The sequence below is a fragment of the Ruegeria sp. N11 genome, assembly GCF_056531525.1.
In genome coordinates this window covers 112,942-169,610 of the sequence record NZ_JBQFLX010000003.1, presented here as the reverse complement: position 1 = coordinate 169,610, position 56,669 = coordinate 112,942, and the positions used below count along the sequence as shown (strand labels likewise).

General features: G+C 59.7%; 57 protein-coding genes (2 of these 57 only partly in view). 29 read left to right on the top strand and 28 right to left on the bottom strand.

The annotated features are described in order from the left end of the window. A protein-coding gene (gene mfd, locus ACR0J8_RS04490) for a transcription-repair coupling factor (protein WP_480888928.1) crosses the window boundary here: on the bottom strand, nt 1-3,240 show its 5' portion. Its footprint begins 216 nt before the window's first position; the window shows 3,240 of its 3,456 coding nt (coding positions 1-3,240); the start codon lies at nt 3,238-3,240; the stop codon falls past the left edge of the window. A gap of 21 nt (nt 3,241-3,261) precedes the next feature. Continuing rightward, entirely contained in the window at nt 3,262-3,783 is a 522-nt protein-coding gene (locus ACR0J8_RS04485; protein WP_170610777.1) for a component of SufBCD complex, read from the bottom strand. A 119-nt stretch (nt 3,784-3,902) separates the two neighbouring features. Here ACR0J8_RS04485 and hemB point away from each other — a divergent pair, with 119 nt between their 5' ends. The 4 genes from hemB to ACR0J8_RS04465 all read left to right on the top strand — a co-directional run bounded on the left by hemB (nt 3,903) and on the right by ACR0J8_RS04465 (nt 8,754). Beyond that, the gene (gene hemB, locus ACR0J8_RS04480; protein WP_480522387.1) at nt 3,903-4,901 is read left to right on the top strand and encodes a porphobilinogen synthase; all 999 of its coding nucleotides are present in this window, start codon (nt 3,903-3,905) and stop codon (nt 4,899-4,901) included. Nucleotides 4,902-5,044: 143 nt separating this feature from the next. Then, complete coding sequence (locus ACR0J8_RS04475; protein ID WP_480522388.1) at nt 5,045-5,617, top strand: lipid-binding SYLF domain-containing protein; 573 nt, start codon at nt 5,045-5,047, stop codon at nt 5,615-5,617. A 173-nt stretch (nt 5,618-5,790) separates the two neighbouring features. Further along, on the top strand, nt 5,791-8,253 hold the full coding sequence (locus ACR0J8_RS04470) for a penicillin acylase family protein (protein ID WP_480522389.1): 2,463 nt from the start codon (nt 5,791-5,793) through the stop codon (nt 8,251-8,253). 105 nt (nt 8,254-8,358) lie between these two features. After that, nucleotides 8,359-8,754 carry an SgcJ/EcaC family oxidoreductase gene (locus ACR0J8_RS04465; protein ID WP_480888927.1) on the top strand — a complete coding sequence of 132 codons (396 nt, stop codon included), beginning with the start codon at nt 8,359-8,361 and terminating at the stop codon, nt 8,752-8,754. 18 nt (nt 8,755-8,772) lie between these two features. Here ACR0J8_RS04465 and ACR0J8_RS04460 read toward each other — a convergent pair whose 3' ends face one another. The 5 genes from ACR0J8_RS04460 to trkA form a co-directional block, all read right to left on the bottom strand. Continuing rightward, nucleotides 8,773-9,036, bottom strand: coding sequence for a putative quinol monooxygenase (locus ACR0J8_RS04460; RefSeq protein WP_480888926.1), 264 nt, complete (start codon nt 9,034-9,036; stop codon nt 8,773-8,775). A 44-nt stretch (nt 9,037-9,080) separates the two neighbouring features. After that, the gene (gene hflX, locus ACR0J8_RS04455) at nt 9,081-10,352 is read right to left on the bottom strand and encodes a GTPase HflX (protein ID WP_480522392.1); all 1,272 of its coding nucleotides are present in this window, start codon (nt 10,350-10,352) and stop codon (nt 9,081-9,083) included. Next, the gene (gene hfq, locus ACR0J8_RS04450; protein ID WP_010440340.1) at nt 10,352-10,591 is read right to left on the bottom strand and encodes an RNA chaperone Hfq; all 240 of its coding nucleotides are present in this window, start codon (nt 10,589-10,591) and stop codon (nt 10,352-10,354) included. The genes hflX and hfq overlap by 1 nt, the downstream gene beginning before the upstream one ends. Before the next feature lie 131 nt (nt 10,592-10,722). Then, complete coding sequence (locus ACR0J8_RS04445; protein WP_480888925.1) at nt 10,723-12,261, bottom strand: TrkH family potassium uptake protein; 1,539 nt, start codon at nt 12,259-12,261, stop codon at nt 10,723-10,725. Beyond that, nucleotides 12,261-13,637, bottom strand: coding sequence for a Trk system potassium transporter TrkA (gene trkA / locus ACR0J8_RS04440; protein ID WP_480522393.1), 1,377 nt, complete (start codon nt 13,635-13,637; stop codon nt 12,261-12,263). Before trkA ends, ACR0J8_RS04445 begins: the two co-directional genes overlap by 1 nt. Nucleotides 13,638-13,733: 96 nt before the next feature. Here trkA and ACR0J8_RS04435 point away from each other — a divergent pair, with 96 nt between their 5' ends. Beyond that, on the top strand, nt 13,734-14,213 hold the full coding sequence (locus ACR0J8_RS04435; protein ID WP_170619163.1) for a hypothetical protein: 480 nt from the start codon (nt 13,734-13,736) through the stop codon (nt 14,211-14,213). A 9-nt stretch (nt 14,214-14,222) separates the two neighbouring features. Here ACR0J8_RS04435 and ntrX read toward each other — a convergent pair whose 3' ends face one another. From ntrX to dusB, 5 genes are all read right to left on the bottom strand, one after another. Beyond that, nucleotides 14,223-15,632, bottom strand: coding sequence for a nitrogen assimilation response regulator NtrX (gene ntrX, locus ACR0J8_RS04430; protein ID WP_170610749.1), 1,410 nt, complete (start codon nt 15,630-15,632; stop codon nt 14,223-14,225). After that, nucleotides 15,629-17,917: a sensor histidine kinase NtrY-like gene (locus ACR0J8_RS04425; protein WP_480522394.1), complete on the bottom strand. Its 2,289-nt coding sequence runs from the start codon at nt 17,915-17,917 to the stop codon at nt 15,629-15,631. The genes ntrX and ACR0J8_RS04425 overlap by 4 nt, the downstream gene beginning before the upstream one ends. Before the next feature lie 99 nt (nt 17,918-18,016). Then, entirely contained in the window at nt 18,017-19,384 is a 1,368-nt protein-coding gene (locus ACR0J8_RS04420) for a response regulator (RefSeq protein WP_480522395.1), read from the bottom strand. A 42-nt stretch (nt 19,385-19,426) separates the two neighbouring features. Beyond that, nucleotides 19,427-20,494, bottom strand: a complete 1,068-nt coding sequence (locus tag ACR0J8_RS04415; RefSeq protein ID WP_480522396.1) for a two-component system sensor histidine kinase NtrB — start codon at nt 20,492-20,494, stop codon at nt 19,427-19,429. Then, nucleotides 20,491-21,474, bottom strand: coding sequence for a tRNA dihydrouridine synthase DusB (gene dusB, locus ACR0J8_RS04410; protein WP_480522397.1), 984 nt, complete (start codon nt 21,472-21,474; stop codon nt 20,491-20,493). Before dusB ends, ACR0J8_RS04415 begins: the two co-directional genes overlap by 4 nt. A gap of 181 nt (nt 21,475-21,655) precedes the next feature. Here dusB and ACR0J8_RS04405 point away from each other — a divergent pair, with 181 nt between their 5' ends. The 17 genes from ACR0J8_RS04405 to ACR0J8_RS04325 all read left to right on the top strand — a co-directional run bounded on the left by ACR0J8_RS04405 (nt 21,656) and on the right by ACR0J8_RS04325 (nt 37,509). Next, nucleotides 21,656-22,786 carry a bifunctional 2-C-methyl-D-erythritol 4-phosphate cytidylyltransferase/2-C-methyl-D-erythritol 2,4-cyclodiphosphate synthase gene (locus ACR0J8_RS04405; RefSeq protein ID WP_480522398.1) on the top strand — a complete coding sequence of 377 codons (1,131 nt, stop codon included), beginning with the start codon at nt 21,656-21,658 and terminating at the stop codon, nt 22,784-22,786. After that, nucleotides 22,783-23,280: a phosphatidylglycerophosphatase A family protein gene (locus ACR0J8_RS04400; protein WP_480522399.1), complete on the top strand. Its 498-nt coding sequence runs from the start codon at nt 22,783-22,785 to the stop codon at nt 23,278-23,280. Before ACR0J8_RS04405 ends, ACR0J8_RS04400 begins: the two co-directional genes overlap by 4 nt. Then, the gene (locus ACR0J8_RS04395; RefSeq protein WP_480522400.1) at nt 23,277-23,768 is read left to right on the top strand and encodes a CinA family protein; all 492 of its coding nucleotides are present in this window, start codon (nt 23,277-23,279) and stop codon (nt 23,766-23,768) included. Before ACR0J8_RS04400 ends, ACR0J8_RS04395 begins: the two co-directional genes overlap by 4 nt. A gap of 403 nt (nt 23,769-24,171) precedes the next feature. After that, nucleotides 24,172-24,849, top strand: a complete 678-nt coding sequence (locus tag ACR0J8_RS04390; RefSeq protein WP_480522401.1) for an orotate phosphoribosyltransferase — start codon at nt 24,172-24,174, stop codon at nt 24,847-24,849. 200 nt (nt 24,850-25,049) lie between these two features. After that, the gene (locus tag ACR0J8_RS04385; RefSeq protein WP_170610722.1) at nt 25,050-26,540 is read left to right on the top strand and encodes a replicative DNA helicase; all 1,491 of its coding nucleotides are present in this window, start codon (nt 25,050-25,052) and stop codon (nt 26,538-26,540) included. Nucleotides 26,541-26,714: 174 nt separating this feature from the next. Beyond that, nucleotides 26,715-27,653: an isopenicillin N synthase family dioxygenase gene (locus tag ACR0J8_RS04380; RefSeq protein WP_480522402.1), complete on the top strand. Its 939-nt coding sequence runs from the start codon at nt 26,715-26,717 to the stop codon at nt 27,651-27,653. Nucleotides 27,654-27,699: 46 nt separating this feature from the next. Beyond that, entirely contained in the window at nt 27,700-28,734 is a 1,035-nt protein-coding gene (gene alr, locus ACR0J8_RS04375) for an alanine racemase (RefSeq protein ID WP_170610717.1), read from the top strand. After that, nucleotides 28,731-29,513 carry an MlaE family ABC transporter permease gene (locus ACR0J8_RS04370; RefSeq protein WP_170677381.1) on the top strand — a complete coding sequence of 261 codons (783 nt, stop codon included), beginning with the start codon at nt 28,731-28,733 and terminating at the stop codon, nt 29,511-29,513. Before alr ends, ACR0J8_RS04370 begins: the two co-directional genes overlap by 4 nt. Further along, nucleotides 29,510-30,256: an ABC transporter ATP-binding protein gene (locus ACR0J8_RS04365; RefSeq protein ID WP_480522403.1), complete on the top strand. Its 747-nt coding sequence runs from the start codon at nt 29,510-29,512 to the stop codon at nt 30,254-30,256. The genes ACR0J8_RS04370 and ACR0J8_RS04365 overlap by 4 nt, the downstream gene beginning before the upstream one ends. Next, nucleotides 30,256-30,648, top strand: a complete 393-nt coding sequence (locus ACR0J8_RS04360; RefSeq protein WP_480522404.1) for a hypothetical protein — start codon at nt 30,256-30,258, stop codon at nt 30,646-30,648. The genes ACR0J8_RS04365 and ACR0J8_RS04360 overlap by 1 nt, the downstream gene beginning before the upstream one ends. Before the next feature lie 10 nt (nt 30,649-30,658). Further along, complete coding sequence (locus ACR0J8_RS04355) at nt 30,659-31,111, top strand: paraquat-inducible protein A (protein WP_480440358.1); 453 nt, start codon at nt 30,659-30,661, stop codon at nt 31,109-31,111. A gap of 204 nt (nt 31,112-31,315) precedes the next feature. After that, nucleotides 31,316-32,047, top strand: coding sequence for a DNA repair protein (locus ACR0J8_RS04350; protein WP_480888924.1), 732 nt, complete (start codon nt 31,316-31,318; stop codon nt 32,045-32,047). A gap of 133 nt (nt 32,048-32,180) precedes the next feature. Continuing rightward, nucleotides 32,181-33,545: a DNA repair protein RadA gene (gene radA / locus ACR0J8_RS04345; RefSeq protein WP_170677391.1), complete on the top strand. Its 1,365-nt coding sequence runs from the start codon at nt 32,181-32,183 to the stop codon at nt 33,543-33,545. A gap of 40 nt (nt 33,546-33,585) precedes the next feature. Beyond that, nucleotides 33,586-34,155 carry a CvpA family protein gene (locus ACR0J8_RS04340; protein WP_170610697.1) on the top strand — a complete coding sequence of 190 codons (570 nt, stop codon included), beginning with the start codon at nt 33,586-33,588 and terminating at the stop codon, nt 34,153-34,155. A 649-nt stretch (nt 34,156-34,804) separates the two neighbouring features. After that, a complete protein-coding gene (purF, locus tag ACR0J8_RS04335; protein ID WP_480522406.1) occupies nt 34,805-36,328 on the top strand; it encodes an amidophosphoribosyltransferase in 1,524 nt (507 codons plus the stop codon). A 245-nt stretch (nt 36,329-36,573) separates the two neighbouring features. After that, a complete protein-coding gene (locus ACR0J8_RS04330; protein WP_170610692.1) occupies nt 36,574-36,822 on the top strand; it encodes a hypothetical protein in 249 nt (82 codons plus the stop codon). 42 nt (nt 36,823-36,864) lie between these two features. After that, a complete protein-coding gene (locus ACR0J8_RS04325) occupies nt 36,865-37,509 on the top strand; it encodes an SDR family NAD(P)-dependent oxidoreductase (RefSeq protein ID WP_480522407.1) in 645 nt (214 codons plus the stop codon). A gap of 61 nt (nt 37,510-37,570) precedes the next feature. Here ACR0J8_RS04325 and ACR0J8_RS04320 read toward each other — a convergent pair whose 3' ends face one another. From ACR0J8_RS04320 to ACR0J8_RS04305, 4 genes are all read right to left on the bottom strand, one after another. Further along, on the bottom strand, nt 37,571-38,413 hold the full coding sequence (locus tag ACR0J8_RS04320; RefSeq protein WP_480522408.1) for an ATP-binding protein: 843 nt from the start codon (nt 38,411-38,413) through the stop codon (nt 37,571-37,573). Between the two features lie 121 nt (nt 38,414-38,534). Then, complete coding sequence (gene tatC / locus ACR0J8_RS04315; RefSeq protein WP_170677401.1) at nt 38,535-39,410, bottom strand: twin-arginine translocase subunit TatC; 876 nt, start codon at nt 39,408-39,410, stop codon at nt 38,535-38,537. Then, on the bottom strand, nt 39,407-39,865 hold the full coding sequence (gene tatB / locus ACR0J8_RS04310; protein WP_480522409.1) for a Sec-independent protein translocase protein TatB: 459 nt from the start codon (nt 39,863-39,865) through the stop codon (nt 39,407-39,409). Before tatB ends, tatC begins: the two co-directional genes overlap by 4 nt. A 6-nt stretch (nt 39,866-39,871) precedes the next feature. Beyond that, nucleotides 39,872-40,087, bottom strand: coding sequence for a twin-arginine translocase TatA/TatE family subunit (locus ACR0J8_RS04305; RefSeq protein ID WP_170610679.1), 216 nt, complete (start codon nt 40,085-40,087; stop codon nt 39,872-39,874). Nucleotides 40,088-40,306: 219 nt separating this feature from the next. Here ACR0J8_RS04305 and ACR0J8_RS04300 point away from each other — a divergent pair, with 219 nt between their 5' ends. Then, nucleotides 40,307-40,612: a hypothetical protein gene (locus tag ACR0J8_RS04300; protein ID WP_170610676.1), complete on the top strand. Its 306-nt coding sequence runs from the start codon at nt 40,307-40,309 to the stop codon at nt 40,610-40,612. 21 nt (nt 40,613-40,633) lie between these two features. After that, on the top strand, nt 40,634-41,305 hold the full coding sequence (locus tag ACR0J8_RS04295) for a helix-turn-helix transcriptional regulator (RefSeq protein ID WP_480490080.1): 672 nt from the start codon (nt 40,634-40,636) through the stop codon (nt 41,303-41,305). A gap of 61 nt (nt 41,306-41,366) precedes the next feature. On the opposite strand, the gene ACR0J8_RS04290 is transcribed toward ACR0J8_RS04295, so the two are convergent. The 8 genes from ACR0J8_RS04290 to ACR0J8_RS04255 all read right to left on the bottom strand — a co-directional run bounded on the left by ACR0J8_RS04290 (nt 41,367) and on the right by ACR0J8_RS04255 (nt 48,794). After that, nucleotides 41,367-42,530 (bottom strand): peptidoglycan DD-metalloendopeptidase family protein, encoded by a 1,164-nt coding sequence (locus tag ACR0J8_RS04290; RefSeq protein WP_480888923.1) that lies wholly within the window; start codon nt 42,528-42,530, stop codon nt 41,367-41,369. 63 nt (nt 42,531-42,593) lie between these two features. Further along, nucleotides 42,594-43,244 carry a protein-L-isoaspartate(D-aspartate) O-methyltransferase gene (locus ACR0J8_RS04285; RefSeq protein ID WP_170610670.1) on the bottom strand — a complete coding sequence of 217 codons (651 nt, stop codon included), beginning with the start codon at nt 43,242-43,244 and terminating at the stop codon, nt 42,594-42,596. After that, nucleotides 43,241-44,023, bottom strand: a complete 783-nt coding sequence (gene surE, locus ACR0J8_RS04280) for a 5'/3'-nucleotidase SurE (protein WP_480888922.1) — start codon at nt 44,021-44,023, stop codon at nt 43,241-43,243. Before surE ends, ACR0J8_RS04285 begins: the two co-directional genes overlap by 4 nt. A 121-nt stretch (nt 44,024-44,144) precedes the next feature. After that, entirely contained in the window at nt 44,145-45,230 is a 1,086-nt protein-coding gene (locus ACR0J8_RS04275) for an ABC transporter ATP-binding protein (protein WP_480888921.1), read from the bottom strand. An 80-nt stretch (nt 45,231-45,310) separates the two neighbouring features. After that, entirely contained in the window at nt 45,311-46,357 is a 1,047-nt protein-coding gene (locus ACR0J8_RS04270) for a methyltransferase domain-containing protein (RefSeq protein ID WP_480888920.1), read from the bottom strand. Between the two features lie 106 nt (nt 46,358-46,463). Next, nucleotides 46,464-47,576, bottom strand: coding sequence for a hypothetical protein (locus tag ACR0J8_RS04265; protein ID WP_480522413.1), 1,113 nt, complete (start codon nt 47,574-47,576; stop codon nt 46,464-46,466). 2 nt (nt 47,577-47,578) lie between these two features. After that, nucleotides 47,579-48,358 (bottom strand): SDR family oxidoreductase, encoded by a 780-nt coding sequence (locus ACR0J8_RS04260; RefSeq protein ID WP_480522414.1) that lies wholly within the window; start codon nt 48,356-48,358, stop codon nt 47,579-47,581. A 73-nt stretch (nt 48,359-48,431) separates the two neighbouring features. Then, nucleotides 48,432-48,794 (bottom strand): SnoaL-like domain-containing protein, encoded by a 363-nt coding sequence (locus ACR0J8_RS04255; protein WP_480522415.1) that lies wholly within the window; start codon nt 48,792-48,794, stop codon nt 48,432-48,434. Nucleotides 48,795-48,903: 109 nt separating this feature from the next. Between ACR0J8_RS04255 and ACR0J8_RS04250 the strand changes: the two genes are divergently transcribed. From ACR0J8_RS04250 to ACR0J8_RS04240, 3 genes are all read left to right on the top strand, one after another. Next, a complete protein-coding gene (locus tag ACR0J8_RS04250; RefSeq protein WP_480888919.1) occupies nt 48,904-50,511 on the top strand; it encodes a peptide chain release factor 3 in 1,608 nt (535 codons plus the stop codon). Nucleotides 50,512-50,560: 49 nt separating this feature from the next. Further along, the gene (locus ACR0J8_RS04245) at nt 50,561-51,499 is read left to right on the top strand and encodes a glycosyltransferase family 2 protein (protein ID WP_480811673.1); all 939 of its coding nucleotides are present in this window, start codon (nt 50,561-50,563) and stop codon (nt 51,497-51,499) included. 184 nt (nt 51,500-51,683) lie between these two features. Continuing rightward, nucleotides 51,684-53,033: a DEAD/DEAH box helicase gene (locus ACR0J8_RS04240; protein WP_170619159.1), complete on the top strand. Its 1,350-nt coding sequence runs from the start codon at nt 51,684-51,686 to the stop codon at nt 53,031-53,033. Here ACR0J8_RS04240 and ACR0J8_RS04235 read toward each other — a convergent pair. From ACR0J8_RS04235 to ACR0J8_RS04225, 3 genes are read right to left on the bottom strand one after another with little or no spacing between them, the layout of a single operon-like run. Beyond that, the gene (locus tag ACR0J8_RS04235) at nt 53,030-53,932 is read right to left on the bottom strand and encodes an EamA family transporter (protein ID WP_480888918.1); all 903 of its coding nucleotides are present in this window, start codon (nt 53,930-53,932) and stop codon (nt 53,030-53,032) included. The two genes, ACR0J8_RS04240 and ACR0J8_RS04235, sit on opposite strands and share 4 nt — an antisense overlap. Before the next feature lie 21 nt (nt 53,933-53,953). Beyond that, nucleotides 53,954-54,847 (bottom strand): fatty acid desaturase, encoded by an 894-nt coding sequence (locus ACR0J8_RS04230; RefSeq protein WP_170610637.1) that lies wholly within the window; start codon nt 54,845-54,847, stop codon nt 53,954-53,956. Beyond that, the gene (locus ACR0J8_RS04225) at nt 54,840-55,043 is read right to left on the bottom strand and encodes a DUF2061 domain-containing protein (RefSeq protein WP_170610965.1); all 204 of its coding nucleotides are present in this window, start codon (nt 55,041-55,043) and stop codon (nt 54,840-54,842) included. The genes ACR0J8_RS04230 and ACR0J8_RS04225 overlap by 8 nt, the downstream gene beginning before the upstream one ends. A gap of 107 nt (nt 55,044-55,150) precedes the next feature. On the opposite strand from ACR0J8_RS04225, the gene ACR0J8_RS04220 reads away from it, so the two are divergent. Then, the gene (locus ACR0J8_RS04220) at nt 55,151-56,029 is read left to right on the top strand and encodes a helix-turn-helix domain-containing protein (protein ID WP_480888917.1); all 879 of its coding nucleotides are present in this window, start codon (nt 55,151-55,153) and stop codon (nt 56,027-56,029) included. Nucleotides 56,030-56,109: 80 nt separating this feature from the next. Next, complete coding sequence (locus ACR0J8_RS04215; RefSeq protein WP_170610632.1) at nt 56,110-56,292, top strand: hypothetical protein; 183 nt, start codon at nt 56,110-56,112, stop codon at nt 56,290-56,292. A gap of 3 nt (nt 56,293-56,295) precedes the next feature. Here ACR0J8_RS04215 and ACR0J8_RS04210 read toward each other — a convergent pair whose 3' ends face one another. After that, on the bottom strand, nt 56,296-56,669 hold the final stretch of the coding sequence (locus ACR0J8_RS04210) for an SDR family oxidoreductase (RefSeq protein ID WP_170805575.1). It continues 385 nt past the right edge of the window; 374 of the gene's 759 nt are visible here — the last part of the coding sequence; the start codon falls outside the window, past its right edge — the gene reads right to left on this strand; the stop codon is at nt 56,296-56,298.

The following is a 56,669-nucleotide window of genomic DNA, read 5'->3' as shown; positions in this document are numbered from 1 at the left end:
CTTCGGTCCGCCATCCAGTTTGGCGATACCCGCCCGCTTGCACATCGCCTTGATGCGCACGACCAGCATCAGGGTGTTCACCTCTTTCGGAAGCGTGCCAAAGCGGTCGATCAGTTCGGCTGCAAACCCTTCCAACTCGACCTTGGTCGAGAGCGACGAGAGGCGGCGATACAAGCCCAGTCGCACATCCAGATCCGGCACGTAATCCTCGGGGATCAGGACCGGCACGCCCAGATTGATCTGCGGAGCCCATTGATCATCAGCATCCGACAGTCCTTCAATCTCGCCCGCCTTGATCTTGGCAATCGCCTCTTCCAGCATCGACTGATACAGTTCATAGCCCACATCGCGCATCTGGCCGGACTGCTCCTCGCCCAGCAGGTTGCCTGCACCACGAATGTCCAGATCCTGGCTGGCAAGGGTGAAACCTGCGCCAAGCGTATCCAGCGAACCCAGAACGCGCAGGCGTTTTTCGGCCGTGGCGGTCAGCTTCTGGCGCGGCTTGGTGGTCAGATAAGCATAGGCGCGGGCCTTTGAACGCCCGACCCGGCCCCGTATCTGATACAACTGCGAAAGGCCGAACATATCCGCGCGGTGCACGACCATGGTATTTGCGGTCGGGATATCCAGACCGCTTTCCACAATCGTCGTGGCCAGCAGTACATCGTATTTGCCGTCGTAGAACGCATTCATCCGGTCATCAAGCTCGCCAGCCGCCATTTGCCCATGAGCGATGACATAAGTCAGTTCCGGCAGCTGTTCTTTCAGGAATTCCTCGATCTCGCGAAGATCGGATATTCGCGGCACCACGTAGAAGCTCTGCCCACCCCGATAATGTTCGCGCAGCAGCGCCTCGCGGACAGTGACCGCATCGAATTCGCTGACGTAGGTACGGATGGCCAGACGGTCGATAGGCGGGGTGCCGATGATCGAAAGATCACGCACGCCCGTCAGCGAAAGTTGCAAAGTACGCGGGATCGGCGTGGCCGTCAGGGTCAGCACGTGAATGTCCGAGCGCAACTGTTTCAGACGCTCTTTATGCACCACTCCGAAATGCTGTTCCTCGTCGATAATCAGAAGGCCCAGATTGTTGAACCGAATACCCTTGGCCAGCAACGCATGGGTACCGACCACGATATCAACCGTTCCCCGCGCCAGTCCGTCCCGGGTTTGCTGCGCCTCTTTGGCCGAAACAAAGCGTGAGAGCTGCCGGACCTCCAGGGGGAACCCTCTGAAACGGTCCCTGAAGCTGGCCGCGTGCTGGCGGGCCAGCAGCGTCGTCGGCGCAACAACCGCCACCTGAACACCGGACATGGCAGCGACAAAGGCCGCGCGCATTGCGACCTCGGTCTTGCCAAAGCCCACATCGCCGCAGATCAGGCGGTCCATCGGCGCGCCTGAATGCATGTCCTCCATCACCTCGGCAATGGCGCGCAACTGGTCGTCGGTTTCCTGATAGGGGAAACGGGCGCTGAACTCCTCCCACGCATGCGGCGGCGGGTCCATGACCGGAGCCTTGCGCAGGGCGCGTTCGGCGGCGATACGGATCAACTTGTCCGCCATTTCGCGGATGCGTTCTTTCAGCTTCGCTTTCTTAGCCTGCCAGGCGCCACCGCCCAAACGGTCCAGCAGACCTTCTTCGTGACCGTATTTTGACAGCAACTCAATGTTTTCAACCGGCAGATATAGTTTGGACTGTTCCGCGTATTCCAGCAGAAGGCATTCGTGCGCGGCCCCCGCTGCCGTCACCACTTCCATCCCCATGTAGCGACCGATGCCGTGGTCGACATGAACAACAAGATCACCGGGGCTGAGCGATTGGGTCTCGGTCAGGAAATTCTCGGCCTTGCGGCGTTTTCTTGGCTGCCGGATCAAGCGGTCGCCCAGAACATCCTGTTCTGCAATCACCGTCAGACCGGGGGTTTCGAACCCGTGCTCCAGCGCCCAGACAGCAAGGTACAACCCGCGCTTGCCGATGCGAGTGCCGTCCTTCACCGGGATCGCCTCGGCCAGGCCTTCATCCTCGATCAGACCGGTCAGGCGTTCGCGGGCACCTTCGGAATAGGACGCAATCAGAACCGGCCCCTTGGCCAGTTTGTCGGTGATGTGACTGGCCAGTGCGCCAAACAGGCTGATGTTTTCCTGCTGTCGTTCGGGGGCGAAATTGCGCCCGATCCGGCCACCCGCGTCGATCACGCCCGGTCCGCTTGCCTGCGGCAACGGGCTGAACTGCATCACGCGCCGGTCTGCAGCAGCCTGTTCCCAGGCCCCGTCATCCATGTACAGCAAGGCTGGCGGAGTTGGCTTGTAGACCGTGTCCAAGCGCGACCGGTTTTCCAGCGCCAGCCTGCGGGTTTCATACTGATCCGCGATACTGTCCCACCGGGCCAGCCGCGCGGGCGTTACCTGATCATCCAGTAGGATCGTCGCACCGGACAGATAGTCGAACAGTGTCTCCAGCCGGTCATGGAAAAAAGGCAGCCAGTGCTCCATCCCCTGATGCTTGCGCCCGGCACTGACCGCTTCGTAAAGCGGGTCATCTGTACCTGCGGCGCCGAATTCGATGCGATAGTTCTGACGGAACCGGGTGATCGCGGCTTCGTCCAGAATGACTTCCGATACCGGGGCCAGTTCGACAATTTGCAGTTTCTCGGTGGTTCGTTGCGATACCGGGTCGAACCGGCGGGCACCGTCCAGCACATCGCCAAACAGGTCCAGACGAACGGGGCCGGATTCACCGGGCGGGAATATGTCGATGATCCCGCCCCGGATGGCATAGTCGCCGGGCTCCATTACAGTGGGGCTTTGGGTGAACCCCATGCGAACCAGAAAATTGCGCAATGCGTCTTCGTCAATGCGATGCCCGACCCGCGCGGTAAAGGCCGCTTCGCGCAGGACCTCACGGGCCGGCACGCGCTGGGTTGCGGCATTCAGGGTCGTCAACAGCACGAATTGCTGCGGCATCTGATGCACCAGCGCCGCCAGGGTCGCCACCCTTGTGGCCGAAATATCGGCGTTGGGCGAAACCCGATCGTAAGGTAAGCAATCCCAGCCGGGAAAAACAAAGACTGGTATCTCCGGCGCAAAAAAGGCCAGCGCGGCCCGCATCGCCTCCATCCGCTTGTCATCACGTGCGACATGGGCCACCGGACCGCCGGTCCGCGAAATCTCTTTCAGAACAAGCTGCGCATCAAACCCTTCGGGGGCTCCGCCAACTGTTACGTGGTCCGCAGCCTTCATCGCCTCGCCTTTCCGACTTGTCTATCCCAGTGGTCCCAGAGAAAAGTTCTGATACATGCCCCAGAAGGCCGTGACCAGTATCGAAAACATGCCGATCAACTGGGTGTACAGCCTGCATCGCATCAGGGTCCGGATGACCAAGTCAGGTTTGGGGATCTGCTGCAGCCGACGCGCGGTCGCCACATACAGCATGACCACGATCGACATCGGAAACATCAGCAGGAAAACAGCCTGCGCGAACTCCACCCCATAATAAAAGCCCGATATCGCAAGCCCGGTCAGCACAAAGCACGAAATCGCAAACAAAATGGCACCGGACATGTCCATGATGTACAGCATGCGGTTCGTGTTGATCCGGACGATATCCATCAGATCCGTTTCGGCCTGCCCGCCCGAGCGTCGCGCGCGCACGATCAGATCATAGGGCACGCCAAGGACCCAATGGCTCACCGATGACCACATGACAGCCAGTGCGATCCAGAACCACAGGTTCGAGAAGCTTCGCAAATCAATGACTTCGGTAATCGAAGAGTATAAGTCCAAGCCATAACCCCTTAAACATTGTCTTACGGGGTTTTGTCACAATGCCGCGTCGATTGTTACCCTTGAGACCTACGCGTTTTCATGCCACCCAAAGCACGATTGTTCAAGGAGAACGCGCCATGAAACCGACCATCGCCCCCTATCCGCTCGCCCGTTTCCGCCGGGCCCGCCAGTCTGCGGCGATCCGGGGGCTGGTCCGCGAGAATACGCTGACGCCGGATGACCTGATCTGGCCGGTGTTCGTGCGCGACGGTGAAGGGGTCGAGGAACCTGTGCCGTCAATGCCGGGCGTCGTTCGCCGATCGGTCGATCTGATCGCCCAGGCCGCGGTCGAGGCGCAGGCGCTTGGCATCCCTGCAATCTGCATTTTCCCCTATACCGACAGCGCCCTGAAAACCGAAGACTGCGCCGAAGCGTGGAATCCTGACAACCTGTCGAACCGGGCCATTCGTGCCATCAAGGATGCTGCCCCCGATATCGCCGTCATGACCGATGTGGCGCTGGATCCGTACAACATCAACGGCCATGACGGGTATGTCGTCGATGGCGAGATCGTAAATGACCGCACGGTCGAAGCACTGGTGAAAATGACGCTGGCGCAGGCGGATGCCGGTGCGGATATCATCGGCCCGTCGGACATGATGGATGGACGTATCGGTGCGATGCGCCACGCGCTCGAGGCTGCGGGGCATCACAACGTCATGATTCTCAGCTACGCCGCCAAGTATGCCAGCGCGTTTTACGGTCCATTCCGCGATGCGGTTGGCGCATCGGGCGCACTGACCGGCGACAAGAAGACCTATCAGATGGACCCGGCCAATTCGAACGAGGCGCTTCGTCTGATCGAACGCGACCTGACCGAAGGTGCCGATATGGTGATGATCAAGCCGGGCATGCCTTATCTTGATATCTGCCGTCAGGTTAAAGACACGTTTGGCGCGCCGACCTATGCCTACCAGGTGTCGGGCGAGTTTGCGATGATCCGGGCGGCCGCCCAGAACGGATGGATCGATGGCGAGAAGGTGATGCTGGAAAGTCTGATGGCGTTCAAACGCGCGGGCTGTGACGGAGTTCTGACCTATTTCGCGCCCGAAGTAGCGCGCCTTCTGCAAGGCTAAAACCCCGCCCTGTCGCAATTTTTCGCCGATTGAAGGCCCCTGACCCGCAGCTTTCCCGTGACAGCCGGGCGCAATCGGCGTATTCTTGCACACAAGATCGGGAATACCCGACATATCAGGCACTTATTACAGAGACAGGAAACATGAGCAGTTCCAATTCCCCCCGACTGGGTCGTCGCGGCTTTGCACTTGGCATGGCCGGGCTGACGCTTACCGCCGCCTGCGGCAACGGCGTCGGCAACACCAACGCAGCGACCATCGACGCCCGTGTCGATGCGACGCTGAACGAAATGTACAGCAAGTACCCCAACACGATCGAGATCGCGAGCAAGGCGAACGGTATGCTTGTAATGCCTCTGATCACCGAAGCCGGGTTCATCTTCGGCGGCGGTTTTGGCCAGGGCGCATTGCGAGTTCAGGGCGCGACAGTCGACTATTATTCCGCTGTCAAAGGCTCAGCCGGGCTGCAGATCGGCGCGCAGCAATACGCGCATGTTCTGTTCTTCATGACCGAAGACGCGCTGAACGACTTCCGCCGCTCCAACGGTTGGACCGCAGGCGCGGACATCGGCTATGTGGTCGATGCAACAGGCAGCAGCGTCGGGGCCAGTACCACGACATTGCGCACGCCTGTGATCGCCGCGGTCTTTGGTCAGGCGGGCCTGCTGTTCGGGGCGACCGTCGAAGGCGTCAAATACACGCGTATCATTCCATAACACCGGATTGCCACTCCCCCTCCTGCGGAGCCCCGCCACGTGCCGTTCAGCAGTGGCGGGGCTTACGTTTTTTGCGTTGACGAAACGGAAATTGTTGTTCGGCTCCTCTTTCGGTTGGAACCGCCTTCCACTACTCTCGCCGCAAACGAATACCAATAAACTGTGGGGCAAGGATGGGTCTTGTATTTCGCTGGCTGGTGCGCATCACGTCGGGTCTTGTCCTGCTGGCCGTGGCGGCGGTTGCACTGGTCTATTTTCTCGCCAGCCGGTCTTTGCCCGAATACAATCAGACCCTTAAGGTCAGTGGCCTGACCAGCCCGGTTGAAATCGTGCGCGACACATCAAACGTGCCGCATATTCTGGCCGAAAATGATCCGGATGTGTTCTTCGGCCTCGGATATGTGCATGCGCAGGATCGTCTTTGGCAGATGACCGTTATGCGCCGCACCGCGCAGGGGCGTCTGTCGGAAATTTTCGGTGCCCGAACTGTCAATATCGACAAGCTGCTGCGCCGTCTCGACCTTTATGGACTGGCCCATCGTTCTGTCGAGGTTCAGGACGACTACACCAAAGCCGCGCTGAAAGCCTACACCGCTGGCGTGAACGCCCGGCTGAATGAAATCAACGACAAGGCCCTTGGGCGCGGCGCACCCGAGATGTTCCTGTTCAACGCCCCGGTCTCCCCCTGGCAACCGGGGGACAGCATCGCCGTAGTCAAACTGATGGGCCTGCAATTGTCGGGCCATTTGCAGGACGAGGTGCTGCGCGCACGTACTTCACTGATGCTGAATAACCCGGACCGACTGGCGGACATACTGCCCGACGTTCCCGGCCCGGGGATCGCCGCATTGCCCGAATATGCCAGCCTGTTCCCCGGCATGCCCCGATACGCGCGCGGAACGCCGATGCCTGACACCCCGCTTTCGCCCTTTCCAAAACGCGGCCTTGCCGGTGCGTCGAATGCCTGGAGCGCCGCGCCATCACGGTCTGCCAGTGGCGGAACCCTGCTTGCGAACGACCCACATCTTGGCTTTACCGCACCCGGCGTGTGGTATCTGGCACGGCTGGGGCTGGCCAAAGGCGGCGTGATCGGCGCGAGTATTCCCGGCATTCCCGCCATCATGACCGGGCGCAGCGACCGGTTGGGCTGGGGCCTGACCTCATCTTATCTGGACGATCAGGATGTCCATATCGAACAACTGAACCCGGAAAACCCCGAAGAATACCTGACACCGGACGGATACAAAACATTCCAGACCCGCCCGTCGATCATCGAGATCAAAGACCAGCCGCCCATCACTCTGACCCTGCGCTGGACGGAAAACGGCCCGGTGCTGCCCGGCACTCACTACGATCTGGAAGCCATCACACCCACGGGCCATGTGGCCTCGCTTGCATGGACGGCGCTTAGCCCGCGTGACACGTCGATGACCGCTTCGATGGCGCTGATGAATGCGGATACGGTGCAGCAGGCCATCACGGCCGCCGAAGATTTCATCTCGCCGTCGCAAAACCTGTCACTGGTGGACAAGGACACGATCGCCATGAAGCTGATTGGTGCCATGCCACAACGCGACCTGCGCAACCAAAGCAGGGGCCGCATTCCGACCCCTGGCTGGCTGGCCGAGAACCGCTGGCAAGGCCGCATGCCTTATGCCGACAACCCAGAGTTCGTGGCCCCAAGGGGTGGCGTTCTGGGTAACACCAACAACAAGATCATAGGCCGCCCCTTCCCTCAGCACGTGTCGTATGAATGGGGCGACACCCAGCGTGTCCATCGCTGGGAACGCCTGATGCAGTCACGCGAGGTGCACACCCGCGACAGCTTTATCGAGGCGCAGCTCGACACCGTCAGTTTCACCGCCCGGTCTCTGTTACCCCTGATTGGAGCGGACCTGTGGTTCACCGGCGAATCCGCCCCCGTCGGCACAGCGGAACGTCAGCGCCAGATCGCTCTAGCCCTACTGGCCGAGTGGAACGGCGAGATGAACGAGCATCTGCCGGAACCGCTGATCTATGCGGCATGGCTGCGCGCGCTGCAAAACCGGCTGATCGCGGATGAACTGGGCCCGCTGGCCAGCGAGTTCAAACATGTCGAACCGCTGTTCATCGAAAGGGTCTACCGCGACATCGACGGGGCCTCGGTCTGGTGTGACGTCCGTCAAAGTGCGCCGGTTGAGACCTGCACCGACATGGCAAGACTAGCGCTGGACGATGCTCTGATCTGGATTGCCGAGAATTACGGCAGCGCCCTGGAATCCCAGCGCTGGGGCGACGCGCATCAGGCCACCCATGACCACCCGGTTCTGGGTTCGGTTCCAGTGCTGCGCTATTTCGTGAACATTCGTCAATCGACCAGCGGCGGAGACAACACTCTGCTGCGCGGCCGAACCTCGGGCGAAGGGCCCGACCCGTTCCAGAACGTACATGGCGCAGGCTATCGCGGCGTCTATGACTTCGCCGACCCGGACAGTTCGGTCTTTATTACCGCCACGGGTCAGTCAGGCCATTTTCTGTCACGCTATTACGACGATCAGGCGCAGCTGTGGCGGCGCGGAGAGTATCTGCCAATGTCCCTGGACATCGATCTTGCCCGAGCTGCGGCCGTCGGTGTCACCCACCTGATCCCGCGTTAATACCCCGCGTCGGCAAGACCTTGCCCCTTTTTTGCGCGGACGTGGACGCAAACGGGTGTTTTCGCCTACGATCTGCGGGCGGACTATTTGGGACCGGGGGCACAGATGGCCAGTATTCAGGACAGGCTGAACAATCTCGCGCGCGACTATGCGATTGCATGGAGTTCGGGCGACGCAGATGTCGTAGCCAGTTTTTTTGCATCAGACGGCCAGATTTCAATCAACCGGGGAGAACCGATCGTAGGTCGCGCGGCGATTGCTGAAATGGCGCTTGGCCTTTTCGCAGAATTTCCCGATCTGGAAGTCAGGTGCGATATGCTGCGTTGGGCCGGAAATCACGCGATTTTTGTCTGGACGCTGGAAGGGCACCATGCGCAAACCGGAAACCATGTCGTCACCCGCGGCTGGGAAGAATGGGAACTGACGGCCGATCATGAAGTCCAGTCTTCACTGAATTGGTTCGACGCCGATGACTATCAGCGTCAAATCGACGGGCGATAGGCACAAGTCCAGACCGGGTTATTCCGAGATAATCGAATATTTGCGTGGAATGCCTTCTGTAACCATGAACCAGCGCGAGGCTTTCATGCGTTCCTGATGTGCGTCGAACGCAGCCCGGTTCTCAAAAACCTCATGAACGTTGAACTGACCGGGGATGTCCGGATCCTCAACGACCTCGAAGGTGACACAACCGGGTTCGGCGCGCGTCAGCGCTATATGTTCTGAAAGCGCGGCACGGACCTGTTCAAGCCGGTCGGCAGGCACAGCGATGTGCCCACTCAAATAGACCTTCTTGCTGTCTTCCTTCGTCAAAACCAGACCCCGGATCAAAGAGCAGCAAATTGCGCCGCTTGTTTCGCGGTCCAAAGTACCGTGATCTCGAACCCGTTCTCGGTCTGTTGCTCTGACCGGACCACATCCTGCCGAAACAGCCACGCGCGCTTGCCGCCATCGGCAAACCCCAGCGTCAAAGTTTCCTTGTGCCGCACGCCCTGCAATTTGGTTGCAATCTCGGCCAGTAGCGCCTCGACGCCTTCGCCGGTCACCGCCGAGATGGCAAAGATCGAAGCATCACGTTCCGCACGCGCCAAAGCGGCCTCACGTTCGTCGTCAGTCATCAGGTCGATCTTGTTCCAGACCTCCAGCCGGGGCCGTTCATCATCGACCCCCAGCGAGGTCAGAATGGCCTCGACATCCTGTGCCTGTGCATCAGTGTCCTCGTGGCTGATATCGCGGACATGCACGACCAGATCGGCACCCAGCACCTCCTCCAGCGTGGCGCGAAATGCGGCGACCAGTTCGGTGGGCAGGTTCGAGATAAAACCAACGGTATCCGACAGGATCACCTCGGGGCCGTCGGGCAACTCGACCCGCCGCATGGTCGGGTCCAGCGTAGCGAACAACATGTCCTTGGCCATGACTTCCGCACCCGTCAGGCGGTTGAACAGGGTCGATTTTCCGGCGTTGGTATACCCAACCAGCGCGACAATCGGATACGGAACCTTGGCCCGCGCGGCGCGGTGCAGCGTGCGGGTCTTGACCACCTTCTGCAACCGGCGGCGCAGGCGCACAAGCTGTTCGTCAATCGCACGCCGGTCGGCCTCGATCTGGGTTTCGCCGGGTCCACCGACAAACCCCAGGCCGCCCCGCTGGCGTTCCAGGTGGGTCCAGGCCCGAACAAGCCGCGTCCGCTGGTAGCTGAGCGCGGCCATCTCGACCTGCAACACACCTTCGCGGGTACGTGCCCGATCGCTGAAGATCTCCAGGATCAATCCGGTCCGGTCAAGGATCTTGACCTTCCACGCTTTCTCAAGATTGCGTTGCTGAACCGGCGTCACCAGACCATCGATCAGAACCAGTTCGACATCGTGCTCGTGCAGTCGCTCGCCTAGTTCTTCGATCTTGCCGCTGCCGAACAAAAGCCCCGGCTGGGCCCGTGGCAGGCGAACGATTTCCGACCCGACCACATCCAGATCGGGCAAAGCAGCGGCTAGTGCCACCGCTTCTTCCAGCGCCGGTCCCGGGACACGGCGCTGTTCATCTGATTTGATTTCAGGATGCAGCACCCAGGCCCGGGTGCGCGCCCTCTCATGTTCCATCAAGAGGCGTCTTCGCCCTCATACAGGCTGATCGGCTGCGACGGCATGATCGTCGAAATCGCGTGCTTGTAGACAAGCTGCGACTGTCCGTCGCGGCGCAACAATACGCAGAAATTGTCGAACCAGGTGATCACACCCTGCAATTTCACACCGTTGATCAGGAAAATCGTGACCGGAACCTTTGCTTTCCGTACATTATTCAGGAACGCGTCCTGAAGATTCTGTCTGTCCGAAGCCATATTTTTATAATCTCGCCATTGTTCTTGCTACGCGCTGCGGACCAACGCGCTCCCTCCGGGTGAGTATGGAGCGGAGTTCACAGATATTCCAGATTAAAAATCAGGCACTAATTCCTTTTGCTGACCCCACGTCAGTCCCGCCAAAGGGCCGGGGTGATCAAGGCAATGATCGCCAGTGTTTCAAGCCGGCCGATTACCATTGCTGCGCACATCGTCAGTTTTGCACCTGCAGTCATATCGATCAGCCGGATCGGAACGTCAGTTGCCAGTTCAATCAAGGGGCCGGTCGTACTCAGCGCGGCAACAGTCAGAACCATTGCCTGTTCGAACCCGGCCCCCATTGCGGCGAGCAACAGATTGAACACCGCCGCCGTAAGCGCGAACATCATCAAGAAGATCCAGGCGATGAAGGCGCCATTGGTCTGAATGCGCCGGTTCCCGCCGCCAACGCCGCTGACCGATGACGGATAGATCAGCCGGTCGATCTCGCGCGCGCCATTGAGGTATAGCGCAAACACACGCAACAGCTTGACCCCGCCGGCCGTGGTGGCGACCCCTCCCCCGATCAGGGCCAGCCCCATCAGGATCAGACCCGGTGTTCCCAGCCCCGAAAGCTGTTGCGCATCGTCCCAGTTGCTGCTTTCGAATCCTGCCGTTGTCAGAAAAGACAAGGCTGTAAATGTCATGCCCCATATCACCTTAAGGCCCTGAAGCACCGACATCTGGCCGTCGATTTCGTTCACACCAGCCAGCACGCGAAAGAACAGCAGGGCTGCTACGGCAACCACGATCAACAATCCGATGCGGAATTCGGGGTCCTTATCCAGCCGGGAGTAGCCCGAGGTCGCCGTATCTGCCGAAAACGTCAGCCTTGACAATGCAAAGAACAGGAACAGGAACAGGATCGCCTCACCGGTCAAACCTGCCTGAGCCCCTTCCATCCCGCCCACCGGGGAAATGCCGGAGGTCGCCATGACCGACATCGCGTGGCTTACGGCGGTCAGGCCAACCTCACCGGCAATCAGCAGCAATATCCAGACCACCGCAGTCAGCCCTGCATAGACGGGTGTCAGGGTTCGCGCCACACGCAGCAGGCGTCCCCTTGGATCAACCTTTTCGCTTTGCGCAACACCGGAAACCGGTCGTCCCGGCTGACCCTGCGCGGTAATCTCAAACCCGCCCAAGGACAACGGCGCCAGAATCGCCGCTGCGGAAATCCACATCAGCAAACCACCCATCCAGCCCACAAACGCCCGCCACAGATGCAGCGGCGCAGTCAGGCGGTCGGGGTTCGGAAACAGGTCGGCGCCGGTTGTGGTCACCGCGCTGACCATATCAAAATACGCGTTCAGGAAGGTGGTGTTGCCAAGCGCATCGTGAAACGGGATCGCCAAAAACACGGGCAGAACGGTAAAACAGCCCAGCAGAACGGCCAACTGCCCCAATGTGCCGCGCCGAGGTATCCTGTTGGACGAGGCCAGCGCGATGCTCGCCACAAGAAACAGTCCAAGCAGGCCCGAGTAGAAGAACGATCGCGACGTGTCGTGGTCATCCAATACCAGCGCGTAGACTGCGGGCACCCACATCGAGAACGCGGTTATTCCCCAAATCAACAGAAACAGCGGCAAACGCCGCAAAAGCCCGATCCGTTGTGTCCGCGCGTGTGCCATCAGAAGAAATCGATCGAAACCTGCATCAAGCGCTCGACCTCGGGCACGTCCTTGGCCATGGCAAAGATGGCCACCACATCCTTTTCATCAATCCGCAGGCTGCCGGTCGGGCGCAGCAACTCGTCGCCCTTGCGCACCGCGCCAACCAGAACGCCTTCGGGGAAATCGATGTCGCGCAGTCTCTGCCCCGCCATGGGAGAGGTCGACAGAACTTCGGCCTCGATCACTTCGGCCTCGGCATCGCCGATGGAATAGACCTGCCGCACGCGACCGTGACGGACATGGCGCAAGATCGAACTGACGGTGGTTGCGCGCGGGTTGATATAGGCGTCGATCCCCAAAGGCCCCATCAGCGCCACCATGCTGGGGTCATTGATCAGCGCAATCGCCAGCGCGCATCCCTCGGCCTTGGCGCGTACTGCGGCCAACAGGTTGGCACGGTCGTCATCCGTGACGGCCAGCATCGCGTCGGCCCGTTCAATGCCTGCCTCGCGCAGCAATGCCGCATCCAGCCCGTCGCCGTTCAGAACAATCGTCCGCTCCAGCGCTTCTGCGGCCAGTTCGGCGCATCGGCGGTCGCGTTCGATGATCTTGGCGCGCACGCGGCTTTCGCGTTCCTCCAGTGTACGGGCCACTTCAAGGCCGACATTGCCGCCACCCACAATGACGACTCGGTCCTGTTTCTTTTGTGCTTTGCCAAAGACCTCCATCGTGCGTTCAACGTCATTGACGTTGGTAAAGACATAGCATTCGTCACCGACAAACAGCTGATCCTCGGATTCCGGTGCAAAAAGCGTGCCATCCCGGCGCACCCCGACGACGATCGAGCTGAGCGTCGAAAACAAGTCGGTCAGCTGCCTGAGCGGCGTGTTGATGATCGGACAGTCTTCATCCACCCGGATGCCCAGCAGCTGCGCCTTGCCATCCATGAAAATCTCGGTGTCAAAAGCCGCCGGGGCCGACAGGCGGCGCATGGCGGCAGCGGCGACCTCGCGTTCCGGGCTGATCACCACGTCGATGGGCAGATGGTCCCGGCGAAACAGGTCCGCATGAATCGCTGTCAGATAGGATTTGGACCGAAGACGAGCGATCTTTCGCGGAATCGAAAACACCGAATGCGCCATCTGGCAGGTGACCATGTTCACCTCATCCGAGTGGGTCGCGGCGATGATCATGTCTGCATCGCGGGCTCCGGCCCGTTCCAGCACATCCGGATAGCTGGCGAAGCCTGCGATACCCTGCACGTCCAGCGTTTCGGTCGCGCGGCGCACCAGATCAGGATTGTTGTCCACCACTGTCACGTCGTTCAGTTCGCCCGAAAGGTGCCGTGCAATTTGCCAGCCGACCTGACCCGCACCGCAAATGATGACCTTCATGTTCCTGGCCCTTCTGCCTGAAATCTTTGAATGACAGATGCCCCCAAAACGGTCAATTGAATTGTCATGGAACAGGGAGTGAGGCAAGATATGCGCATGAAAACAATGCTACGCGCCTTTATTCCTTTGTTCTTGCTCTCTTCCTGCGGGCCTCTGTCACTCTATTACCGCGAAGGTGCCAGCGTGGCGCGATTGCAGCAGGAGACCACGCAATGCCAGGTAAAGGCCCTGAATGAGGTGCCTGTCGCCAACCAGGTCCGGCAAAGCCCACCCGTCTATTGGCCAGGGCGCACCTATTGCGACGGCCGCGGCCACTGCTACCGTTCACCCGGATGGTGGGAACCCGGACGCGTCTACACAGTTGATGTGAATCAGGACCTGCGCAACACTGTCGAGGCGCAATGCATGGCCAAGAAAGGTTTTCGCCCGGTCAGCCTGCCGCCTTGCAAACAAGCGGTGAAATCCCGGGTATCGCTGACCCGTACAACAACCCTGCCGCCGCTAAGCACCGAGTCCTGTTTCGTGAAGTTCGACGACGGGTCGTTTCAGATCATAACGCCGGGCCACACCGGCTGAACCGGCGGGTTATTCCGCCGGCTCCGGTTCATCCAGTTGCGCGACACGCGCGCCGGATTTGTTCGATGTGACCACGCCAAGCGACTTGAGTTTGCGGTGCAGCGCACTGCGCTCCATACCTACGAAACTGGCAGTGCGGCTGATATTGCCACCGAACCGGTTGATCTGTGTCAGAAGATATTCGCGCTCGAACGCCTCGCGCGCTTCGCGTAACGGCAAAGTCGCCAGCGCGCCGGACAGAACCACGCGACCAGAATCTTCGGCCTTTTCCTCGTCGTTGGGCAGTTCCCGCGCCTCGATCGGGCCGGTTCCATCCCCCAGGATCAGCACACGTTCGATCAGGTTTTTGAGCTGACGCACATTGCCCGGCCATGTCATGGTCTGCAGCAGTGCAATTGCCTCATCCGACAATTCGCGAACGGGCAAGCCCTGCGCTTCGTTGCACATTTCGATAAAGTGCTGCGCCAATACCGGAATGTCCTCGCGCCGGTCTTCTAGAGACGGCACCGCAATCGGAACAACGTTCAGGCGGTGATACAACTCTTCCCTGAACCGTTCAGCGGTGATTTCTTCCTCCAGGTCCCGATTGGTCGAAGATATGACGCGTAGATCAACCCGGACCTTGTCGGTTCCGCCAACCCGCTGAAACTGCTGATCCACAAGAACCCGCAGAATCTTCGATTGCGTGCCCAGCGGCATATCGGCGACCTCATCAAAGAAGATCACGCCGCCATGGGCTTCCTCAAGCAGGCCTGATTCAACACCGCGTTCAGATGTCTCGCGGCCAAACAGCACCTCTTCCATCCGCTCGGGCTCGACCCCGGCGCAATTCACGGTCACGAAAGGCGCATTGGCACGGTTGGAATGTGCGTGGATATAGCGTGCCGCGATTTCCTTGCCCGACCCGGCAGGGCCGCTCAGCATCACGCGGCCGTTGGACTTCGTCACCTTGTCCAACTGGCCCTGCATCGCACGGAACGATGCCGATTTGCCGATCATGTCCGAGCAGCTGACTTCCTTCCGCTTGAGCGACGCGTTTTCGCGACGCAGACGCGAGGTTTCCATCGCGCGCCGGATCACCACCATCAACTGGTCAATGTTGAATGGCTTTTCGATAAAGTCATAAGCGCCCTGCTTGATGGCTGCCACGGCAATCTCGATATTCCCGTGACCGGAAATAATCACAACGGGCACGTCCGGGTTGTCGCGCTTTACCGCTTTCAGGATGTCGATCCCGTCCATTCGGCTGTCCTTGAGCCAGATGTCGAGGATCAAAAGACCCGGAGGTTCAGCGTTGATCGACGCCATGCAATCGTCCGAATTGCCGGCAAGTCGGGTTGAATAGCCTTCGTCCTCCAGAATGTCTGACACCAGCTCGCGAATATCGCGTTCGTCATCTACGATCAGAATGTCGCTCATCTTTGGCCTGCTTTCAGTTTGTTGGTTTTAATAGCCTGCTTCTGTGGCGCGACTGACGGGGAAACACTGCCCCCGGGTAACCGGATCACGGCCATTGCGCCAAAATGGTCCTGTCCGTCAAATACGGGCGCGTCTTCCAAAGTCAGCGCTCCGCCATGTTCTTCGATGATCTTCTTCACGATGGGCAGGCCAAGGCCGGTGCCCTCGTCGCGGGTGGTCACATAGGGTTCAAACAGACGCGCCCGGTCTTCCGGCAGCCCGATTCCGTTGTCCGCGATGGTGATCTGTGTCCCGGCATCATCTGTCGATACCCTAACCTTGATCTGCGGCTTGAGGTTTTCAGGTGCACCTTTTTCCTTCAAGGTTCCAATGGCTTCGCCGGCGTTCTTGATAAGGTTGGTCAGGGCCTGCTTCAACATCGTCGCATCCACATCCGCCGGAATCGCGCGGTTGGGCAGATCTGCATCGATCTGCACATCCGGCTGCCCGGCCTGCTGGAGCAGAACAGCCTCGCGCACCAGATCAACGATGTTTTCCTCGCGCCGTTCCGGTTCAGGCATGCGAGCGAACTTCGAGAATTCGTCAACAATGCGCCGCAGGTCGTTCGTCTGCCGGACAATGACATCCGTCATCGATTCCAGGCTGCTGCTGTCCTCCTCGTCCAGCTTGCGCGAGAACTTTCGCTTGATTCTCTCGGCGCTCAACTGAATCGGGGTCAGAGGGTTTTTGATCTCATGCGCGATCCGGCGCGCCACGTCGCCCCAGGCTGCCATCCGCTGCGCGCTGACCAGGTCGGTCACGTCGTCAAAGGCAACCACGTAACCTTCCAGCCCGCCATCCTCACCGCGCCGAGTTGCCATGCGGACCAGAAGATTCTCCAACTGGCCCTTGCGGGTGACTTTTATCTCTTCCTGAACAGCCTCTTGCCCGCTTTCCTTAAGGTTCTCGAACAAAGGCAGGAACTCGGGTACCGCGATACCGATCGCCAAAAGTTCTTCGCCCCGCGACCAGTCCAGCAGACGCTGGGCGGATCGGTTCACAAATGTAACGCACCCGTCAGGATCAACTCCGACAACCCCCGAGGTGACCGAACTGAGCACTGAATCGAACAGTCGACGACGGCGTTCAATATGACGGGTGTTTTCCAGCAACGTGTCCCGCTGACCCTTCAACTGGCGGGTCATCTGGTTGAAATACCGACCCAGCATCGCGATCTCGTCATCGCTGGCCTCTTCAATAACCTGAACGCTCAGGTCACCCGCGCCAACACGCTGCGCTGCTGTGGTCAGGCGGCCCACCGGGCGAGACAAGCGTTCAGCAAACCACATGCCCAGCGACATCGCCGCCAGGATCAGGATCACCGCGAAACCCAGATACAACAGGCCAAACTCGAACAGCACCCTGCCCCTTTCGCTTTCAAGCTGCTGATAGAACTGCGCTGTTTCCTTGGTGTCATCCAGAAGCGTCAGCAATTGCCCGTCCACGTCACGGCTGACATAGAGGTAACGGTCCAGATACGCCCGCAGAGGGACCAGCGCCCTGAATTCGCTGTTTTGCCAGTCCGCGATGATCAGCAAGCCCCGGTGGGTCGCGTTCGCCAGTTGCTCAGCCGTGGGTTCTTCGTAGTTGAACAGGTACGACCTGTCGCCCCGGGCCCGGATTTCGCCGCTACCGTCAATGACATAAGCTTCACGCAGGCCACGCTGGATCTGCGACTGGCCCTGGGCCAGAACTTCGCGCAACTCAGCGTCAGAAATGTAGTAATCCAGAGACCGGGCATTATCCAAAAACCGGGCCAAGACAGTCGCGTCCTGAGTCAGGCCCTGACGGTGTTCCTGTTCATACGCTTCGGCCGCACTGAGCGACGACCCGACAACTTCGCGCACACGATCCGAAAACCAACCCTCCAGACCGATATTCACGGTCAGTCCGGCAAAAATCGCCACGGTCACAGTCGGCACCAGCGCCAGCAGCGTGAACGCGCCGATCAGGCGCAAATGCAAACGGGAACCTGCTGACTTGGCGCGTCGCGCCGCGATCAGACTGCCGACCTGACTTAGTACAAGTGCGGCCACGACCAGCACATAGACAAGGTCGGCCAATAGGATCAGGCGCAATGTCGGCGCGGCCGAACCCAGATCGAACGGACCAATGACAAGATAGGTGGCAAGCGCCAGTGCTGGCCCCAGAAGAACCAGCCCCAAGGTGCCGAAATTGCGCAGTTTTCGGGATTTTCGCCATCGATTAATCGATGGTATTGGCCCGCTCTGTGCCCGGGTTGCCACCGTCTGCCCTCATCCTGATGTGCCGCTTGCGCGGCTTACCGCCATATGTCGTGGTCCTTGTCAGGTAGAAACCCGAATGCCACGGTTTGTGTGGCGATATTACATCAGTTTGCGACGGCGTGTCACCTCAATATCGAGGTCGATGATCTTTTTTCGCAGCGTATTTCGGTTAATCCCTAGTAAATCCGAACATTTTGCCTGATTTCCGCCGGTTGCGTCCAATGCGATTTCGATCAGCGGTGCCTCAACTTCGCGCAGGATACGCTGATACAGGCCCGGAGGCGGCAACATGTTGCCGTGAAGGTCGAAATACCGCCGCAGATGCCGCGCGACCGAGGCCGACAGTTTCTCACGCTCTCCGCCCCCCAGAACCGGTTCCGCCTCGGGCTGGCTGCCCAGAACCATTTCGACTTCGGTTTTGGATATCTCGTCCGCCTGACTGGTCAATCCAAGGCGGCGCACCGCGTTTTCCAGTTGCCGCACATTCCCGGGCCACGAATAACGGCGCACCAGTTCAACCGCTTCGCCGCTGAGCCAGCGTTTCGTGCCGGTCTCACGCTCTTCCCGTGCCAGAAAGTGATCGGCCAGCAAAGTAATGTCGTCCATTCTTTCACGCAGGGCCGGAACGTGGATCGTCGCGCCACACAGACGATAATACAAATCCTGGCGCACGCGTCCGCTTTCCATTGCTTCGGTCAGGTCCGACTGGCTGGTTGCCATGAAGCGCGGCAGATGATCGCCCGGGCTGTCCATCATCCGCACGATCCGGGCCTGAATGTCGTCTTCGATATCTGCGATTTCGTCGATCAGCAGGGTGCCACCCCGAACCCGCGCCATGACGCGGGCAGGTCCTTCCAGATCCCGCAACTCAGACGCGGTGACGGAAACAAAAGGCAATGTCCGACGATCCGAGAAGTCATGTATTGCTTTCGCAATCAGAGACTTGCCGGTTCCACTTTCACCGGAAATCATAACCGGCAGATCGGTGTTCATGACCCGCGCCACCAGCCGGTACAGCGCCTGCATAACCGGCGTACGCCCCACCAGAGGCAATTCCTCCGGGCGATCCCGAACCAATTCCGAGGCACCAGACTGCGGGCGTTGCTTCTGATCCAGCGCCCGGGCCGTTCTTTTCATCAGATCCGGCAGATCAAAAGGCTTCGGTAGATAGTCATAAGCGTCGGCCTCAGCCGCCTGAATTGCCGTCATGATCGTGTTCTGGGCCGAGATCACGATAACCGGCAAACCCGGCCTGTCCTGCGCGATCTTCGGCAGCATCTCAAGCCCGTTCCCGTCCGGCATGACTACGTCCGAGATGACCACATCGCCTTTGCCCTCTCCGACCCAGCGCATCAGCGTGGTCAAAGAAGAAGTTGCGTGCACCTTGCATCCCGCCCGGGTCAGTGCCTGCGTCAGAACCGTGCGGATCGTGCGGTCGTCATCTGCGACCAGAACTGTGCCATCCATCTGCTGTTCTCCTTGCTATGCCATTTGCCGCCGGTTTCAATTTCATTGCGCGTCCCGTGGCGCCCGCCTGAGTGACAGGCGAAAAACCGTCCGGCCCGGAACCGACTCGGCCGAAACCCAGCCGTCGTGGTCGGAGACGATCTTGCTGACCAGCGCCAGACCAAGACCCGTGCCGTTTTCCCTGCCAGAGACAAAGGGATCGAAAATGTCGCTCAGGATGTCTTCGGGCAAGCCGGGGCCGTCATCGATGATTTCGATCTGCAGCGGCAGGGAATGGCCGGACCCATCGTTGCGCCGCAGACGAAATGAGTGTTCGAAATAGGTACGCAGGCGAATGGTCCCGCCTTCCGGCCCGGCTGCCTCGGATGCGTTTTTCAGAAGGTTCAGAATGACCTGCAGGATCTGGTCCTGATCGCCATAAGCCAGCGGCAGCGACGGATCATAATCCTCGACGATCTTCATATGCGCGCCGAACCCCAACAGCGCCGAACGCCGCGCACGGTCCAGCACGTCATGCAGGTTGACCGGCTGGAAGTCCGGCTGCGACAGGTTTCCGAACTGCTCCACCTGCTCCAACAGCTTTACGATCCGGCGGCTTTCTTCGACAATTAAGTCTGTTAACTCAATATCTTGCTGAGAGATATTCATGCTAAGCAACTGGGCAGCTCCAGTGATTCCAGCCAGCGGGTTTTTGATCTCATGCGCCAGCATTTCGGCCATTCCAATGGCTGATTGCGCGGCGGATTTCACCGTGTTCCCGCGAGTCATCCGTCCGGCCAGTTCGCGCGGAGAAAGGATCATGATCATTGATCCCGAATGACCCATCAACGGCGCGATCTGCAGCGCACATTGCAGAGGCGCACGACTGCCCGATCCAACATCCACATCATTGACGAACAAAGGCGAACCATTCTGCCGTGCTCTCAGAAACGCCTCCTCCAGGGGGGCGTCGACGGCTATCTGATCCCACACCGGATGCCCGACAACCGAACGGCGCGAGGCGTTCAGGAACCCCTCACCCGCCGAATTGACATCAGCGATCCGATCGTCACCGTCGATGATGAATGCGGGAACCGGCAATGAGGCCCAAATGCTCTGGTCCGAGGTCATGCCGCCGCTTCCCCCTGATGCGGGATTGCATCCGCGATCAAACGCAGAACTTCGGATGTATCACGCGATGTCAGTATCGCGCGGCGCAAGCCGACGGGTGTTCCTGCTTCGTCCATGTACCACCCAAGATGCTTGCGCGCGACGCGCAGACCAAGGTCGGGTCCATAGAAATACAGCATGGCCTGATAGTGCTCCTGCACCATCGCGCTCAGATCATGCCCTGTCGGAACGTCCGGCGCGTCGGCACCGAACAGGTCGTGACATAACTGCGCCAGCAACCAGGGCTTTCCTTGCGCCCCACGTCCGACCATCACGCCGTCGGCGCCCGAGTGATCCAAGGCGGTCCGTGCGGTTTGCGTGTCGACGATGTCGCCGTTTGCTATGACCGGAATGGTCACTGCCTCTTTCACCGCACGGATGGCCTGCCAGTTTGCGTGTCCCTTGTAGAACTGACACCGTGTTCGACCGTGGATCGTGACCATCCGAATACCGGCATCCTGCGCCCTGCGCGCCACATCCGGCGCGTTGAGCAGGCTGTCGTCCCAACCCAGCCGGGTCTTCAGCGTCACTGGGACATCCACCGCCTCCACCACCGCCTCGATCAGTGTCAGGGCATGGTCGGGCGTTTTCAGCAGGGCCGAACCCGAATACCCGTTGGTCACCTTCTTGGCTGGACAGCCCATGTTTATGTCGATCACCCGCGCGCCGCGATCAGCGACCTGCCGCGCGGCTTCCGCCATCCAGCGTGCTTCACGCCCGGCAAGCTGAACGGCGGTATTTTCGACATCCGCCGAAAGCTCGGCCCGTTCGCGCACGCCCGGTTTTGCCTGCACCATTTCCTGGCTGGCGACCATTTCGCTGACAACCATGCCCGCGCCAAAGCGCATCACCAGATCGCGATACGGGCGATCAGTGATTCCGGCCATCGGCGCCAGCAAAACCGGCGGGTACAAAGGCTTGTCAGCAAGATGCAGGGTCAAAGTGCTTATTCCTTGGGCAGTTGCGCATTTAATATCGAATTCTGCGCATATGACCAAGAAATCCGCATGTCACAAGCCTGCAAAATCATCACATGCCTAATTTTTAGGCAGATTGACGCGGGCGATTGCCTCTGCATTCACCGCATCCTAAACAATGACCCAACGCAGGAGAGCAGACCTCATGACCACCGCCGCCATTATTGTCGCCGCCGGACGCGGAATGCGCGCGGGTGGCGGAACGCCTAAACAATGGCGCACTCTGTCCGGACGTCGCGTGGCCGACTGGACAATCGACAGGTTCCGGGGACTGGTTGATCATATCGTTCTGGTCCTTTCCCCCGACGACCACGTCGCACGGGCCGAATTTGACGGTACCGATCTGATTTTGGCGACAGGAGGAGCAGACCGCGCCGGGTCTGTCCGCAATGGCCTGCAGGCGCTGGCGGACAAGACCGTGGCGCGCGTCCTCATCCACGATGTCGCCCGGCCTTGTGTCAGCCGCGCCACCATCCTCGACGTACTGGCGGCACTGAACGACAACAGCGCCGCGGCACCGGGGGTGGCGGTGACCGACGCGCTCTGGACGGGGGACGGTTCCGCTGTCACGGGCACACAAGATCGCACTGGATTGTATGCGGCCCAGACCCCTCAGGGGTTTCACTATGACGCCATCGTTGCAGCCCATGCCGCACACCCCGGCGGTGCCATGGACGACGTTGAAGTCGCCCGCGCGGCAGGGATAGGCGTGGCTATCGTGCCCGGCGACGCAGACAACATCAAAATCACCCGACCCGAGGATTTTGCCCGGGCGGAACGTATCATGGGAACGAACATGGAAGTAAGGCTGGGCAACGGGTACGACGTTCACCGATTTGGCGATGGAGATCATGTGATCCTGTGCGGTGTAAAAGTGCCGCATGATCGCGGGCTTCAGGGACATTCAGATGCCGATGTCGGGATGCACGCCGTAACCGACGCAATCTATGGCGCGCTGGCGCAGGGAGATATCGGTCAGCATTTCCCACCATCGGATCCGCAATGGAAAGGGGCCGCCAGCGCGATATTTCTGCGGCACGCGGTCGAACTGGCCGAACAGATGGGCTACCGCATCTCGAATGTCGATTGCACACTTGTTTGCGAATATCCCAAGATCGGTCCTCACGCGCCCGCAATGCGCGAAGAAATGTCGAAAATCATGGGATTGCGGGCCGACCAGGTCTCGGTCAAGGCGACCACGTCCGAACGTCTGGGCTTTACCGGCCGCAGTGAGGGCATCGCGTCACTGGCCACGGCCTGTCTGGTGAAGTCATGAACGCGGCGCGTCTGATTGGAACCGTTGGGGGCGTAGGCTACCTGCGCCCCGCCCCCGGCACCTGGGGGTCACTGGCCGCGCTGCCGATGGTCTGGGTATTGCACACGCTGGGTGGCTTCCCCTTGCTGGCCCTGGCTACTCTGATCGTCTTTGTTGCAGGGATCTGGGCCACAAAGGTCATGACCGCAGGTCAGGATGACCACGACCCGTCGGAAATCGTGATTGACGAGGTTGCAGGGCAGTTCATCGCCCTCTGGGCCATTTCCTACCCGGCCTGGGCGCACGGGCTGGAAATCACCGCGCTCTGGCCCGGTTGGGTGGCGGGTTTCGTGCTGTTTCGCCTGTTCGACATCACCAAGCCCGGCCCAGTCGGCTGGGCCGACCGGCGTGGCGACCCGATGGGCGTGATGCTGGATGACGTGATCGCCGGTGTGTTTTCAGCAATCTGCGTCGCGCTGCTGGCCGGCTTTTCGCATGGGGTACTGGGCCTGTGAGCGTCACCGACATCCTGAACCGGGCCAAGGCACAGGGGGTGATGATCGCCACAGCCGAAAGCTGCACTGGCGGCCTTGTTGCCGCCGCGCTGACAGATTTTCCCGGCAGCTCTGCCGTGGTGGAACGCGGCTTTGTCACCTACACCAATACCGCCAAACAGCAGATGCTGGGCGTGCAGGCTGACACGCTGGAAACCCACGGAGCAGTATCAGAGCAGGTCGCCCGGGAAATGGCCGAGGGCGCGCTGAAGCATTCGGGCGCTCAGCTGACTGTCTCTGTCACCGGAATTGCCGGTCCGGGTGGGTCTGAATTCAAGCCGGAAGGGCGTGTGTGCTTCGGTCTGGCGGCCGAAGATCAGGACACCATGACCGAAACCGTCGAGTTTGGTGCCCTGGGCCGGGACAAGGTGCGCATCGCCGCGCGGGACCACGCCCTTGATCTGTTGTATCGGCACCTCCTGAAAGGCGCCAAAGCTCAGGGCCTGTGACCTAAGACCACTCAACGCACAATCACGTGATGCCAAGTAACATCATCCAGGGTGAAGGCGGCCGGCGTTCCCCCTTTTCCTTCCGCCACACTGCTCACAAAGTGCTGAGCTGTAACGTGTTTCCTCAGGTCGGCACACCTGACTGCGGGCATACTGTTTCAGCTACCGCACTTGCATGACTGACTCTAAGCGGGCGGCAATTTGCCGGTTGCACAGCGAAGTCCCTTTCGCGTAAATGCCCTGATCCGGGCAGGCCTAGCCCACCTAGGCCCGTCCAGCAGCCCGCAAGGGCAAAAGCGGACCTTATTCAGGGTCCGCTTTTCTTTTGGGCCAACCCCTCTCGACAGCGCCCCTTTGGACGGGCTATCAGCCCGCAACGTCATTTCAGCCCCGAGGTTCCGCCATGATCCCCAGTTCATTTCCCGACAGCACTGAAATCGCCCGTTTGACCGCGCGGATGCTGCTGGAGATCAGGGCCGTGCATTTCAACGCACGCGAGCCATTCACTCTAGCCAGCGGCTTGCCCAGCCCGACCTATATCGATTGCCGCAAGCTTATCTCGTACCCTCGCATCCGTTCGACCTTGATGGATTTCCTGACCGTCACCGTGATGCGCGATGCGGGCTTTGAAGCATTCGACAACATTGCCGGCGGCGAAACCGCGGGTATTCCTTTTGCCGCAATGGTGGCCGAGCGTATGGCTCTGCCGATGACCTATGTGCGCAAGAAACCCAAAGGCTATGGCCGCAACGCCCGGATCGAAGGCGCCATGAGCGAAGGCGAACGCGTTCTGTTGGTCGAAGACCTGACCACCGATGGCGGCTCGAAACTGTCCTTCGTCGACGCGATCCGCGAAACCGGCGCGACCTGCGGCCATACTGCCGTTATCTTCTACTACGGCATCTTCCCCGAAACCGAAAAAACCCTGGGTGATCATGGGGTGCAACTGCACAGCCTGTGTACCTGGTGGGATGTTCTGGCCGAGGCCAAGGCGCAAAAAGCGTTTGATCAGGAAACACTTGATGGGGTCGAAGCATTCCTGAACGACCCGCGCGGCTGGCAGGAAGCGAATAAGGGCTGACGTGACGCAAACCGTTTCCCAATCGGAAACATTGCCGAATACGCCCGACACTCCATCCACAACATGTTGACGGACCCCCGCCCAATCCTGCAATATGATGGGGCGGGAAGATATGCACAGGCTATCCCCAGAAAACATACAATTTGCGCCGACTCAGGGCGCTACGTTATGGCCTCTGTCCAAGGGGCAAGAGAACAGCAATGAACGAGATCAGCAGTATCGAGCAGGCAGCGGCGCAAATTCAGAACGCCGAAACAATGCCGCACTCCATCGAGGCCGAGCAGCAGCTTCTGGGTGCGATCCTGACCAATAACGACCTTTATGACCGGGTAGCTTCGATCATCGGGGCCGAGCATTTCTATGATCCGGTCCACGCCCGCATCTACGAAGTCGCGGCCGCGCGCATCGCCAAGAATGCGCTGGCCTCGCCTGTGACGCTGAAATCTTTCATGGCCGAGGATGAAGGCCTGAAGGAACTTGGCGGGCCGGCCTATCTGGTCAAACTGGCCGGCGCCTCGATCAGCGCCTTCGCGGTGCATGACTACGCGCAAATGATCTATGACCTCGCCATCCGGCGCGAGCTAATCCGTCTGGGCCGGGACATCTCGGACAAGGCGGCGCGGGTTGACGTTTCCAGCGAACCAAAAGAACAGATCGTCGAGGCCGAGCAGCAGCTTTACCAGTTGTCCGAGCAGGGCCAGACCGAACAGGGTTTTCAATCCTTCCTCAAGGCGGTCACAGAAGCCGTCAATGTCACCAACGAGGCGTACCAGCGCGGTGGCGGCATGGCGGGGATTTCCACCGGTCTGGCCGATTTGGACAAGCAACTGGGGGGCCTGCACCCGTCGGACCTGATCATTTTGGCGGGCCGCCCGTCGATGGGAAAAACATCGCTGGCGACCAACGTGGCCTTCAACGTGGCCAAAGCGTACAAGCGTGGCTTGAAGTCGGACGGCAGCGAGGGCGCGGTTGACGGTGGAGTGGTCGGCTTCTTCTCGTTGGAGATGAGCGCCGAGCAGCTTGCGGGTCGGGTTCTGGCCGAAGCGTCCGAGATTTCTTCGCACAAGATCCGCCAAGGTGACATGACCGAAGCCGAGTTCCGCCGCTTCGTCGATGCCGCCAAGGAGCTTGAGGCGTGCCCCCTGTTCATCGACGACACGCCCGCCCTGCCGATTTCACAGCTGGCCGCCCGTGCGCGGCGGTTGAAACGGACACATGGGCTGGACCTGCTGGTGATCGACTATCTGCAACTTTGCCGCGGCATGTCCGACAACCGCGTCAACGAGATCGCCGAGATTTCGATGGGCATGAAAGCCATCGCTAAGGAACTGAACATCCCGGTGATCGCGCTGTCTCAGCTTTCCCGTCAGGTCGAGAACCGCGACGACAAGCGCCCGCAACTGTCCGACCTGCGGGAATCGGGATCGATCGAACAGGATGCGGACGTGGTGATGTTCGTGTTCCGCGAGGAATACTACAAAGAACGCGAAAAGCCCGGCGATCACGAGTTGGAAAAGATGGAAGAGTGGAAGCAGGCCATGGAACGCCTGCACGGCAAGGCCGAAGTTATCGTCGGCAAGCAGCGTCACGGCCCCATCGGCACGGTCGAGCTGTCCTTCGAGGCCCAGTTCACCCGTTTCGGAAATCTGGTCAAACCCTGGCAACAGGGCGGACAGATCGAAGGGTATTGATCCCTTGACCCTGGCAAACTGATATGCACGGATCGGGCCATGCTGTTTTGTCTTGCTCATAAACCCCGTCGCGTGGTGCTTGAACGCCACTTCGGGCACCGCCGCAAACGCTTTGCCGGATAGATCGGGGGCATTTTCTGCCCCTGCAATCTTCCTCAACAAAGCGAAAGAACAATGACAGAATTCACTGAAATCCCCGTCATCCGTCTGGGCGCGCGCGCCGAGGATGAAATCGCAGCCGATTTTCGGGCTGCTTATGGAACAACAGGCTTCGGCTATATCGAAGATCACGGCATAGACGCCGATCTGATCAGCGATGTCTTCGAGGTCTCAAGACAGTTTCACGCGCTTCCGCTTGACGAAAAACTTGCGATCGCCGTTGACCGAACCCACCGCGGCTATATCGCCATCGATACGTCAACGGATGTAAACTCGACCCTGGCCGATGTGACCAAACCCAATCAGTCGGCAAGCTTCATGATGATGCGCGAAGACACAAAGGCCGATCCCGGTATCTACCTGTCAGGCCCGAACCGGTGGCCGGATCTGCCGGGTTTTCGGACCACGCTGGAGGCCTATGCCCGCGCCATGTCCGACCTGGGGCGCAGGTTGATGAGAATTGCCCTGAAGGCCAGTGGCGCCACCGATTTCTCTGTTCTTTCGGCCTTCGACACTCCGACCATCTGGCTGCGGTTGCTGCACTATCCACCGCAATCCGAAGCCAGCCCTGGTGATCTGTTCGGCTCGGCACCCCATACCGATTTTGGTTGCCTGACCTTGCTGGCTCAGGATCAGGTGGGTGGATTGCAGGTCAGAACCCCTGCCGGAAATTGGGTCGATGTCCCCACACGCCCCGGGGCATTTGTCGTCAATGTCGGGGACATGCTGCATCGGATGTCGAATGGCCGCCTGTTGTCCACACCGCATCGCGTCATCAACCGTTCGGGTCGTGAACGATACAGCGTGCCGTTCTTCTTTGACCCGCATGTGAGCACAATTGTCGAACCTCTGCCCGGCACCGGCGCCCCCGGGTTCAAGCCTTTGTTGTTTGCCGATTTCCTGCGATCTGAGCTTGAAGCTGCTTATGAGGCCCATAAACCCGAGGGGAATTGAAGCATTCCCTCTTGACCTGCCGCGATCCAATGTCATGAACAGTTCCATGAGTACTGCACGTTTGACGATCAATCTTCAGGCGCTCGCCAGCAATTGGCGGGCGCTCGACGCAAAAACGGATGTCGAAACCGGCGCCGTGGTCAAGGCGGATGCCTATGGCCTGGGTGCTGGGCCTGTCTCGGCGACGCTGGCCGAAGAAGGCGTCCGGAAGTTCTTTGTCGCCGTCGCCGAAGAAGGCGCCGTTGTCCGGCAGGCGGTCGGCCCCGGTCCGATGATTGGCGTGTTCTCCGGCCACATGGAAGGCGACGCCGATCTGCTGCGGGATCACGACCTGACACCGCTGATCAACTCGCCCCAGCAGTTTCAGCGCCATCGCGAGGCACTGCCGGATCACGGCTTTGGTATTCAGCTCGACAGCGGCATGAACCGCCTGGGATTGGAACCTTCCGACTGGGCCGCACTGCGCCCGCAGGCCGAGGCCCTGAACCCGGTCGTGGTGATGTCACATCTGGCTTGTTCGGACGAGCCCGATCACCCTATGAACCAACAACAGTTGCGCACCTTCCGCGAGATGACAGACGGGGTTGCCGCCCCAAGATCGCTGGCGGCCACCGGCGGCATCTTGCTGGGACCCGAATTCCATTTCGACTTCTGTCGCCCGGGCGTCGGACTATATGGCGGTCTGCCGTTCGCCGCCGCAAAACCCGTCGTGACAGCCGATCTGCCTGTTGTGCAGATCAGGGATCTGGCCGTGGGTGAAACCGTTGGCTATGGCAACAGCTGGACCGCGCGCCGACCGTCACGGATTGCAACCGTCGCGGCTGGCTATGCCGACGGGCTGCACCGCGCCATCGGTGGCGGCATAGACATGTTCTCTGGCAATCAGCCATGCCCCGTGGTCGGCCGCATCTCGATGGATCTCATCACCGTCGATGTCACCGACCTGCCGCATGCGCCCGAGCGTCTGCGCATTCTGAACGGACATCAAACCGTGGATGATCTGGCCGAGGCCGCGGGTACTATTGGCTATGAAATCCTGACCTCACTGGGCAACCGCTATTCCAAGGGCTACGTGGAATGAACCCCATTTCCCTTCTGGGTGGTCTTGGACGCGTCGTCCTGACCATGTTGGCGGCATTCGGCCGCGTCGGACTGTTCGCGTTGGATGCGGTCTCTCATATCTTTCGCCCGCCGTTTTACCCGCGCGAATTCGGCATCGCGCTGCTGAATATCGGCTGGCTGTCGCTGCCCGTCGTCGGCCTGACCGCGATTTTCACCGGCGGCGCGCTGGCGTTGCAGATCTACGCGGGCGGCGCGCGTTTCAATGCCGAAGCCGTCGTACCCCAGATCGTTGCGATCGGCATGGTACGCGAGCTTGGTCCGGTGCTGGTTGGCCTGATGATCGCCGCGCGCGTAACTTCGTCCATCGCCGCCGAAATCGCGACAATGAAAGTGACCGAGCAGATCGACGCGCTGGTCACGCTGTCCACGCACCCTATGAAATACCTCACCGCACCGCGTGTGTTGGCGGCGCTGATCACCGTGCCTGCTCTGGTCGCGGTTGGCGACGTAATCGGCATCATGGGCGGCTATACGGTCGCCACGCAAAACCTGGGCTTCAACCCGGCGGCCTATCTGAAAAACACCGTGGATTTCCTGGAAACCCGCGACATCGTCTCGTCGCTGGTCAAAGGTGCAGCCTTCGGCATGATCGCAGCCATCATGGGATGTTACTACGGCATGAATTCGGGCCGTGGCGCGCAGGGCGTGGGCCGCGCCACCAAGGGCTCGGTCGAGGCCGCCGCTGTCCTGATCCTCGCCGCAAATTTCGTTCTGACAGGGGTGTTCTTCTCGCTATGATCCGGATGGAGAACGTACAGAAAGCCTTTGGCGACAACCACGTGCTGCAGGGCATGAACCTTGAGATCCCCAAAGGCACCTCGATGGTCATCATCGGTGGTTCGGGCACCGGCAAGTCCGTGGCGCTGAAATGCATCCTCGGCCTGATCAAGCCCGACAGCGGCATGATCTATGTCGATGGCAAAGACGCCACTAAGGGTGACCGAGATGCGTTTCTGGCGCGCTTTGGGATGCTGTTTCAGGGGGCTGCTCTGTTCGACTCCCTGCCCGTCTGGCAAAACGTCGCCTTCCGCCTTCTGCGCGGTTCGCTGAAACGCCCGGCGGATGAGGCGCGCGAAATCGCCATCGAGAAACTGCGCCGCGTCGGCCTGAAATCCAACGTCGCCGATCGCTTTCCGGCCGAACTGTCAGGTGGGATGCAAAAACGCGTGGGCCTCGCCCGCGCCATCGCCGCCGAACCCGAGATCATCTTCTTCGACGAACCCACCACGGGATTGGACCCGATCATGTCCGGCGTCATCAACGACCTGATCCGTGAAATCGTGACCGAGATGGGCGCAACCGCGATGACCATCACCCACGACATGAGCTCCGTCCGCGCGATTGCCGACAATGTTGCCATGCTGCACGGAGGCGTGATCCAGTGGACCGGCCCGGTCGGGCAGATGGACGCCTCGGGTGATCCCTATGTGGAGCAGTTCATAAGTGGCAGTGCCGAGGGGCCGATCGAGGCGGTGCGGTGATGGACGACGCAATAGTTGTCCTGCAACAATTGCTATTTTATTACCTTTTGTCGGTAACGATCGCTTGGTTTATTATTCACTTCATCGGAGGAAAATCAGGAGTACCCCGTTCACTCAAAACTGAAGTAATCTTCTTTCCAGTGATCTTTTCGATAGTCAAAGGCCTGCTACCCGGCATGCTAGTCGGCGTTCTTTTGTCGCAAGTTTTTGGTTTTAAATGTCAAATATCACTAGCTCCAATTATGGGAGGCTCAGTGGTTTCTGCAGTTATCCTGCATCGGAAATTGCGATCAACAGTATCACACAAACTACAGTCTGACCTCCTCGTCGGAGCCATCTTATTGATTTACACTCTGGGTTTAACGCTTTCCGTCAAAGGCATGAGTGCCTAAGTCTGCACACATGACCCTTCGCCTCGCCACCCTCTCCCTCCTGATCCTCTACCCCATCGCATGGTTCGCCCCGCTGATGCGCGCGGGTCTGCTCCCGATCTTCGGCCTCAGCGAAATCAGCGTCGTCACCGGCCTCCAATCCCTCTGGAAATCCGACATCTTCCTCGCGCTGATCGTCACCGTCTTCGCCCTCTTCGCGCCCTACGTCAAAACCATCGGCACCGCGCTGATCCAGTGGAATCTGCTGGACGCCCGCGTCCAACCCGCGCTGAACATCCTCGGCAAACTGGCCATGGCCGACATTTTCCTCATCGCGCTTTACATCACGCTGGCCAAGGGCATCTCCTACGCGACCATCGAAACGGCGTGGGGTCTTTATCTGTTCACGGGCTGTATTCTGGCGTCAATCGCCGTGGGCCACGTTACGGAAATGACATGCAGTTCACGAAATCCTCAGGTCTAATTGATTGAAATCATTATACTGAGTATCATCTTCCTAATTCGAGCAGTTTAGTTTTTGTACCTTGCCGGTCCATTGCGGATCACGTTGTGTGTTTGACGAACCCCGCCGCCCGGACCCGGCCAGTGCCGGTTTGCGAGAAGGAGTTGGGACGTCATGGACGCCATCCATACTATCACATTGCAATGTCAGAATGCCTTTCTACGATTGACTTTTTTCCTGATCTGCGCATCGGCCCTCGCAGCGGTTTTCGCCACCACTCTATCGGCCGCCGGCTTCTGGCCCTGGTTGTCGGTGCAGGCCGGAATTGCGGGGTCCGGCACGATAGATGCGGGCATGTTTGTCCAGATCGGCCTGACTGCACTGATTCTCATGCTGGCCTTCTACCTGCCCTCAAACGCCAGAATGATGGCGCTGGAAAAGACGCATCGAGAGTTTTCCCTGAACATGCAGGATGTGGTCGATGCCTATCAGGTGGCCCATGCCGCCGATCGCAGCGGAGCCTTCGCGCTTGCCTCCGAGTTCGACGCAGTAAAGGAACGCCTGGCCTTTCTGCGCGATCACCCGGACCTTCAGTCGCTCGAACCCGAGGTTCTGGAACTGGCCGCACAGATGAGCCAGGTCAGCCACGAACTGGCACAGACCTATGGCGCGGACAAAGTGGCCCGCGCCCGCACTTTCCTGAAACAACGTCAAGAAGAGATCGAGCTGTTCCGTCAACGAATCGAAGATGCCCAGACCGTCCAGCACGAGCTGCGCCAGTGGACCCGCGATATCGAGATCGAGGAATCCATCGCCAAATCCCAGCTTGCGCGCCTTCGCGATGAACTGTTCGAGCTTCTGCCTGAACTTTCGACCCAATTGCAAACACCGCCCGACGCAAGTGACCCCAGCGCCGCAAGCGTCATTGCCATGTCACCGCCCCGGGCCGCCGAATAAGCCACCCACCCCGGCGCGCCAGCGCCCGCCATGGCCGACGGCCCGCAGGGCCCGAGGTCGTGGCCGCCACCGGCGGTGAAGAAAGCCCCGCAAGGGCTTGAAGAACCGCCCCGGCTCGGGCACGAATTGCGCCATGGCTAAAACGACTTCTTTCTCCTGCAACGCCTGCGGCGCGTCGCATTCCCGCTGGTCCGGACGATGTGACGCCTGCGGTGAATGGAACACCATCACTCAGGAAACGCCACTTTCCGCCGGCCCGGCGAAGAAATCGCTGGGTGGCAAGCGTGGACAGGCCGTAGCGCTTTCCGACCTGTCGACCGAGGAAACACCCCCGCCGCGCACCCTGTGCGGCGTCGAGGAACTGGACCGGGTGTTGGGCGGTGGTCTTGTGCCTGCCTCGGCCCTGTTGGTCGGCGGCGACCCCGGCATCGGCAAATCCACCCTGCTGTTACAGGCAGCGGCCAGATTTGCCCGGGCAGGCGTTAAGACGATCTATGTCTCGGGCGAAGAAGCCAGCGCGCAGGTCCGCATGCGCGCGCGCCGTCTGGGACTGGAAGATGCCCCCGTGCAACTCGCCGCTGAAACCAACCTGCGCGACATCCTGACGACGCTGGAAACGGAAAAACCGGGCCTCGCCATCATCGACTCGATCCAGACCATGTGGGCCGACAATGTCGACAGCGCCCCCGGTTCAGTGTCTCAGGTCCGGGCCGCGGCTCACGAGCTGACAACATTTGCAAAGCGCCACGGGGTCTCGATCATCATGGTTGGCCATGTCACCAAGGAAGGCCAGATCGCCGGTCCCCGCGTGGTCGAGCATATGGTCGACACGGTGCTGTATTTCGAAGGCGAGCGTGGCCATCAGTTCCGCATCCTGCGCGCGGTCAAGAACCGCTTTGGCCCCGCCGACGAAATCGGAGTGTTCGAAATGACCGGCAAAGGGCTGGCACAGGTCACGAACCCCTCAGCCCTGTTCCTGTCGGAACGTGGCACACCCAGCCCAGGCTCGGCCGTCTTTGCCGGGATCGAGGGCACCCGGCCCGTGCTGGTGGAATTGCAGGCCCTCGTTGCGCCCTCGCCGCATTCCCAGCCCCGCCGCACTGTCGTCGGGTGGGACAGCGGAAGGCTTGCGATGATCCTCGCCGTGCTTGAAGCCCGATGTGGTATCCCCTTTGCCGGTCTCGATGTTTACCTGAACGTGGCAGGCGGGCTGAAAGTCAGCGAACCCGCTGCCGATCTGGCCGTGGCCGCGGCACTGCTCAGCGCGCGAGAGGACACTGCCTTGCCCGCCGACACGGTCGTTTTCGGAGAAATCTCGCTTTCCGGGGCACTTAGACCGGCCCCGCAGACCGAAAACAGGTTGAAAGAAGCGCAAAAACTTGGTTTCACGGCGGCAATTGCTCCGGCAGGTGGCAAAACCGGCACTGTGGCAGGTCTGACACTCACCCGACCCTCTGATTTGGTCGGGTTTGTTGGCGAAACCTTCGGAGCAGGTTAAAGTCGCGCCCCGAGGGGCAGAAAACGAACAGGCGAGGGCCATGGAAGGTTTTACAATAATTGACGGGGTAGTCGCCCTGATCGTCGTGCTGTCGGGCATTCTGGCCTATTCGCGCGGCTTCATGCGCGAGGTTATGGCCATCGCAGGTTGGGTCGCCGCCGCAGTTCTGGCCTTTATCTTCGCACCACAGGCCGTTCCGCTGGTCAAGGAAATCCCGGTCGTCGGAGACTTCCTGCGCGACAGCTGCGAATTGTCGGTGATCACCGGCTTTGCGGGTGTCTTTGCCATCGCACTGATCGTTGTCAGCATCTTCACGCCGCTGTTTTCATCGCTGGTCCAGCGCTCGGCGCTTGGCGGCCTGGATCAGGCGCTCGGTTTTTTCTTCGGCATCGCGCGCGGCATTCTGTTGGTGGCCATCGCCTTCTTTGTCTACGACACGGTGATGACCGGCCAAAGCTATACCATCGTTGACGAAAGCCGTTCGGCCAAAGTCTTCGAACAGTTCAGCGGCAAAATCGAAGAGCAAAACCCCGAAGCGGCTTTGGGTTGGGTTACGACCCAGTATGAAGAACTGGTCGCCAGCTGCACCGCGGGCAACTCGGAAGGTTGATACGCCTTATCAGTTGAGTTTGCAGACAGGCCCGGCAATGCCCGGGCCTTTTTGTTTGCGGGTCTCAGACAAACCCCTCGCCGCCGCAGACCGTGCATCGGATCGTTTTTAGCCCAAAACATCCGTCGCATCTGCTTGAGATCGGTTTACCAAGGATATCGCGGCTTTTGACCACTTCTCCGGCACCGTTGCAGATCTGGCATGGCGCGCGTCCCATGCCCCGGCATCGGTGACATCGGCGCTTTGCTGGGGCCGCTTCCTTGGCCTTTGGCTTATGCTGCCACATAGGTAACATCCAGTCCGATAACAAACCGCCTTAACGGTCGGCATTGTTCGCATGACAGCATAAGTCGGAAAAAATGTCATCTTCCGCGTGAATTCAGACAAATATTGGCCTGCGGCAAATCGCGATTGTGATCGTTAGATGACACACGCGCCGTTAGGTATTATGTGGAACCGAACCGACATGGAATCGGAGCTGCCGGTCTTGCTGTATCTGTTTTCTTTCGCGCTTGCCCTTTTTGCGATGGCGCGACTTTGCCGTTCTATAAACTGGCGACAACGGGTACGAATACCATCCGGCAAATACTCCGGTTCCGGCCATTGAGAACACTCAGCACAAGAACGTCATAGGAATTGGAGCCCGTACATGTGTGGGATTTTGGGGATCGCCAGCAGGACACATGATGTCTTTGCGGAAATCTATGACGGGCTGCTAATGCTGCAGCACCGGGGTCAGGACGCCTCGGGCATCGTCACATATAACGGTGAGTACTTTCGTGAAAAGAAGGCGAACGGGCTGGTCAAGGACGTCTTCAACGCGCAAGACGCCGAAACCCTTCTGGGGAAAACCGGTATTGGTCATGTCCGCTATCCCACGGCAGGTTCGCTCAGCGCGGCCGAGGCGCAACCGTTCTTCGTGAACGCGCCTTACGGCATCTATCTTGTTCATAACGGCAACATCACCAACACCGCAGAACAGCGCGAGAAGGTCACCGGCAAATACAGCCGCCACCTGCGCACCACATCCGACTCGGAAATCCTGCTGAATGTTCTGGCCGACAAGGTGGCCGATGCCATCAAGGTCAACGGCAATGCCGAGCCCATTCGCAATATCTTTGCCGGCGTAAAGATGACGATGGAGCGGGTTCAGGGTGCCTATTCGGTGATCTGTCTGGTAGCCGGCGTCGGGATGCTGGCGTTCCGCGATCCCTATGGAATCCGCCCCTTGTCCGTTGCCAAACGCGATGTGGACGGAAATGGCGACGACTATGCCTTTGCGTCCGAAGACGTGGCATTCGGCATCAACGGCTTTGACAAGCTGCGTGACGTGAAACCCGGTGAGGCGATCCTGATCGATCTGGAAGGAAACATGCACGCGTTCCAGGCGGTTGAGGGCCAACTGACCCCCTGTATCTTCGAATACGTCTACCTTGCGCGGCCGGATTCGCTATTGGACGGCGTCTCGGTCTACAAAACACAGATGCGCATGGGCCAAACGCTGGCCCGCCAGATCGAGGCGGCGGGGCTTGAGATTGATCGCATCATCCCCGTGCCGGACAGCGCACGCCCCGTCGCGCTCGAGGCCGCCAAGATCACCGGCATCCCCTATCGCGAAGGTCTGGTCAAAAACCGCTATGTCGGGCGCACATTCATCATGCCTGGCCAGCAGGAACGACAGAAATCCGTGCGCCGCAAGCTGAATGCCATTCCGCTTGAGTTCGAGGACCAGAACGTTCTGCTGATCGACGATTCGATCGTGCGCGGCAACACGATCAAGAAGATCGTCCAGATGTGCCGCGAGGCCGGCGCCAAAAAGGTGTACGTCGCCAGCGCCTCGCCCCCGGTCAAATACCCGAATGTCTACGGCATTGACATGCCCACCAAGCATGAACTGATCGCCAACGGCAAAACAATCGAGGAAATCCGCCAGGAACTGGGCGCGGACGCCCTGTTCTATCAGGAACTGGATGACCTGATCTGGGCCGCAAAAGAAGGCAACCCCGAGATCAAGCAATTCGACTGTTCGTGTTTTGACGGCAATTACCCAACCGGAAGTGTCAGCGAGGAATATCTTGAAAGCCTCGAAAACAGCAGCCGGGTCAGCCAGAAGAAACAGGACATGATGGTTGTCGGCGGGTCGTGGAACGCAGCCAAGCTCGCGTCTGGTTGAACTGCGTCAACTGACACGATCCGGCCGCACGATTCGAACCAACCCACCGCCCGAAAGCTATGTATGAGTGGGTTTCCGCTCACAACCCGGCGGCGAACGCTGCGTGAATCCAACCAGTTCCTGCCAGCGTGATCACTTGCCCGTGTCGCCACGTACGACCGGGCTTTTGTTCGTCGAACGCATTTGGTAGGCGCAAGCCAACCACCACCCGATAACAGGGGCCGGGCCCTGCCCGGCCAGAGCTTATGTCGAACTCCAAAGTGAAGGCCGCAGCCACCCAGAAGGGTGCGCTGAAAAAGGGGTCTGTTTCCCTCCTTGGGGTCTTTGGCCCCTCTACGAATATGCGCGCATTGATGCGGATGTCTTCGGGCCGCGTAAAAGAAGTCAAGACCGGCAGCCGAGTGGCTTCGGGCACTATTGTTGCGATTGATGAAGACGGCGTCATGCTGCGACAAAGCGGCCAAACGCACCGGATTGCCATTCCCGGCTCGTGATCGCGACTTGACGCCCTGCGCGCACGGGTCCAAACCGCAACCATGACTGATCAGACCAAAATTGCCCTCATCACCGGGGCCTCGCGCGGGCTGGGTGCCGCTCTGGCCGAAGCGTTGGCACCCGAACACCACATTGTTGCCGTTGCCCGCACCACGGGCGGGCTTGAGGAACTGGACGACCGCATCAAGGCCAAGGGCGGCAGCGCCACTCTGGCGCCGATGGACATTGCCGATCCTAACGCCATGGCAACCCTGTGCCGGGGCATTCACGACCGCTGGGGCAAGGTCGATCTTTGGCTGCACACCGCAATCCACACCTCGGCCCTGACACCTGCGCATTTCATCGACCCCAAGGAATGGACCAAGGCGGTGAATACCAACGCCAACGCAACCTCGGTGCTGATCCCGTATATCGCGCCGCTGCTGGGCGAAACCGGCCACGCCGTGTTCTTTGACGACCCCAAGGCGGGCGAGAAGTTCTACGGCATCTACGGCGCAACCAAGGCCGCGCAAATGGCGCTGGCCCGCAGTTGGGCGGCCGAAACCGAACGGACAGGACCGCGAGTTTCCATTGTGGATCCTGCGCCAATGCCAACCGCCGTGCGCGCCCGCTTCCACCCCGGTGAAGACCGCGAAGCCTTGACCAGCACAGCGGACGAGGCCGCGCGTATTCTGGCGCTGCTATAGGAATGGCCCTGACGGGCCATGCCTCCGGCGGGGATATTTTTGGCCAGATGAAGCGAGCGGGTCAGGCGATATGAACGCCGTTGCGCCCGGCCAGATCGACGAAGAACTGCCAGGCCACGCGACCGGACCTTGCGCCACGCGTGGCCTGCCATTCAATGGCTTCGGCCCGAAGGATCTGAGCATCGACCGAAACGCCGTAGGCGGCGCAGTATTGGTCGATCATCGCCAGATACTCATCCTGATCACAGGGATGGAAACCCAACCACAGGCCGAACCGGTCCGACAGGGAAACCTTTTCCTCGACCGCTTCGGAAGGGTTGATGGCGCTTGAGCGTTCGTTCTCGATCATGTCACGTGGCATCAAATGGCGACGGTTCGAGGTGGCATAGAACACCACGTTCTCGGGGCGGCCCTCGATACCACCATCCAGCACCGCCTTCAGTGACTTGTAGTGTTGGTCATCGTGGCTGAACGACAGGTCGTCGCAGAACAGAATGAACCGGTAAGGCGCGGCCCGCAGATGGTTCAGAAGACGCGCGACCGAGCCCATGTCCTCGCGTTGCAATTCCACCAGTTTGAGATCCGGATGCTCATCCTGCAAAGTGCCGTGCACAGCTTTGACGAGGCTGGATTTCCCCATTCCCCGTGCCCCCCACAGCAAAGCGTTGTTGGCCTTGAATCCTGCAGCGAAACGGCGCGTGTTGTCCAGAAGCGTGTCGCGAGAGCGGTTGATCCCCACCAGCAGATCCAGATCGACCCTGTTGACCTGCTCGACCGGCGTCAGGCGATCCGGCTCAACATGCCAGACAAATGCCGATGCCACGGCGAAGTCGGGCGCGGCCAACGGTGCAGGTACCATACGCTCCAGCGCGTCGGCGATACGGTTCAGGGCTTGGTCGTCCATCGGCTCCTCCGGTCATCTCTGCCTGTGTCAAACCATGTTCGCCCGGACGCAACAAGGGCCGGGCACGAAAAAGGCGCGCCAGAAACCGGCGCGCCTGATCCAATACTTTCAGCAGGTTTGCTTACCTGGCGTCTTCTTCCTGTACGATCTCTTCGTCTGCTTCTTCTTCGTCGTCATAGTAGCCATCGGCGCGCAATTGCTCTTCGCGCTTTTTCTCGACCCGAGCCACCAGGAATATCGAAATCTCGTACAGCCCGTAGACCACGACGAACAGGATAATCTGGGTGATCACGTCCGGCGGTGTCACGATGGCGGCCAGCACCAGAATGCCAACAACCGCGTATTTGCGCACCGCGCCCAGCCCCTCGGCGCTGACCAGCCCGGCCTTGCCCATCAGGGTCAACAAAACCGGCAACTGGAAGCACAGGCCAAAGGCCACGATGAACTTGATCGTCAGGTTCAGGTATTCCTGCGCTGAGCCCTGGAACACCACACTCAGCGGCGCTGCGTTTGTTCCGTCGGCCACCGCTTCGCCTTCCGCCCCGAACTGCTGGAAGCCCAGGAAAAAGTCATAGGCCAAAGGTGTGACCACGTAGAAGGCAAAGCTTGCCCCCAGCAGAAACATGAAGGGCGACGCCAGCATGAATGGCAGAAAGGCGTTCTTTTCCGACCGATAGAGGCCGGGCGCCACGAACCGCCACATCTGCATCCCGATATAGGGAAAAGCCAGCATGAAACCGCCCAGCAACGAGACCTTGATGGCGACAAAGAACCCTTCCTGCGGCGATATGAAGATCAGCCCGCAATCCTGTCCACGCTCGGTCAATACCTCGCACAGTGGCTGCGTCAGAAAGTTGAAGATCGGCGTGGCCACCGTAAAGCAGATGATCATACCGATCAGAAACGCCACCACGCAATGGATCAACCGGGTGCGCAGCTCCGCCAGATGCTCGATCAATGGGGCCGAGGTATCTTCGATCTCGTCGGTCTTGGTCATGTCTTTCTTTCAGTGTTCAGCGCCGCTTCCGCCTCTTCTGCCTTGGCCAACGCGTCTGCGGCTTCTTTCGCCTTGCGGTCGGCGGCGGCGCGAGCTGTTGCGGCCTGTATCTTCTTGGCCTGTTCCGCCCTTTCAGCAGCCAGTTTGCCGGTTTCGCTGTCCGGGTCGAACTTGGTCGGATCCATGCTTTTGGCCATATCCTGCGCGGCCTGCTTTACCCCGTCCATGGCGGTGTTGACAGGATTGGCAGCGGCATTCAGACCCTTCTTGATCTCGTTCACACCTGCCTGGTCCGCCGCTTCGTTCATGGCGCTGGAAAACTCACGCGCCATACCGCGCGCCTTGCCGACGAATCGACCGACATTGCGAAACAGAACCGGCAGGTCTTTGGGCCCCACCACGATCAGCGCAACGATGCCGATGACAAGAAGCTCGGTCCAGCCCAGATCAAACATCCGCGCTTAGACCTTGTCTTTCTCGGTCTCGGGCGTGACATCCTTGGCCAGCTCGGACGCGTCCTGTTCAATCTCTTCCGTTCCGTCCTTGACGCCTTTCTTGAACGCGGTGATGCCTTTGCCCACTTCGCCCATCAGCGAGCTGATTTTGCCGCGGCCAAACAGCACCAGCACCACGACGGCAATCAGCAGAAGGCCGGGAAGACCGATATTGTTGAGCATGTCTTTTCTCCTCTTACGTCGGCGCCACGCGCCGGAAATGTGAACTGGGTCCGTGTCTACGCCTGCAAAGCGCTCTGCAAAAGTGAGGCAGGTCAATTCCGCGCATAAATGTGAACCGGTGGCGCGTTTTTTGCGGACTCGCAATTCTCAACTGACAGGTTTATGTCAGTTGTAAAGGGCTAGGCAGAGGGCATTGAAACCTGGTCAACGGAGAATCAAATGACCCATGTTGCTGAAATCGTCACCTTTACCCTTGCCAACGGAACCACCCCGGAAGAGTTCGTGAAACTCAGCCAGGCGTCCGAGGCATTTGTCCGCGCGGCCCCCGGATTTGCCCATCGCCAACTGAGCCAGGGTGAGGATGGCCGCTGGACGGATTACGTGATCTGGACAGACATGAAGGCGGCCAAGGATGCCGCAGCGCAGTTCCCGCAGCAGGATTTTTGCGCGGGCCTGATGGCTGCCATCAACCCCGAAAGCATCCAGATGCGCCACGAGAATGTGTTATGGAACATGACCGCCTGAGGCAGGTCAGGACGGTGCGTCATGCGCCGCTCTGACCGCCTGTTCGACATCATCCAGATCCTGCGCGACGGCAAACTGCACCGCGCGCAGGACATCGCGGACCGGCTCGAGGTGTCGGTCCGCACCATCTATCGCGACATGGACACGCTGGTCGCCTCGGGCGTTCCGGTCGAGGGAGAACGCGGCGTCGGCTATATGGTGCGCGAGCAGATCACCCTGCCACCGTTGAACCTGACCCCCGCTGAACTCGAGGCGCTGAACCTCGGCATGGCGATTGTGGCCGAGGCGGCCGATCCCGACCTTAAATCCGCTGCTGAATCACTGGCCGACAAAATCGACGCCGTGCTGCCCACTCAGGTCGTGGCCGAAGCCGACAGCTGGAAGTTCGCCGTCTACCCCTTTGCCGACGCGGCGCGCGGACTGGCGCATATGGCCCCGATCCGCGCCGCGATCAAATCACGCCAGAAACTGCGCCTGTCCTACCGCCGCATCGACGGCGTCCTGACCGATCGCGTGATCCGTCCGCTGCACATGGAATACTGGGGCCGAGTATGGACCCTCACTGCCTGGTGCGAGCTGCGAGACGGTTTCCGCGTCTTCCGTATCGATCTGATCGAGGCAGTCACACCAATGCCCGAGATCTTCCCCGACGAACCCGGCAAAAGGCTCAGCGACTACGACCCGCACAGCTAACAGGCTTCATCTTTTTCAAAATACTCCCGCCGGAGGCATGGCCCGGAACGGGCCATTTCCGTCACTTGAGATAAGGTTCGGGATCGACGGCTTCGAACCCCTGCCGCACCTCGAAATGCACATAGGCCTCGTCACCGCCCCGCAGGGCCGCGATTTGCTGCCCTCTCCGGACCCTGTCGCCTTTCTTGACGGCAACGTCGGCAACATTGGCATAAATCGTGACCAGATCATTGCTGTGCTTCACCAGTACGATCGGAACCTGATTTGCGTCCTCCGTCACAGCAGCCACAGTCCCGGCATCAGCTGCCTTGACCGGCGCCCCCGCACTCGAGGCGATGTCGATCCCCTTGTTTTTGTTCTTGTCGAACGTGCGGATGATCGTCCCGCTGACCGGCAAGGACAAGGCGGCGGTGCTGGTGTTTGTCGGCGCTTCCGCCGTCACATCAGGCGCTTCGGCCAATGGCGCAACCTCTTCGTCCGGCAAGGGCTGCGTGGCACTGGGGGGTGTCGGCGTCGGAGATCCCTGCCCCGGCTGCGTGACATTCGTTGCAGTAGTGGCCGCTGCCGCGGACCTGCGTGGCGCTGGCTGATCCTTGACCGGGATCAGCAGGTACTGTCCCTCGCGTACGGTGAAATCGGACCCAAGACCGTTCCACTCCGCCAGGGACTCCACCGGCACCTGATACAAACGCGAAATGGTATAGGCCGTTTCCCCACGCTTGACCTTGTGCCGAACCGGTTCGGGCCCCACCGGTGCAGGTGTGGGTGATACAGGCTTTGCCGGCTCCAATGTCGTGGTCTGAACGCCCCCGCTCTCGGGTGCCTCATCAATGGCGGACCCGGCCAGGGCTGCAATATCGACGTTGCTGCCGCCGCCGACCGAACGCGGCAGCGCCAGAACTTCGCCATCGCGCAGAGGGTCAGTGACATTCAATCCGTTGAACCGGGCCAGTTCTGCCGGTGGCAGCCCAACACGTGCGGCCACGTCATTGACGGTATCGCCACCGCGGGCCACCGCGACCTGATAGTTGGGATAGGTGATGACCCCACGCGCGTCAGGAGCCGGACGATTGCCCGTGGCCGCCAGCGCCGCATCGGCGGTCGAAAATCCGCCTACATTGCCCCGCAGGTCATAGTCCAATGGCCCCTCGCACCCGGCAAGGATTACAAATGCCGTCGCTCCAAGGGCGCAACGGCGCATTGCTGATTTGGAAACTGCTCTCATCATGCTGTCCTCAACGCCTGCCCCTGTTTTCCGGGGTTCCGGCGCATAGTTCGGAAATATCAACTACGCCCCATCCTTCCCAAGCCCTTCCAGCAAGGGCACAAAACGGACAGGCAACAATTCATCATAGTCCAGCCCGGTTTCGGTTCGCCTGACCCGGATCAGAGTCTGAACCGCATCCGACTGGCCCACCGGCAACACCATAATACCGCCGATTTTAAGCTGCGCCAAGAGCGGCCCGGGCGGGTCTTCCGCAGCGGCGGTCACAATGATCCGATCGAACGGGGCCTGCTCGGGCAGACCGTACGATCCATCCGACAGCATGGCCGTCACATTTGTCAGGCCCAGTTCGCGAAACAACTCACCGGTTTCGCGCACCAGGCGCTTGTGGCGTTCAACCGTGTAAACCCGGCGCGCCAACTTCGCCAGGATCGCCGCCTGATAGCCCGAGCCGGTTCCGATCTCCAGAACTGTGTCCCTTGGCCGAACCTCCAGCGCCTGCGTCATAAGCCCCACGACCGACGGCTGGCTGATCGTCTGACCACATGCAATCGGCAGGGGTGTATCCTCATAGGCGCGTTCCGCGAACAGGCCCTTGACGAAGCGGCCCCGGTCGATCTGTTCCATCGCCGCCAGAACGCGCGCATCCGTCACCCCGCGTTTACGCAGGGCGAACAGAAACTGCATGGTTGTTTCAGGGTTCAGTCCGCTCATTCGATCGCCTTCAGCGCCTCCAGCGTATCATGCGCCGTCAGGTCTGCCCTCATCGGCGTGACCGAGATGTAGCCTTCCAGATTGACTGCCGCGTCGGTTCCCGGAGCAGTCGGGTTATGCTGATACGCGCCCTTGATCCACAAGAACCGCCGTCCCGAGGGCGAACTGTGGGGTTCTACCGAAAAGCATGTGTCCCGGCGATACCCCTGTGATGCGACACGGGTGCCCAACACCTCATTCGCAGGCACTGGTGGGAAATTCACGTTGTAGAACAACCGGTAATCGCCCTGCTCTTGCGGTGTCGCATCCAGAATGCGCCGGACAAGATCCGCGCCGAACCGGCCAGCGGCCTCGAACGGATCCTCGAGGCCCAGATTCCGGGGGCCAAAATATTGCGACAGGGCAATCGCAGGCACGCCCTGTAATGCCGCCTCCATCGCGCCACCGATGGTCCCAGAATAAAGCGTGTTCTCGGCCGAGTTGTTGCCCCGGTTGACGCCGGACAAAACCAGATCGGGCCGCTGGTTCTTCATCACATCATGCAGGCCCGCAAGAACGCAGTCAGCGGGCGAGCCTTCGGCGGCAAAGCGACGCTCGCCCATTTTGGCGATCATCATGGGATGGGTATAGCTGATGCAATGACCAACGCCGGACTGTTCGAAGGCCGGTGCAACGACCCAGACCTCTCCGCCGGGCCCTGCCAGTTCGGCTGCAATCGCCTCAAGCGCGGTCAATCCCGGCGCATTGATGCCGTCATCGTTGGTCAGAAGAATACGCATGTGCCCGAATTACCCCCGCGTTTCGCCCTTGATAGACCCAGCCCCACGCTGCGGCAAGCAATGCACGTCCGCAATCTGCGGCTTTCACGCACCACTTGGCACTAAACTGAGCCATAGCCCCTCAGACCGGGAATACGAAACACCGGTTGCGGCGAACCGTCAGCCACATGACCCGACCCGGGCTGGGTACAAAAACATTCGGAACAGTGGCTTTCAGGGTCGAGCCATCATGATCCATCTCAAACTCGACAAGGCTTTCATTGCCCAGAAAGCGCGCGCGCTGCACCACCCCACGCGCAGCAACCCCATCCGTGTGCGTAGGCAGCGGCCCCTTGCCGCCCCGGTCGAAGTCCAGTCGCACATGCTGTGGTCGAAACACTATCTCGACATCGGTGCCATCCGGGACACCCGGCGCCAGAAACTGCCCGAAAGGCGTTTCCGCCAAAGCTCCGTTCACCTGCGAACGCAACACGTTGACATCGCTGAAAAAAGCAACAGCCGCCTTGTCTGCCGGACGCGTATACACGTTATACGGCGCGCCCTGCTGAATGATCTTGCCGCGGCGCATCAGGGCAATCTCATCGGCCATACGCATCGCCTCTTCGGGCTCGTGCGTTACAAGCACCACCGCCGCGTCTTCTTCCTTAAGGATCGCCAGCGTCTCATCCCGGATGCCATCGCGCAAACGATTGTCGAGGCCCGAAAAAGGCTCGTCCATCAACATGATGCGCGGGCGCGGTGCCAGCGCGCGGGCCAGCGCCACGCGTTGCTGCTCACCACCTGACAGGTGATGCGGAAACCCATCGATGAACCGCCTCAGATCGACTTTGGTCAGCAGTTCCTCAACCCGGGCGCGTTTTTCCTCTTTCCGGCCTTTCAGACCGAACGCAACGTTGTCCGCCACGCTCAGATGGGGAAACAGGGCAAAATCCTGGAACATCAACCCGATCTCGCGCCGTTCCGGCGGGACACGGAAAACCGTGTCGCAGATCAGCTTGCCATCGACGTAGATCTCGCCCGAGTCCTGCATCTCGACCCCGGCAATCATGCGCAGCGTCGTGGACTTACCACAGCCGGACGGTCCCAGCAGACATGTTACCTGCCCTGCCTGCACCGTCAGCGAGACGTTATCCACCACGACCTGACCGTCATAGCGCGCGACCAGATTGCGAATCTCCAGACGAGGAGGAGTTTTCTCTACTGTCACCGATGAACCCCGTAGCCTTTCCCGATCAAATTCATCGGGCTTGGGCGGGGATAACAACCCCGCCCCTCAGGCGCAAGGGATCAGCAGCATCCGCCAGCGGCGGCTTCACCGATGGCTTCGAACGGACTTTCGCTCCCGCAACCTTCGAAGATGCCATAATGAGTCGAGAAATCACCAATGAACTGAAAATGCCGTGCAAAGCGCGTGTCGTGCAGCATCATCCAGGTGTTGCCGCAAACCGGGAAAACCTTGCCGGTTTCGATGGCATGGTGGTCGTCCAGCTCAAACAGATGCGGCGCGTTGGGAATGGTGCCCTTGTAGATCACGGCCTGACCGTAGTCCTCGCAGGCAGGTTCCAGATCAGGCAGCTTGAACAACCGGTAGGTGGCCGAAAGAAAATTCAGTGGCGCGACGCGCTCTTCCAGAACCGGATTTTCAATGGTCAGTGGACGATGCGTCACCCGGCGCGGATCACCGAACCCGGCCTTGCGCGCCATTGACAGGAAGTCGTTCCAGTACAAAGCCCCGGACAGGCACTCGCCGTACAGAACCTCATCCTCAGCCATGGCGGCAGGAACACGGCGGTCAGCGTACACGTCCGAGAAGTACATCTCGCCGCCTTCTTTCAGCAGCCGATGCACGCCACGCAGGACAGCATCCTTGTCGGTGGCCAGATTAATAACGCAGTTGGACACGATGATGTCGAACGATCCGGGCTCAAGATCCAGTTCGTCCAGCTTTTCGATGTAGCCGTGATGGAATTCCACATTGCTGGCGGCATATCCGAACGCATTCGCGTGATAGTTCTGATGCGCCCGCGCGACGTCCAGCTGTTCCGGTGTCATGTCCACGCCAACGACGCGGCCCTTTTCGCCGACCATGGCGGACAACGCATAAACGTCACGGCCCGCACCGCACCCCAGATCGAGGATCGACATTCCTTCCAGGTCCAGCGGCGCAATCAGGCCGCAGCCGTAGTACCGTGTCAGCACCTCGTCATGCACCCGGGACAGAATCTTCTTCAGATGATCCGGCATGTCATCGGGCGTGCAGCATGCGTTGGTCTGCAAATCCGAACTGCCTTGCAGGACTTCGCCATAATAGTTCTGTACCGCCTCATGCTTCATCACCGGAATCCTTTCCTCAGCCCCTGTTCAGCAGCTAGTGCAAGACCGGCTGGCGCGCAATCAGGCGACCGCCATTCTGACAAAAGCGTGAGAGCTTCTTGCCGTCTCAGCCAAGCAGTTCGAAATCCGCACCGGCGCGTATTTTACCATTCACCTGAATCTCCAACCGGTGCATGCCCGGCACCAACCGAAAGGTGGTGGCATCGCCTTTCAGCTTGTGTTTCTTGGCCAGTCTCAGTGTGCCATCGCGCAGAACGGACTGCTTCAGCTTGTGAACCTTGGGTGAAACCTTTCCGCCAGGCCTCTGAAAATGAATGATATAATCAACCAATACTGGCTGATCGCCTGAACCTCTCAGATCAACTGAAAACTCCAGCGCCTCACCAATCCGGGCATCCCCATGCAGGTCAACCGCAACGATCAGTTCGGCATCGGGATCATAACCCAGCATCTTCATCGCCCTTGCATGGCCCGATTTCACCAGCCCGCGCAGGGCATGAGAGGTCATCCAGCTTAGCTCGTCAGCGTTCTGTCGGCTGTCCGCCTGCCAGATCTGCAATCGATCCAGAGCCAGATCCGGGTCCGTTTTGGTGATATCGTTCAGATGGTTCGCCACAGACCGCGTGACATATCGCGTGTTGTCGCCGTGCAATCTGTCAAGCAGTGGCACCGGATCGCTCAACTCCAACCCCACCGCCTGCCCCCAAGGTAATCGAGGCCGCGTGCCTTCACTGACCAGACGACGCACGTGATAGCTGGAATGCACGCACCAATCCTGCATCCTTTCGATCACAAGATCCGGGTGGGCATTCAAAAACGGTCTGATCGCCCATTCCATCGAGAACCGCTGCGTCAGTTCCTCAAGTACATCCAGTGCCAGATCGGGGTGGTTCAGCCCTGCCGACACCACCCAATCGCCCAAGGGCGCAAAGATGAAATCTCCGAAATCATCATCGGACTTGTCCGGATCCAGAGGCGGCGGCAGCGCGCGCAGGATCACCGGGGCCACATCAGGCAATTCACCGGGAGCTGACTGTTGCAGGCACTCGGCAATCCAGGCCATCCGCTCTTTCAACTCAAGTTCTGGCAACCGCTGCATGACACGCGCCTGAAAGGCAGGTGCGTCGAAATCAGCATCAGAAGCAGAGAATAAACCCGCAAGATAGCTGGTTTTTTCCGCGTTGTACAATTGGTCCTTAAGTGAAAAACCCTGCGCCATGCTCACATCGTCAGATTGGTGCCGCCGCCATCCAACAGGATGTTCTGTCCAACGATGAACCCGGCATGTTGAGAGCACAAAAATGCACAGGCCGCGCCGAATTCCTGCCGCGTGCCATATCGCCGGGCAGGAATGGTCGCCTCGCGTTCCGCGCGCGCCTCATCCATGGAAATCCCCTTCTGCGTCGCCACGCCGCCGTCCAGCGACACCGCGCGATCCGTGGCGTGAATACCCGGCAGCAGATTGTTGATGGTAACCCCGCGCGGGGCCACCTGTCGGGACGTCCCGGCTACATAGCCCGTCAGTCCGGTCCGCGCCGCGTTCGACAAACCCAGCGCCGGGATCGGCGCGCGCACGGATTGCGAGGTGATATTCACCACCCGGCCCCAGCCCTTGTCCATCATCCCCGGCAGCAGTGCCTTCATGAACGCAATCGGCGTCAGCATGTTGCCGTCCAGCGCCTTGATAAAATCATCCCGATCCCAGTCAGACCACAATCCGGGCGGTGGTCCACCGGCATTTGTCACAAGAATATCAACACCCTGCGCGGCGTCTATCACCTGGCTTTGCCCCTCGGCCGAGGTCACGTCGCAGGCCACCGTCTGCACGTCGACGCCATGTTCCGTCCTCAACCGGGCGGCTTCGGCTTCCAAAGCGTCCACCCCGCGTGCGTTCATCACCAGATCGACACCGGCTGCGGCCAGGGCTTCGGCACAGCCAAGACCCAAACCCTTGCTGCTGGCACAGACAAGTGCGCGTTTTCCACGTATTCCCAGATCCATCCGATCCTCCCCATCTGTTGTTGACCGCATGTCTAGCACCGGCCAGACAGGGAAGACCAGAAGTCAAAGCGCGTCAGTAAAAGAACTCTTCGCGCACGATCTTTCCATTGGCGACGTGATAGATGCCTACCTCTTTCATGTCGAAGCTTTCACCGCTTTCCTTGACGGTGCCCTGCACTTCAAAGATCACGGCAAAACGGTCGTCGCCGTGCGGGAACGGATCGCTGACGGATGCGCCAGACACCTCATGCGCGCTTTCCCACCATTCATGCTTGCCCCGGATCGTATCGCGGCCATGGGTTTCACGGCCCATGCCTTCCATTTCATGCGCTTCGACCGAAACAGCATCCTGCGCATAGAGCTTCTCCAAATTCTCCTTGGCCCGGTTTTCGCGGCAACCGGCAACCAGTTCGTCGGCAATCTCTTTCAAATTCATCGATCTTCTCCGCAATTTGTTCACTATATGTTCTTATTGCCACAACGGTATGATTCGAACCAGCCCCTTTGTCTTGCCTCGGCAGGATTCCACGCCTATACGCGCGCTCATGCTTGATACCGCCTCGAACCAACCCGTATTGCCGCCCGAGATTGCCCGGCGCCGGACATTCGCCATCATCTCGCACCCGGATGCGGGCAAAACAACGCTGACTGAAAAGTTCCTGTTGTACGGGGGCGCAATTCAGATGGCTGGCCAGGTGCGCGCCAAGGGTGAGGCGCGGCGGACGCGGTCCGACTTCATGCAGATGGAGAAGGATCGCGGTATCTCGGTTTCCGCCTCTGCGATGTCGTTCGATTATGGGAACTTTCGGTTCAATCTGGTGGACACGCCCGGTCACTCGGACTTCTCAGAGGATACCTATCGCACCCTGACAGCCGTGGACGCCGCCGTGATGGTGATCGATGGCGCAAAGGGCGTGGAAAGCCAGACCCAGAAACTGTTCGAGGTTTGCCGCCTGCGCGATCTGCCCATCCTGACCTTCTGTAACAAGATGGACCGCGAAAGCCGCGATACGTTCGAGATCATCGACGAAATTCAGGAAATGCTGGCCATCGACGTCACGCCCGCCGCGTGGCCTATCGGTGTCGGGCGCGACTTTATCGGCTGCTACGACATGCTGCGCGACCGGCTGGAACTGATGGACCGGGCCGACCGCAACAAGGTGGCCGAAAGCATTGAGATCAACGGGTTGGACGACCCCAAACTGGCCGAGCATGTGCCCGAACACTTGCTGGAAAAGCTGCTGGAGGAGGTCGAAATGGCGCGCGAACTGCTGCCCGCCCTGGACCCGCAGGCGGTACTGGAAGGCCACATGACCCCGATTTGGTTCGGCTCGGCGATCAACTCGTTCGGCGTTAAGGAACTGATGGAGGGCATCGGCGCTTACGGACCGCAGCCGCAGGTTCAGTCCGCTGAACCGCGCCAGATCGCACCCGACGAAAAGAAGGTCGCAGGCTTCGTTTTCAAGGTGCAGGCCAATATGGACCCAAAGCACCGCGACCGTGTGGCGTTCGTGCGCATGGCTTCTGGCCATTTCAAGCGCGGCATGAAGCTGACGCATGTGCGATCGAAAAAACCGATGGCGATCTCGAACCCCGTCCTGTTCCTGGCCTCCGACCGCGAATTGGCGGAAGAAGCCTGGGCTGGGGACATCATCGGCATTCCGAACCACGGCCAACTTCGCATCGGCGACACGCTTACAGAAGGCGAAGCGCTGCGCGTGACCGGCATCCCATCGTTCGCTCCGGAGTTGTTACAAGGTGTTCGCGCAGGCGACCCGATGAAGGCGAAGCACCTTGAAAAGGCTCTGATGCAGTTTGCCGAAGAAGGCGCGGCCAAGGTGTTCAAACCCTCGATCGGCTCAGGTTTCATCGTAGGCGTCGTTGGCGCGCTGCAATTCGAAGTCCTCGCCAGCCGAATCGAGATGGAATATGGCCTGCCTGTGCGTTTCGAGGCGTCGCAGTTCACCAGTGCCCGCTGGGTCAGCGGCGACAAGCCCGAAGTTGAAAAGTTCGTGAATGCCAACAAGCAGCACATCGCCCATGACCACGATGGTGACATTGTCTATCTGACCCGCTTGCAATGGGACATCGACCGGGTCGTCCGCGACTATCCGACGCTGAACCTGACGGCGACCAAAGAGATGATGACCTGAGCCCTTGCCTGCTCTAACCTGCAGGCAAGAAGGCGAAACCGGGCACGGCATGGCAAGAAAACCAACCTGGGGCATTGTGTCCACAATTCGGGGTCCGGCTCCGGATATCCTCGGATTTGCGGCCTATCACCTCGATCTGGGGCTTGACCGGATGTACCTTTTTCTGGACGAACCCAATCCGCAGGCTTTCGAAGCCCTCCGGGCCCATCCAAAGATAGACGTGTGGGTCTGTAACGCCGCATTCTGGGAAAGGCGAAAGCGGGACCGCCCGGACAAACACCAGGTGCGCCAGACAGCAAACGCCACCTACACGTACCGCAAGACAGACCTGAACTGGCTGGCCCATATCGACCTGGACGAGTTCCTTTGGCCGAAACGCCCGGTTCCAGACCTGCTGGCGCAGGTTCCAGATGACATTCCCGCCGCCCGCACCCGCCCGATCGAGGCGCTGGCGACCGGCAAAGATCTGTACAAGGCCTTTATTCCCAAAGGCCGGGGCCGCGACACGCTGGTGCAAACCCTTTATCCCACCTACGGCGCTTTTGTTCTGGGCGGTTTCCTCAGCCACATCCAGGGCAAGCTGTTTGTTCGTACCGGCATGTCGAAGATCAACTTTCGCATCCACAACCTGTTCCAAAACGGGGAAATTCTGCGCGATTGCGTGGAACTGGACGGCATGGACCTTTGCCACCGCCATGCGCCCGATTGGGAACACTGGCTGGCCCACTATCCGTTCCGGATCGCACGCGGATCCTATCAGCCCGGCATGTCGCCGAATGTCGCGCGCGAACGTGGCGGCGTGAACATGAATGAACTTCTGGGCATGATCGAAGCAGAAGATGGCGTGGATGGGCTGCGCCGCTTTTTTGACGAGATGAGCGGCGCAGACCCCGCGACACGCACCCGGCTGGAAGATCACGGCATGATCCGGCACCGCCCCCTTGATCTGGACGCAAAAGTCGCGAAACACTTTCCCGGAACCAATTGAATTGTTGCGGAAAACTGAATACACGCCTTTAGCGCCTCCAGATTAACCGCTCTTCATTTGACCTGGTGTTACGATTTTGTTATGTCCCGCCCAAGCCGAAATGCGCATGGGGCGCATGGCCATCCGGGCCCGGCATTTTACAGACGCGCGGGCCAGGTCAAGTGTCCGCATGAACCGGACATATATGACAAAGTTTAACGAACTGAACCTGAACCCGAAGGTCCTCAAGGCTATTGAGGAAGCCGGATACGAAACACCCACTCCGATCCAGGAAGGCGCGATTCCACCTGCGCTTGAGGGCCGCGATGTGTTGGGGATCGCCCAGACCGGTACTGGCAAAACCGCCAGCTTTACCCTGCCGATGATCACCCTGCTAGCCCGTGGCCGCGCGCGTGCACGTATGCCGCGCTCGCTGGTGCTGTGCCCGACCCGGGAACTGGCCGCTCAGGTGGCGGAAAACTTCGACACCTATTCCAAGCACCTGAAACTAACCAAAGCGCTGCTAATCGGCGGTGTCAGCTTCAAGGAGCAGGAAGCGCTGATTGATCGGGGGGTCGATGTTCTGATCGCCACGCCGGGCCGCCTGCTGGACCATTTCGAACGCGGCAAGCTGTTGCTGACCGGGGTGCAGATCATGGTGGTAGACGAAGCCGACCGGATGCTGGACATGGGATTCATCCCCGATATCGAACGCATCTTCTCGCTGACGCCGTTCACCCGGCAGACCCTGTTCTTCTCGGCCACCATGGCGTCCGAGATCGAACGCATCACGGACACCTTCTTGTCTGCCCCCGCCCGGATCGAGGTTGCCCGTCAGGCGACCGCGTCCGAGACCATCGAGCAGGGCGTGGTCATGTTCAAGGGTGGTCGCCGCGACCGTGAAGCCAGCAACAAACGCAAGGTTCTACGCGCGCTGATCGACTCCGAAGGCGACAAGTGCACCAACGCGATCATCTTCTGCAACCGGAAGACCGACGTGGATATCTGCGCGAAATCGCTGAAGAAATACGGCTACAATGCCGCCGCTATCCATGGCGATCTGGACCAGTCGCAACGGATGAAAACACTGGACGGTTTCCGCGACGGCTCTCTGCGCCTGCTGGTCGCCTCCGACGTGGCAGCACGCGGCTTGGATATTCCATCGGTCAGCCATGTGTTCAATTTCGACGTACCGGGCCATGCCGAGGATTACGTCCACCGCATCGGTCGCACAGGCCGCGCCGGGCGTGAGGGCAAGGCCATCACGATCTGCTCGGGCCGCGATGAAAAGGCACTGGATGCGATTGAAAAACTGATCCAGAAGGATATTCCGCGCATCGACAACCCGGTCAAGGATGAACCCAAACCGGACACCCCGAAGCCCGAGAAGAAATCCAGATCTTCCGAAGGCCGAAAAAGTGAAGGCAAGCGGGAAAAAGAACCCAAACCCCGCGGGCGCAACCGTCACGAGGACAACGGCCCATCAGTCGTGGGCATGGGCGATCACCTGCCAAGCTTCATCGCCCTCAGCTTTGATGAACGCCGTGCGGGCTAGATCGCCAGCACCAACGCCAGAATTGATACTCCAAGCAAAGACATCCCGGCGATCTCACGCCGGGTAATGGTTTCGCGGAAAAACAGCAACGAAGCCAGCAGGCTGAGGATCAGTTCCACCTGCCCCAACGCTTTGACGTAGGCCGCATTTTGCAGCGTGAACGCAAAGAACCAGCAGAACGAACCACACAAGCTGGTCAGCCCGACAAAAACACCGGTTCGCCGGGTGTCCCAAACGGCCCGCAATTCGGCCCGGTCACGCCATAGCAGCCACAGTCCCATGCTGAGGAACTGAAACATGATCACGGCGGCCAGCGTGACCAGCGCGCGGAACCACGCATCCAGATCGCCCAATTGCATCGATGCACCGCGATAACTGACTGACGAAAAGGCAAAAAGCACGCCGGATCCCAACCCCAGTTGGGACGCCTTGTTGGTCAGGTGGCGCCACCACTCTCCGTCGCCGCCCGGTGTTTTGGACAACAAGAACACCGCCGCCAAACCCAGCAGGATGGCAATTAATGCCCCTGATGAAACCTGATCGCCAAGGATCAGGAAACCGACGATAGCCGTCTGAATCACTTCGGTTTTCTTAAAGGTGATACCCACAGCAAAATTGCGCTGTTTGAACAGAGCTACGACGCAGATCGTCGCCAGAATCTGAGTGGTCCCGCCAAGAACCGCAAACATCCAGAACTTCGCGGATAAATGTGGCAGTGCAAAACCGGTCGATTGCATGGCAACGATCAGGCCGATGACGGCCAGCGGCATCGAATAGGCAAACCGCGCGAATGTGGCGCCTGCCGCACTCAGTTGAATGCGGCTCAGTGATTTTTGCAGCATGAACCGCACGGTCTGAAACGCAGCGGCCGCAACGGTGACGGGAATCCATAGGCTCATGGCTTCCCTTTTGTCCTTAAATCAACCCTTTGGCCAGAGAGGATGCGCCACCGGATCTTTGGCGCTCCAGAAATACTGACGGAAGATTTGTCCGTAAGAACGATAGACATAGGCCTCGTTGCAGGCCAGATACCGTTCCTTGTTATTCCGGTAAAGCGCAGGCAGCTGATACCACGGTGTGCCCGGGTTCATATGATGAACGACGTGCAGGTTGTTGTTCAGAAACAGAAAAGCCAACGGACCGCGATCTTCGACGATAACGGTTCGGGCCCGCGATTTCTCATGCGCGCGATGCTCCAGAAAAGTGCGGATCTTTACCAGTGCCAGCCCAATATAGGCCGAAATGACAAACGCCCAGACCGGCATGGCAGACGCAGCAGCAATCCACAACACCATGGCCACCCCAGGCAGATGCAATGCCCATGCCAGCAAAATGGCCGGATCGCCACGCAGCGCCCCGCGCAACTCATCGCGAAAGAACGCGGTCTGGCCAATAAGCGGCCCCAGAACCATGCGGCCCAGAAGCGTGTTATTGGCGCTGTAAACCAGCTTTTGCCAGCCGGCCAAAGACTCCCATACCTTGGGGTCCAGATAGTTGGTTTCGGGGTCATCATAGGGGTCGGTCAGTGCCGCATCACGATGATGCGCAAGATGCATATCCCGGAACCGGTTATAGGGAATGAACAATGTCAGCGGCAGCGCCATTAGCGCCTCGTTCACCCATTTGGTTCGAAACGGATGGCCATGCAAAGCCTCGTGAGTCAGGGAAGAATGCAGTGCCGCTATGACCCCCATTGCCGGGATGGCCAGCCAAAGGCTCCAGGACGCCATGAAGAAGACTGTCAGCAACCACGCCCCGTAACAGGCAAGAATCAATGCGAAAGTGCGCCACTCGGGACCGGAACGCTCAGACATCACGCCCCCATGTGATGCCGGCCCAGACACGTTCGTAAATCACATACAGGGTCAGTCCGATGGCTGTGTTGATGATTGCCAGCGTACCGCCAACTGCCGCCGATCCGGTTGCGATCAGCCCGACCAGCGTCATCATTGCCAGCCCCATCGCATTCCAAACCACAGCCTTCACGACTGATCTGCGCCGTGTCTCCATTCCGTCACCCATAGTCTTGTTATGTTTCAAGATTTATCGGCAACAGAGGGGCGTGAGAATTCTGAATATGATTAACAAAACTCATCAAACGTGATATTTATTATCATATGCAGGAAAAAATAGACAAACGAGATCGCGCTGCGCAGTTTCGTCTGCGTCTGGCCCGCGCCATGGAAGAACGCGGTATCAGTCAAAGCGCACTGGCCCGGGGAATCGGCGTGGACCGGTCCACTGTTTCACAGCTTTTGGCTGACGCGGGCGCCCGACTGCCTAACGCGCATGTCGTTGGCTGTTGCGCCTCGGCGCTTGGTGTTTCGGCGGACTGGCTGCTCAGCCTCTCCAACCGCCCTGAAAGCGCGGCAGAGCTGCTGGCCAGTTCCCTGACAATGGCCGAAGCCCCCCGCGCCCTGGTTGATGAGCGTATCTTTGAGTGGCATCAGGAGGCGGCGGGATACAAGATCCGCTATGTCCCGGCCACCCTGCCCGACATGCTGAAAACCCGCGCCGTTCTGGAATGGGAATACGCCCCCCATCTGGGTCGTACGGCCGATCAGGCGATCGGTGCGTCTGCCGACCGACTGGCGTGGATGCGCAGTGCGCAATCGGACTATGAGATCGCGATGCCGCTTTATGAAATCCACAGTTTTGCCCATGGCACGGGCTACTATCAGGATCTGCCTTTGCAGGTCCGGCTGGATCAGATCGATCACCTGCTGGAACTCTGCGAGTTGCTCTATCCACGATTGCGCATCTATCTGTTTGATGCCAAACGGCTTTATTCCGCACCAGTCACGATATTCGGCCCCCTTCTGTGCGTTTTCTACGCCGGCAGCCATTATATGGCTTTCCGCGACCGTGACCGGGTCGAGGTTTTCACCCGCCATTTCGATACCCTGATCCGCGAGGCCGACCTGACTGCCCGCGATTTTCCGGATCATCTGCGTCAATTCAGGTCAGCGATTTCAGGTTCATCTCAGACGCAGTGATGCGGCTTGATAGTTCCTGTGCTATGGTGCCTTCGCGCGAACGTTTGGGACATCCGATCACAAGACGGAGGACTACAGGAATGGACGCACTGAAAACGGCAGAATACGCACGCGCCCTCTATACCGCGCACGGCGACCGGGCCGAGGCGGAGGCCGCTCAGAAAATGCGCGAATGCGAAGCTTCCGGCAACACACAGGAAGCTCAGGACTGGCAGGCCGTGCGCAGCGCTATTCGTCAGTTGCGTGGCCCAAATCAGGCCTGACGCTTAGACTTTGGGGTCGGGGTTCACTGTGTGACCATCCACGGCAATCACCTGCCCCGACACCAGCCTTGCCGCATCCGAGGCGAGAAAGACCGCCATATTGGCGATATCCTGCGCCTCGACGAATCGGCCCATTGAGGTGCCCGCGGCATAGCCCTGGTAAACCTGGTCGCGCGTCATTCCTTTGGCCGCAGCCTCACGCTGCAAAACGCCCTCCATTCGGGGGCCTTCGACAGCGCCCGGGCAGATTGCATTGGCGCGTATACCGTGCGGCCCCAACTCCATCGCCAGCGTCTTCATCAACCCGATCACGGCCCATTTCGCCGCTGAATAAGGCGCGCGAAACGGATACCCATATTGTCCGGCCGTCGAAGACG

Excerpts from the sequence above, each read along its gene's own strand:
- hflX (WP_480522392.1), bottom strand. The coding sequence starts at position 10,352 with ATGGAACATGAGAGGGCGCGCACCCGGGCCTGGGTGCTGCATCCTGAA.
- ACR0J8_RS04355 (WP_480440358.1), top strand. The coding sequence starts at position 30,659 with ATGACCCTTCGCCTCGCCACCCTCTCCCTCCTGATCCTCTACCCCATC.
- ACR0J8_RS04295 (WP_480490080.1), top strand. The coding sequence starts at position 40,634 with ATGCGCCGCTCTGACCGCCTGTTCGACATCATCCAGATCCTGCGCGAC.
- tatB (WP_480522409.1), bottom strand. The coding sequence starts at position 39,865 with ATGTTTGATCTGGGCTGGACCGAGCTTCTTGTCATCGGCATCGTTGCG.
- ACR0J8_RS04445 (WP_480888925.1), bottom strand. The coding sequence starts at position 12,261 with ATGGCACACGCGCGGACACAACGGATCGGGCTTTTGCGGCGTTTGCCG.
- ACR0J8_RS04435 (WP_170619163.1), top strand. The coding sequence starts at position 13,734 with ATGAAAACAATGCTACGCGCCTTTATTCCTTTGTTCTTGCTCTCTTCC.
- ACR0J8_RS04325 (WP_480522407.1), top strand. The coding sequence starts at position 36,865 with ATGACTGATCAGACCAAAATTGCCCTCATCACCGGGGCCTCGCGCGGG.
- purF (WP_480522406.1), top strand. The coding sequence starts at position 34,805 with ATGTGTGGGATTTTGGGGATCGCCAGCAGGACACATGATGTCTTTGCG.
- ACR0J8_RS04285 (WP_170610670.1), bottom strand. The coding sequence starts at position 43,244 with ATGAGCGGACTGAACCCTGAAACAACCATGCAGTTTCTGTTCGCCCTG.
- ACR0J8_RS04365 (WP_480522403.1), top strand. The coding sequence starts at position 29,510 with ATGATCCGGATGGAGAACGTACAGAAAGCCTTTGGCGACAACCACGTG.
- ACR0J8_RS04420 (WP_480522395.1), bottom strand. The coding sequence starts at position 19,384 with ATGGATGGCACAGTTCTGGTCGCAGATGACGACCGCACGATCCGCACG.
- ACR0J8_RS04260 (WP_480522414.1), bottom strand. The coding sequence starts at position 48,358 with ATGGATCTGGGAATACGTGGAAAACGCGCACTTGTCTGTGCCAGCAGC.
- ACR0J8_RS04400 (WP_480522399.1), top strand. The coding sequence starts at position 22,783 with ATGAACGCGGCGCGTCTGATTGGAACCGTTGGGGGCGTAGGCTACCTG.
- alr (WP_170610717.1), top strand. The coding sequence starts at position 27,700 with ATGAGTACTGCACGTTTGACGATCAATCTTCAGGCGCTCGCCAGCAAT.
- ACR0J8_RS04330 (WP_170610692.1), top strand. The coding sequence starts at position 36,574 with ATGTCGAACTCCAAAGTGAAGGCCGCAGCCACCCAGAAGGGTGCGCTG.
- ACR0J8_RS04250 (WP_480888919.1), top strand. The coding sequence starts at position 48,904 with ATGCTTGATACCGCCTCGAACCAACCCGTATTGCCGCCCGAGATTGCC.
- ACR0J8_RS04340 (WP_170610697.1), top strand. The coding sequence starts at position 33,586 with ATGGAAGGTTTTACAATAATTGACGGGGTAGTCGCCCTGATCGTCGTG.
- ACR0J8_RS04305 (WP_170610679.1), bottom strand. The coding sequence starts at position 40,087 with ATGCTCAACAATATCGGTCTTCCCGGCCTTCTGCTGATTGCCGTCGTG.
- trkA (WP_480522393.1), bottom strand. The coding sequence starts at position 13,637 with ATGAAGGTCATCATTTGCGGTGCGGGTCAGGTCGGCTGGCAAATTGCA.
- radA (WP_170677391.1), top strand. The coding sequence starts at position 32,181 with ATGGCTAAAACGACTTCTTTCTCCTGCAACGCCTGCGGCGCGTCGCAT.
- ACR0J8_RS04220 (WP_480888917.1), top strand. The coding sequence starts at position 55,151 with ATGCAGGAAAAAATAGACAAACGAGATCGCGCTGCGCAGTTTCGTCTG.
- ACR0J8_RS04470 (WP_480522389.1), top strand. The coding sequence starts at position 5,791 with ATGGGTCTTGTATTTCGCTGGCTGGTGCGCATCACGTCGGGTCTTGTC.
- ACR0J8_RS04370 (WP_170677381.1), top strand. The coding sequence starts at position 28,731 with ATGAACCCCATTTCCCTTCTGGGTGGTCTTGGACGCGTCGTCCTGACC.
- ACR0J8_RS04255 (WP_480522415.1), bottom strand. The coding sequence starts at position 48,794 with ATGAATTTGAAAGAGATTGCCGACGAACTGGTTGCCGGTTGCCGCGAA.
- ACR0J8_RS04465 (WP_480888927.1), top strand. The coding sequence starts at position 8,359 with ATGGCCAGTATTCAGGACAGGCTGAACAATCTCGCGCGCGACTATGCG.
- hemB (WP_480522387.1), top strand. The coding sequence starts at position 3,903 with ATGAAACCGACCATCGCCCCCTATCCGCTCGCCCGTTTCCGCCGGGCC.
- ACR0J8_RS04360 (WP_480522404.1), top strand. The coding sequence starts at position 30,256 with ATGGACGACGCAATAGTTGTCCTGCAACAATTGCTATTTTATTACCTT.
- ACR0J8_RS04405 (WP_480522398.1), top strand. The coding sequence starts at position 21,656 with ATGACCACCGCCGCCATTATTGTCGCCGCCGGACGCGGAATGCGCGCG.
- ACR0J8_RS04300 (WP_170610676.1), top strand. The coding sequence starts at position 40,307 with ATGACCCATGTTGCTGAAATCGTCACCTTTACCCTTGCCAACGGAACC.
- ntrX (WP_170610749.1), bottom strand. The coding sequence starts at position 15,632 with ATGAGCGACATTCTGATCGTAGATGACGAACGCGATATTCGCGAGCTG.
- hfq (WP_010440340.1), bottom strand. The coding sequence starts at position 10,591 with ATGGCTTCGGACAGACAGAATCTTCAGGACGCGTTCCTGAATAATGTA.
- ACR0J8_RS04215 (WP_170610632.1), top strand. The coding sequence starts at position 56,110 with ATGGACGCACTGAAAACGGCAGAATACGCACGCGCCCTCTATACCGCG.
- ACR0J8_RS04380 (WP_480522402.1), top strand. The coding sequence starts at position 26,715 with ATGACAGAATTCACTGAAATCCCCGTCATCCGTCTGGGCGCGCGCGCC.
- surE (WP_480888922.1), bottom strand. The coding sequence starts at position 44,023 with ATGCGTATTCTTCTGACCAACGATGACGGCATCAATGCGCCGGGATTG.
- tatC (WP_170677401.1), bottom strand. The coding sequence starts at position 39,410 with ATGACCAAGACCGACGAGATCGAAGATACCTCGGCCCCATTGATCGAG.
- ACR0J8_RS04320 (WP_480522408.1), bottom strand. The coding sequence starts at position 38,413 with ATGGACGACCAAGCCCTGAACCGTATCGCCGACGCGCTGGAGCGTATG.
- ACR0J8_RS04390 (WP_480522401.1), top strand. The coding sequence starts at position 24,172 with ATGATCCCCAGTTCATTTCCCGACAGCACTGAAATCGCCCGTTTGACC.
- ACR0J8_RS04225 (WP_170610965.1), bottom strand. The coding sequence starts at position 55,043 with ATGGAGACACGGCGCAGATCAGTCGTGAAGGCTGTGGTTTGGAATGCG.
- ACR0J8_RS04235 (WP_480888918.1), bottom strand. The coding sequence starts at position 53,932 with ATGAGCCTATGGATTCCCGTCACCGTTGCGGCCGCTGCGTTTCAGACC.
- ACR0J8_RS04475 (WP_480522388.1), top strand. The coding sequence starts at position 5,045 with ATGAGCAGTTCCAATTCCCCCCGACTGGGTCGTCGCGGCTTTGCACTT.
- ACR0J8_RS04245 (WP_480811673.1), top strand. The coding sequence starts at position 50,561 with ATGGCAAGAAAACCAACCTGGGGCATTGTGTCCACAATTCGGGGTCCG.
- ACR0J8_RS04385 (WP_170610722.1), top strand. The coding sequence starts at position 25,050 with ATGAACGAGATCAGCAGTATCGAGCAGGCAGCGGCGCAAATTCAGAAC.
- ACR0J8_RS04230 (WP_170610637.1), bottom strand. The coding sequence starts at position 54,847 with ATGTCTGAGCGTTCCGGTCCCGAGTGGCGCACTTTCGCATTGATTCTT.
- ACR0J8_RS04290 (WP_480888923.1), bottom strand. The coding sequence starts at position 42,530 with ATGAGAGCAGTTTCCAAATCAGCAATGCGCCGTTGCGCCCTTGGAGCG.
- ACR0J8_RS04240 (WP_170619159.1), top strand. The coding sequence starts at position 51,684 with ATGACAAAGTTTAACGAACTGAACCTGAACCCGAAGGTCCTCAAGGCT.
- ACR0J8_RS04415 (WP_480522396.1), bottom strand. The coding sequence starts at position 20,494 with ATGACCTCGGACCAGAGCATTTGGGCCTCATTGCCGGTTCCCGCATTC.
- ACR0J8_RS04270 (WP_480888920.1), bottom strand. The coding sequence starts at position 46,357 with ATGAAGCATGAGGCGGTACAGAACTATTATGGCGAAGTCCTGCAAGGC.
- ACR0J8_RS04265 (WP_480522413.1), bottom strand. The coding sequence starts at position 47,576 with ATGGCGCAGGGTTTTTCACTTAAGGACCAATTGTACAACGCGGAAAAA.